This is a genomic window from Psychrobacter sp. APC 3281, assembly GCF_030407815.1.
Lineage (GTDB): Bacteria > Pseudomonadota > Gammaproteobacteria > Pseudomonadales > Moraxellaceae > Psychrobacter.
In genome coordinates this window covers 1-57671 of record NZ_JASDCS010000014.1, presented here as the reverse complement: position 1 = coordinate 57671, position 57671 = coordinate 1, and the positions used below count along the sequence as shown (strand labels likewise).

Below are 57671 nucleotides of genomic sequence, written 5' to 3'. Positions count from 1 at the left end.
GAACTACGTCAGCTTAGCCACAATCAGCAAAAAACCGTGGTAATCGTCCTACACGATATCAATCAAGCAGCACAGTTTGCCGATACAGTGGTTACGATGAAAGCAGGAGAAGTGACGGCTGTTGGTCGCCCTGCTGATGTTATTACTAAAGAGACGATGAAAGATTTATACAACGTCGATGTCACTGTCCTAAGTCATCAGGGGCGTCCAGTGATTGTTGATACGGTTTAAATAAAGAACTTCGCAAATAATAAAAGAAATTATAGATGCATAGAGCGCTATTAAATAATCGATGGATAAACTACAAAAACCTATCTCTATTAATTCTAATGATTAGCCTTTGCCTGTTCATTTATTATGCTCTAAATAAGGAGATATCAAATACCTTTTTTTGGTTAGGAATGACCTTATATGCTTTAAGATTGGTAGTTATTCCTATGGATTTTACTCAAAATATCTCTTCAGTAGATTACACAAAGAACTACGATGAAAATAATAGTTGGCATAAATGGGTCATGATAGGTGAGACGTTTGCTTTCTTCATTTTTACTGTCTCGATAGCATACACAATATTTTTGCAATTCAAGTGATAACTAGGGCATACCTTTGATTCAACAGATAGCTATCTAAATAAAAATATACCCTAGAAATCTGGCAATATTACCTACCCTTTTGCAACGCCTTCAATCGACTTTGACGCCCTTTCCACCACAGATAGACGCCAGTAACTGACAACACTGTCACAGCCAAACCTACCAGTGCTAAAAATATTTGATACAGTAAGTAGCCAATGCCATGGCTAATATGACCCATATGTAGGGTCAACAACCAATTGTTGGTTTTGCTACCAAATGATGAGTTTTGGTAGCCAAAGTTCACCTGTTCAACGCTACCCGTTTTTGCATTGACCGTGATGGATGATGCACCGCCTTTTTTACCAATGTCCTTATCTGTCTTAAAGCGCAGCTGCCATTGACCCTCATCCTCAATCCAACGTATGCCTAAAAACTCCCGTACTATCATACCCTTGCTTTGGGCAGCGGTGTTTGCCTGCTCACTCAAATAAGCAATACTATTGGCTTTGTTGACCACATCAACAGCTTCGACATCGACAGCCTCATTGTTTACAACCTCAACTCTAGTCGCTGTTTCTGTACCAGACGCCTGCTCAGCTTTTTCTGATGGTTTTCTTGAGTTCTCCTGTCTTTCCTCTCTACCTTCAAGCCCTACGACAGCGTGCATCACAGGTTGATAGACCTCTCTTAAATTAAAACCAACACTCGACCACGCGATGACAAACAAGATCCCCCAAAGCCATAATCCAAAAGCATGATGTAGATCATAATTCAATTTAAACGTATTACTTTTAGTACGAATTTTCCACGCTGGTAACCAACGTTTTAAAAAGGAGGCACGTTTTTTAGGCGAGGTTTGGTTTTGTGCTTTTTTCTTGATCGCTCTAGGAAACGTTAAGTAAAAGCCAATAAAGCAATTAATTGTCCACACGAGCGCGACAATCCCTAGTAGCAATTTTCCAATATCACCCAGTAATAAATCGCGATGTAACCAAAACACTTTCCACATGGTGTTGTGCCATGCCCACTCATCTCTATCACGAGTACCAATGATATCGCCAGTATAAGGGTGGACATAAACCTGTTGAAACGGTGCTTTTGGTTGGTTTTGGGCGGCTTTTCCTCGTGCTCTATCTACCGAAAATACAGCTGACCTCTCTGCTGCTATCGAGGTTGGCATGCTAGAAAAAGCATATTGAGGGTACGCACTAATGACCTTGTTATGAAGCTCGGCAATAGGCAGATGTGATGCGTTTTGCTTCTCAACCTGAGCCAGTTTATGGTTGAAGATATCGTCTAGCTCGTCATGAAATGCCAATAACGTGCCAGTAATACCAGTGATAATTAAAAAAGCTGCCATAGCAAGCCCAGTATAACGATGGAGCCATAGGCAAGCTTGACGAGGATTGAATGAAATCATTAGTCGTAGTTCTTTGTCATATGTTGTTTTAGTAGGTACTTATCAGTTAATACATCATTACTGTTGTAGCCAATGTAAAAGCTAGTAGGCAATAAAAAGCCAGCTCCCGTGTAAGACAGCTGACTTTATAAGTACGATTAGACTTAAATTCGATAAGCTAGATTAGAACTGATAAGTCAAAGACGTTTTGATATTACGTCCCATCTCAAAATCAGTATAGTCATCATCAATAGAGTTACGTGACGCATGGCTTGCATAAGTCTCATCAAAGATGTTGTATACACCTAGTGTGGCCTTTAAACCTTCGATTTGAGTTGGCGTGTAAGTCATAAAGATATCGTGCACGTCATAGCCTGGTTTTTCGTTGTCATCATCAGCGGTATTCGGTGTCACATCGGCGACATAAGTGCTGCGCCAGCCAAGTTCGGTAGTGTTGGTTGGAGCATAACCCAAGTTGACCATGTACTTATCGCCAGACTCAGAGCCACTACCACTGACAGAAGAGATATTATAACCCGTATCCTCGCCTTTGCTACTCGCACGAGCATAGCTTAGACCCATGTTGAAGTTATCTGCACGATAGTCGGCCGATAGCTCTACACCTTTGATTTTGAAATCTTCGTCATTATTAATAACACCTTGGCAGCTACCGTTTAACTGTCCAGTCGCACAATCTAAACCAACTCTACCATTGCCTGCACGTACAAACTCAATATAGTTTTCGATATTGGTTTCAAAGTACTTAGCACTTAGTTTTAAAGAGTCATCAGCCACTGTCAGACCACGCAGCGTTGTAGCAATACCGACTTCTGCATTGTCACCTTCTTCTGCTTTTAGGTCATTGTTCACGTACGTATCAGCGCCATCAGTGTTAAAAATCGTTTGGCTAAGATCTGGACCATTAAATAACTGCGTATAGCTTGCAAATAGCTGGGTGCGCGGTGCAATCTCATAGCTAGCAGCCAATGCGCCAACGACATTGTCGTAAGTCTTGCCAGCCGATACATACTCTGGAGACTCATAACGGTCATAACGGACGCCTGGCGTTAAGCTAAGCTTACCCATTTGCCACTGGTCTTCTAGATATACAGACGTATTGGTTGCTTCATCGGTGCTCGCATTACCAAAGTCGCGTGTCATCTCAGATTCTTTTTTGTAATGCTCAACCCCAGCGATTAACTTATGAACACCTGGCACACCGTTAATAATACTGCTATCGACGATACTGGTGTTTTGTACTTTTACGCCTGTGGTTTGGACTTCTGCATCAAACTCAAACCCAGGTTCGCCATCAGAGTTACGCAAAATCTGCGTGCTGGTCTGATAGACATTGGCATCTACATTGACCAACTGGTTGGCAGGGTTGTAAGCGTAGTCAAGCGCATAGGTATCGCGTTTGACTTCCTGCGGGATGATTGGGTTCCAGCCACCAGCAGGAAAATCTGGACGTAATGGGAATTTGCCTTTGTTTTCGGTACGGCTAAAGCTAGCGCCTACATGATGATCACTACCGACATAAGCACCAGCTTTTAATAGGATGTTTTCGCCTTCGCTGTCTTCCGTTTGGATTTTACGGCCTTTACCGTCTTCACCAGCGTCCGCATTGCGTTTGCCATAATAAGCCAGTAAATCAACATTTTCTGTTGGCGCACCATATACAGTGGCAGAAGTTAGCAGTTCATCATTGTTGCTAGCATAGCCTGTATGCAGCTTAGCACCTACCTTTTGACCTGGCTTAAGTAAATCTGCCGCGTCGACTGTCTCAAAAGCAACCGCACCGCCGATGGCATCATTGCCTAGCGTCACTGAGTTATTGCCCACTGATACTTCTGCTTGTTTTAGCAGATCTGGATCAATAGTGACATCACCCATATGGTAGAACAATGCGCCTTCTTGACGCGCGCCATCAATTGTTACTTTTAGATTGGTATCATCAAGACCACGTACACGAATACGTTGGTTGACCGATGAGGTACCGCCCACGCTCACTCCTGGTACAACGTCCAGAAAATCGCTCAAATGGCTGGCTTGTGCAGCTGGGGTGTAGTCATCTATGTAGACAGAGTCTTCTTGTACAGCGTCACGTACTGAGCTATTCGCTGTTACAGTGATAGTCTGCAATGTCGTATTTGGCATATCTGCTGCCGTTGCGGCACTGGCAGCTTGCGTCCACAATACAGCGGCGACACCGATAGACAATACTGTCAATTGACTAGATAACTTTACTTCGCGCATAACACATTTACTCACTTTGTTTATTATCAGAAATTAGAATTTTTAGAATTATTTTTAAGGGCTATCATCGAAAACCCTCAAAATAGTGCCTACCAGAAGATGGAATGTCTTGAAAACGCTTAAGCTCATCATGCGAATAACATGATTAATGTTAATGATAATGATTAGCGTTTAAATAATGAGAGGCATAATAACGAAGTATTAACACTTTGGCAATAATTAATATAATAAATTCTCAGTTTTAGATCTTAATATGCTGAGGGGGTATAAAAATGCTTCGATACTGGTTATAAAATAATCATTCAATATAATTCTGGCTATGCATTAAGGCTATACGTAGTCAGGCGTAGGAACTGATCAAGTTTATAGCAGTCTGTTGTTAACTTGGCTCATCACTTGTTTTTCTTGTACTACTGTACTAGAATACTGAAACAAGATAGTTCTAAGCGAAAAATTGCTCAATAAACGACCTATCTATTTTCTTTGGCTAAGATTACCTATTATGACTACCGATCCTTATCAGAGCTTAGTGAAACATTTGACCAACTGTACTGATAGCGCAGATATCGAAAAGCTGCTTAGTGCCCTGCTGACGGATAAAGAACAGCATGACATTGCCAATCGTATTCGGATTTTTGATTTGCTAGATCGTGGTAACACCCAGCGTGATATCTCTGAGCAATTAGGTGTTGGTATCGCCACTGTCTCTCGCGGTGCCAAGGCCAAGCAAAGCCATGATGTCAGCGCGTTACTGGCTACTCATAGAGATCACTCTTAGCCTCTAACGACGATACTATCTAACTTTTTACTGGCGAAACTTATACTTATTAATCAACACTTATTAATCGACACTTAGTAATCAACACATATTTGAACCATTTCGGACTTGTTATGACCTCTAGTACTCGCACACAGACCAAACCTGCTCCTATCGATATTCCGAGCAAACCACAACGCATCAAACTGACGCAAGATATCGATTTTTTTGCATTATTCAAACGTATCGAAAGCGCATTTGATACCTGCTATTTGCTCGAATCATTAGGTGAAGACAGCCATATATCGCGCCACCATGCGATTGGCTTTGACCCTGTGACGACTATCGCCGCATTAGACCGCAACACACTTGCCATTACCGATAATAAAACTGCTGAGACAAGCCGTTATCAAACCGACAACCCTTATCAGCTACTGCGTGATATAACGCCGCAGCATGTTATTGCTCGCGATCAAAGTGGTGGTCTGGTCGGGTATTTGGGTTATGACTGCGTGAATTTCTTTGAACCTAGTCTCAATGCAAAAGCCAGTGAAGACTTTGAGCCCTTTAAGTTTGGCGTGTATCTAGATGGATTGACGCTGGATAAGATGACTGGGGAAATCTTTTACTTTTATTACCCGACCGCTCAGCAAGAAAACCGCATCGAGCAAATCAAAGCCCTACTCGATGAGCCAACGCCTAGCTATGAAGCGCCTAAAGTTGAATTTTTAGGTGATGGCATGAGCCAAGAAGAGCATGCCAATGTCGTTATGCAAGTCAAAGAAGATATCATCGCTGGGCGTATTTTTCAGTGCGAGGTAGGCTTTAAATCTAAATATCGTATTGCCGGTGACAAAATGCCGATTTATGAAAAGTTGCGCGCTGTCAATCCATCACCGCATATGTATTTTATGAAATTTGCGCAACAATGCATCATTGGCGCTTCTCCTGAGCTACTATTCCGCTTGCGTCAAGGTGAAATGGAAACCTATCCGCTTGCAGGGACTGCCAAGCGCGGCGCCGATGTAATAGAGGACCGTAAGCTTGCCCGCGCCTTGCTCAACGATGACAAAGAAATTGCCGAGCATAATATGTTGGTTGATTTGCATCGTAATGATATTGGCCGTGTGGCACGATTTGGTACGGTAAAAGTACGTAGCTTGATGGATATCAAACGCTTCTCTCACGTGCAGCATATTTCTTCTGAAATCGTCGGTATCCTGCATCCTAACGAAGACATGTTTAGTGCGCTTGCCAGTAACTTCCCTGCTGGTACCTTGTCAGGCGCGCCTAAAGTAGAAGCCATCAAAGTCATCAACGAGCTAGAGCCGGATGGTCGCGGTGCTTACGGCGGTGCATTAGGATCGTTCAATTTCAATGGTGATTGTATCTTTGCTATTCCTATTCGCAGTCTCTTTATCAATGGCGAGTCTGCCTACGCTCAAACTTGCGGTGGTAACGTTTACGACTCAAACCCAGCTGATGAGTACTTAGAGATTCAGCGTAAACTGTCAGCGATGAAAGTCGTATTAGATAGCTTTATGCAATCATAATTGCTACTAGAAGTACTGCATACATTGACCATATTTTACCTAGCACTATTTTTACAGAAGAGTTTATGACCCATGAATGTTTTAATTATTGATAACTACGACTCGTTTACCTTTAATCTCTACCAGTATGTGGGCGAGATTTTGCAAACCTTAGACAGTGATAAAGAAGCCAGCGTCATCGTTAAACGCAATAACGAAATCACCTTAGCAGACGTAGAAGCGATGAATCTTGATAGAATTATCATTTCACCTGGCCCTGGCTCCCCTGATGATCCCGCGTACTTTGGTATCTGTAGCGAGGTCATTGAAACACTAGGCAAAACTGTGCCGCTACTAGGCGTTTGCTTGGGTATGCAAGGCATTGCTCATGTATTTGGCGGTGACGTGGTACGCGCCAGTGTGCCGATGCATGGTAAGGTCTCATCAATTCGCCATGATAATTCAGGTATTTATCAAGGCTTACCACAAGAGCTTGAGATCATGCGCTATCACTCGTTAGTGGTAAAAGCCGACACCATCCCAAGCTGTCTCACGATTACCTCGGTAGTCGCCAATGACAGCCGTGCTGAATTGAGCTTTGCTGAGTCAGCGTTGACTGGTGATGAGATTATGGGACTGGCGCACAAAGAGTACCCAATCCAAGGCGTACAGTTTCATCCTGAGTCATTTGCCACTGAAGGCGCTAAGCGTTTGCTGAGTAACTTTTTATTGCAGGTGTAAACCTATATGTCCATCTCCATGTCTAGCTCAAGCCTAAATACTTTCAGCTTACTCAGACATACTGCGTTGCTCTTGAGCTTAATGCTAATGACGTCTGTCAGTTCAGCTGTAGCTCCTGTACAGGCAAACTTTACAATGGGCATGGACATCCCAAGGCCAACGTCTTAACCTTTATGAGAGCTGTGCAGAAGGAAGCGTTACTTGCAACAATATGCTGCTAGTCGCTCCCGATTTAGGACGGCTATTACAGACAACACAAGAACCTAGTAAGTCGCCCTATGCTGTCAAATACTACTCTGCGGAAACCAAGCATAGCTTATGTAAAGATGGTGTGACCCCATGTCGATTTCAGGGTTATACCTTTGAAGGCGCAGATTTTGACGGGTTTATAGATACGTCGAACCATGAGATATCTATAAGAAATAAATGGACAGTCGATACCTATAGTGCCACCTACAAAGAAAATGCGACTTATCTGCCATTAGCATCAGAAGCTGCTCTGATTGATCAGATATATAACACGTCTGATAAAGCATTGAATGAAAGCTACAGAGTAACGCGAAATGAAGTCAGACGCCTGTACGGTGAGGATATGGCGGCTGATCTTAAGAAAGAGCAGACTCAGTGGATAAAACAGCGCTCAAAAAACTGCGGGGCTGATACGGATCATTTACCAAGAACCCAAGCGGAAAAAGTGTGCTTTATTCAGCAAAATGCTCTTCGAGAGCAAGCATTCTTTTTATGGATTGATTAACAGAGACTGTAGAAATAAAAAAGTGATGCGAACAAGAATCAGATATGAGTTAATGATTCGATATTGTTTAGGTTATTTAGTAAACGCTAGCCATTTTTTAGCCATTTAGATAACTATCAATTGAATTTAGCACACGACCTAGTAGCCACTTATTATCTTTTAGTGATAGACTGAAAAGAATAAACAAAAGACAGCCTTTAATCAGGTTGTCTTTTCTTATTTCAGTATTGCTTGGAGAGATTGTATCAATAGCAATCTTACAACATCTTGTGTCACTTAGATCGTAAGAAGAAAACAGTATGGCAAACATCGACAACGGAATGACGACCCACTCGCATCAATCATGGCTAGGCACCATTCAAATCATTACGGCTGCTATTTGCTGGGGTACGTTGGGTATATTCTCGACCTATCTCAACCAAATTGGATTTAGTGGGTGGCAAGTAACCATATTACGCATTGTCACAGCGGCCTTTATCATTTTAGCCATGCTACCAAAACTGTGGCCACACCTTATCAAATTACAGCCAAAACAGTGGCTTGGACTGGCGATGCAGTCGTTAATAGGTGTCCTTGGCATGTCGGTCTGCTATTTTTTTGCGGTCAGTTATGTTGGCGCTGGCCCTGCCGTTGCATTGCTCTATACCGCGCCCGTATTTAGCTTATTGTTCTCGAAGTTCTTACTGAGTGAGTCCATCACTCGCAAATCAGTCTTGCTGGCATTGATGGCGGTGTTTGGCGTAGGTTTAACGATGTTAGGTGAGCAAGCAAAAGTTAACTGGGGTATTTTACTTGGTCTATCAGCAGGGATGTGTTATTCGTTATATGGCGTATTGGGTAAGCGTGCGATGCATTATGCTCACCCTGCGCCTCTGGTATTTTTTACTTCCATTATCATTAGTGCTGGCGTACTACTGCTCTTGCCTGAGACCTATAACACTTATGAGCAGCTATTAGATCTCCCCTTAATGACTTGGGGCTATGTTTTAGGATTATCATTATTGGGAACCGTCGTGCCATTTGGGCTATATATGAAGGCATTGGAAAAGCTGCCTGCCACTCGTGCATCGGTATTTACGATTTTTGAGCCATTGACTGCGATTGCACTTGCCATGCTATTACTGCATCAATCTTTGTCTTGGATTCAGTATTTGGGTGTGGCGCTTATCTTACTGGCAGCTTTATTAAATGCTGTGTTAAATGGCACTGCTACTCGTGTACCTCGCTGGTTAAAACAACGACAAAAAGTATAGTTTACTGTCTATTTATTTGAAATTCGTCCCATTTATTGCGATAAAAAAAGCCCCAACCATTACATCATGATTGAGGCTTTTTTTATTGCTTACGCAAAAACAAACGTTTTTACTGCTCAATGCGTTGCAAAAATGCCTGCGTACGAGGATGCTTTGAGTCCTCAAACAGCTGCTTAGCACTGCCTTCTTCGACAACATGACCGTCTTCAATCAGTACAACATGATCGGCAACGTCTCGGGCAAAGTTGATTTCGTGAGTCACTACAACCATCGTCCAACCTTCAGAGGCGAGCTGCTTCATCGTCTCAAGCACATCCTGTACCAACTCTGGATCAAGCGCAGAGGTTGGCTCATCAAACAGTAATAATGACGGCTCAATAGCGAGCGCACGGGCAATACCAATACGCTGCTGCTGACCACCAGATAACTGGAACGGATAGAGATCCGCTTTGTCTGACAGTCCAACTTTTTCTAGCAGTACCAATGCCTGCTCACGAGCTTGCGCTTTGCTCTGCCCTTGTACCACTGTAGGCCCAAGCATCAAGTTTTCAATGGCTGTCTTATGGGGAAACAAGTTATAAGACTGAAATACCATACCTGATTTACGCTGTAAAGCTAGTAGCGTTTTTTTGCTTGGCTTAGTCGCAAAGTCGACGCTCAAGCTATCGTCATCAAAAGCAATCACACCTTGATCAGGAATCTCTAGCGCATTCAAACAACGCAAAAAGGTGGTTTTACCCGATCCTGAAGGTCCTAATATTACGACTACTTTGCCTTTATTAATGGTCAAGTCGATGCCTTTTAGCACCTGATTGCCACCAAAGGCTTTATGAATATTAGTGACTTTGATCATAAAAATTCCTGTTGTGCTAGAGCGTGTCTATTGAGCCATAACTTATTTTACTACGTAGCTTATTTTGCCACATAACGATCTAATCTAGTTTCAAGCTTGCCTTGGATAAAGGTCAAGAACAGACAGATACCCCAGTATATAATCGCCGCTTCGGTATAGACCAGCATAAACTCATAGTTACGAGCTGTGATAATCTGCGCTTGTTTGAACAGCTCAGTGACCAGTACCAATGAAGCAAGTGAGGTATCTTTTACCAGACTGATAAAGGTATTAGACAACGGCGGCACTGATACTCGAAGCGCCTGCGGTAAAATCACATGACGAAAAGTCTGTAGATACGTCAAGCCAACCGTTGAGCCTGCTTCCCACTGTCCTTTTGGTATCGACAAAATCGAAGCACGCACTGTCTCCGATGCATAAGCACCGATGTTCAGTGAGAATGCAATAATCGCTGAGGGAAAGGGGTCAAGCTTCACCCCGACACTTGGCAGACCGTAGAAAATAATAAACAGCTGAACCAGCATGGGTGTACCGCGAATGGCGGACACATAGACGCGAGCGAGCCGATAGATGATTTCATGGAACCAAGTGGCACGCGGAATGATACGAATCAATGCCACTGTCAGTGCAATGGCCATACCGATCGCAAATGAGATCAACGCCAGCGGTATCGAATAATAAATACCGCCTTTGAGCATTGGCCAAAACGACGAGATGACAATCTGCGCTCGATCAGGACTCATAAATGGCAATACTGCCAATAAGTCCGCGAACCATGATGTAGACATTACAGAAGCTGACATGATAGAAACTGACATTATTTTTGTTGACTTATATCAGCACCAAAGAACTGTTCGCTAAGCTTGGTGAGTGTGCCTTCAGCCGCCAATTCAGCCATGGCTTCATCAAGTTTTGCTACGACTTCATCATCACCTTTGATAAGCACTAGGCCTGAACCACGTAACTCACTAGCAGGTGCTGTCAGTTTAATCTCAAGATCTGCATCTGGGAATTTTTTGAGATAATCCAATACCGCTAGATTATCATTCATCGTAAAGTCAGCACGGTCTTGCTTCACTAATTGAATCGCTTGCGCCATACCATCGACAGGAACGATCTCTGCACCATAACGCTCTGCGAGCTCACCATAGTTACTGCTAAGTGATTGAGCTGTACGCAAACCTTTTAGACCTTCCCACGAGCTATAACGGTTGTCATCAGTAGGTGCCAATACGACCGCACCTGACCAGCTATAAGCCATTGCTTTGTCATACTTTGCTTTACGTTCAGGCGTGGTCAAACTAACTTGGTTAGCCACCATATCAAAACGTTTTGAATCCAAACCAGCCAACATTGCATCCCATTGGGTTTCTTTAAACTCAACGTCTACGCCCAGTTTATCCGCGACTGCACGCGTTACTTCAACATCATAACCCGTTAGTTTGCCGCTCTCATCATGATACGTGAACGGAGGATACGTACCCTCTGTACCGACGTTGATAGTGCCGCCGTTGTTGATACGTTGTAGCAAATCAGAACCGCCTGTTGCAGCGCTGTCAGTCGCACTGGTATCGGCTTCGTTGGTAGTAGATTGACCACAAGCGGCAAGGAACATGGTGCTGGCGGCAAGGGCTAAAAGAGTACGACGTTTCATAAGACGTCCTTATAAGAGTGAATGAATAAAGTAAAAACGCATAATGCTAATAAGACACACAGCACTAATAAAATATACGGTGATAATAAATAGGACAAGCCGACATAGAAGAACAATATAAGCTCTCCTATGATATTCGGCTTTGGTTGCCCGATTTGAGGCCATTTGGGCTATTTTTCAATACTGTTTCTATATTATATTTTAATTTTTAACGATTGTTCAAATATTCTGGCGAGTTTAATTAACGCCAATTGCTATCTTATTAAATAGCAGCTTATGGATATAGTATCTCACTTTGGACAGAAAAACGTACAAAATCAGTGAGCAAGCACTTTACCACAACTAACGACAGTTATAGCTCACCTGAGAACTGATAGCGATCACCCGCATGCCACATTTTTACAAAGGTAACGACCTGACCAGCCGAGTAGGTCTGCCGACGCAGCACAAGCGTTGGTGACTGCGGCGCAATTTGCAAAAACTCAGCAATTTCATCAGGAGCTGCCAATGCTCGGATGGTATAGCTACCACTCTCTAGAGGACTTTTGGCAATTAAGTAATCACTGGTATTGACCACACTAAAGTCCTGATCGATAAATTTCGGCACTTTTTTGGCATCGACCCAGCGTTCTTCAAACTGTATGGGCTGACCATCGGCAAAGTGAATAATTTTTACTTCATACAGGACAGCTGCATCACTAGCATCTGTCTGAGCGCTTGTATTAGCAGGCCCAGACTCTTTATCAATCATAACCCCTTCATTAATACCAAACTTACGACGCAGCTCATTATCGAGCATATCAGCCGTAATAGCACGCTTACTCACGACCTGTGCCTCATAGTCGCGATTGGCTGACTTTAAATCCTCAGCGATGTTGCGTACCTCAACAAACGTATGATTGAACTGCTGCTGCGCGACAAACGTGCCCGACCCTTGCCGACGCTCTAACACCCGCTCCTCGCTCAGCTCTTTTAGCGCACGGTTGACTGTCATTCTTGACACACCGAACTCTTCAGCCAGTGCCATTTCTGTCGAAATCGCGTTGCCCGCTTGCCACTTACCAGAATGAATGTTGTCTAGTATGGCATTTTTTATGCGTTGATACGCCGGAATCGTCTTTGTCATATCCGCCTTTGACCGTCAGTTTTGCTAATAGGAATGACCACATAATATCACGAGACCATCGCGCAAGCCTTAGTCAAAATGTCTGAGCGTTCAGTATTAACTAGGGCGCTTTTCAACTCACTCGATGTTATCTAAATCGGCTGAGTGAATAATAAAAATAATCAGCTCATGAAAAAAAACCTTGCATGAAAAAAGTATCTTTGATAATTTGTATATACAACTTTACAGCAGGACTAGAAAATTTGTTTTATCGCTTCGATATTCCTATGAATTTAGATGAATGCTTAGCAGTAGATAAATACTTAGTAAATGAATATCTAGACTGACTGTAAGACACTTACTTTGATGACTTTATCGCCCTATTCGCTATCACAAGGATATGATCATGACTACTGACAACGGAACCAACAAAGAAACTAAGCTGACTCGCCGTGATGAGAGCCGTAATATTGCTGCGCCTACCGGTAGCACGCTACATTGCAAAAGCTGGCTGACCGAAGCCCCTTATCGCATGCTGCAAAACAACCTGCATCCTGATGTGGCAGAAAACCCAAAAAGTCTGGTCGTCTACGGTGGTATCGGACGCGCAGCCCGTAACTGGGAAAGCTATGATCAAATCTTAGAGTCATTAAAAGAATTAGAAGATGATGAGACGTTGCTAGTACAGTCTGGTAAGCCAGTCGGTGTGTTTCAAACACACGAAAACGCACCACGCGTATTGATTGCTAACTCCAACCTTGTACCGCGCTGGGCAACATGGGAGCACTTCAACGAGCTCGATCGCAAAGACCTATTTATGTATGGTCAGATGACTGCTGGTAGCTGGATTTATATCGGTACGCAAGGCATCGTCCAAGGTACGTATGAGACTTTTGTGGAAGCGGGTCGTCAGCATTATGACGGTAGCTGGGCGGGTCGTTGGATTTTGACCGCTGGTCTGGGTGGTATGGGCGGCGCGCAGCCACTAGCTGCTACCTTTGCAGGTGCGACTTCGTTAAACATCGAGTGTCAGCAGTCTAGTATCGATTTCCGCTTACGTACTGGTTATGTCGATAAGCAAGCAGATGATCTTGACCACGCTTATGAGTTAATCAAACAATATACGGACGCTGGTGAAGCTGTCTCTATCGCCCTACTTGGTAATGCCGCAGATATCTTGCCTGAGATGGTCAAGCGTGCTAACGCTGGCGGCATGAAGCCTGATTTGGTCACTGATCAAACCTCAGCACATGATTTGATCAATGGCTATCTACCAAGCGGCTGGACAGTAGAGGAATGGAAAGCCGCCCAAGAAGATCCAGAGCAACACGCAGCACTGACTAAAGCAGCCGCTCAATCTTGTGCCGTACACGTACAAGCAATTTTAGACTTGCAAGCGATGGACATTCCAGCCACTGATTACGGTAATAATATCCGTCAGGTTGCCTTTGATGAAGGGGTCAAAGATGCCTTTAACTTCCCAGGTTTTGTCCCTGCTTATATTCGTCCGCTATTTTGCCAAGGTAAAGGCCCATTCCGCTGGGTCGCGCTCTCAGGTGATCCAGAAGATATCTATAAGACTGATCAAAAAATCAAAGAGCTATTCCCTGAAAACAAACATATCCATCGCTGGTTAGATATGGCAAAAGAGCGTATTCAGTTTCAAGGCTTGCCTGCCCGTATCTGCTGGTTAGGGCTTGGTGAACGTGACAAAGCAGGCTTAGCATTTAATGAAATGGTCAAAAACGGCGAGCTAAAAGGCCCGATTGTTATTGGTCGTGACCATTTGGATACGGGCTCTGTCGCCAGTCCAAACCGCGAAACAGAGAGCATGAAAGACGGCTCAGACGCAGTATCTGACTGGGCGCTATTGAACGGTATGCTGAACGTGGCTGGCGGCGCGACGTGGGTATCACTACATCATGGCGGCGGTGTCGGCATGGGCTACTCGCAGCACTCAGGTATGGTCATCGTCGCGGATGGTACTGACGCCGCAGCCAAACGCTTAGCACGAGTACTGATCAATGACTGTGGCTCAGGCGTCATGCGTCATGCAGATGCAGGTTATGAGCTGGCCATTAAAACAGCGAAAGATTATGGTTTAAATCTGCCAATGATTAAATAGTTTGAACTACCTTAATATTATAAAAACAAACACTTATATGACTATGCAACTAGGACTACCTATATGAGCAATATCAAACAACTAACCCTACATCCTCGCCAGCTTAGCTTTAAGATGCTACGTGATATCTACGAGCAGCCTGTCGTATTGACGTTGCCTGAGAGCGCTTATGAGGCGATAGATGCCTCGCATGAAGATGTACGTACCATCATTGCGCGAGACAAAAGCGCTTATGGTATCAATACTGGTTTTGGCCTATTGGCAAAGACGCGTATCAGTGACGACCAGCTTGAGCTACTTCAGCGTAACCTGATCGTTTCTCACTCAGTGGGCACGGGTGAAGCTCTCCCTGCAGGCGTCGTACGACTAATTATGGTGATGAAAGTTGCCAGTCTGGCGCAAGGTGTCTCTGGTGTACGCCGCGAGGTAGTTGATAGTTTACTTGGCTTAATCAATAATCAAATCACACCCAATATCCCAGCCAAAGGTTCAGTTGGTGCATCTGGTGACCTAGCACCATTATCACATATGACGCTTGCGATGATGGGTGAAGGTGATGTGTTTGTCGCTGGCAAAAAAGTACTTGCTGCTGATGCTCTAGCGCAGCATGGACTTGAGCCTATTACTCTTGCAGCTAAAGAAGGCCTTGCACTGATCAACGGTACGCAAGTCTCAACCGCGCTAGCATTACGTGGTTATTTCTTAGCGCGTGATTTGCTTGAGACTGCGACCATTGTAGGCTCACTATCAATTGATGCTGCAAAAGGCTCGGATTCACCATTTGATGCGCGTATTCATGAAGTACGTGGTCATCATGGTCAAATCGAAATCGCCAAAGCACACCGTCAATTAATCAAAGGAAGTGCTATTCGTGCCTCACACGATGGCGAGCAAGACGATAGAGTTCAAGATCCTTACTGCTTACGCTGTCAGCCGCAGGTCATGGGTGCCTGCCTTGATATCATCAATCAAGCAGGGAAAACGCTGCTAATCGAATCTAATGCGGTGACAGACAACCCACTTATCTTTAATAACGAAGATGGCCCTGTTGCTATATCGGGTGGTAACTTCCATGCTGAGCCAGTCGCTTTTGCCGCTGATATTTTAGCCTTGGCAATCGCTGAGATTGGCTCTATGTCTGAGCGCCGTGTGGCCTTGCTAATCGATGCGACGCTATCAGGTGGCTTACCGCCATTTTTGGTTGATAATGCTGGGGTAAACTCAGGGTTTATGATTGCTCATGTGACCGCCGCAGCACTGGCGTCAGAAAACAAATCTATCGCCCATCCTGGTAGCGTCGATAGCATCCCGACTTCTGCCAACCAAGAAGATCATGTCTCAATGGCGACTTATTGCGCACGCCGCCTATACGAGATGGCACAAAACACTGCCACCATTATTGGTATTGAACTTCTGGCTGCTGGTCAAGGCATCGACTTCCATCGCGGATTAGACACCTCAGAGCCGTTGACAGTCGCGCATCAAAAACTACGTGAGCAAGTGACTTTCTATGACAAAGATCGCTACCTCGCCCCTGATATCGAAGCAGCCAAGCAGTTGGTATTAGACGGTACGCTTGCCGAACATTGGCAGTCACTACGCAGCGATTGGTACGAGTCTAAATAAAGATCAATAAGCGGAAAGCAGCGATGACAATAGCGAGAACAACAACACCGAATACCACACGTATTAGCCATACACCTGCTGATATGAGCCAGTGGACAGGACGTGCAGAGCCATTTGAGACTGCACGTGCCCGCTATTGGTATCAGCTTGCTCAGCCTTACGAGGCTCAACATATTGGGCTAATTGGCTTTGCCTGTGATCAAGGCGTCAGACGTAATCAAGGCCGCGTAGGTGCTAGAGCTGCTCCGCCATTGATTCGTCGAGCTTTTGCTACGCTGCCAGTCATCGCTGATTTACAACGATATTTCGATGGTCAGTTATCAACCTTATTGGGTGATGCAGGTGATATACATTGTCACGACGAGAATAGTTTTGCCGAGAGTACTCTTGAGCAAGCGCAGATCAAATATGCCGATGCAGTGAGCACTATCGTTAAGCAAGGCGGATTACCCATCGGGCTTGGTGGCGGTCATGCCATTGCTTATGGTAGCTTTTTGGGATTATGGCAAGCATTGGAAAATACCAGCAAAACAAATGCCACGCCTACTATCGGGATTATTAATTTCGATGCTCATCTTGATATTCGTCAGTCTGATGTAGCGACCTCTGGCACACCGTTTCGCCAAATTGCCGAGCATCTTGATGCAAACAGTCAGCCTTTTCACTATTGCTGTATTGGCGTCAGTCGATTCTCTAACACGGCGGCGCTTTTCGATCGTGCCGAGCAATTGGGCGTACAGGTCATTAGTGATGAAGACTGTCATTATCAGTCTTGGGATACACTTGCTGAGCAGGTCAAAAGCTTTTTAGATCAGGTCGATATCGTATATTTAACCATCGATATGGACTGCTTCCCTTCTAGCGTTGTCCCGGGTGTAAGCGCACCTGCTGCCTTTGGTATTGAGCTGGGTTTTGTTGAGCGTATGGTCAAAACAATCATGGCATCAGGCAAAGTAAAAATGGCAGACATTGCTGAGATTAATCCTACTATTGATATTGACAGTCGTAGCTGCAAAGTTGCTGCGCGCTTACTAGCGACTATTGTAGAGCAGCATTTAATTATCACTTAAACACATTAGCCTCCCAATAATTTAGGAGCATATTATGAATGAATCAAAGAACTCCGTATTGAAAAATCCTACAGAACAGATGCTAGACGAGTCTACTATGACATCATTTGACCATGTCATTATTAACGCTAATATTGCGACTTTTTCAGTGCAGCATGGTTTTGGTATTGAGACAAGTGATAATGTCGATAATCAAGCTGATAGTAACCCATATGGTCAGTTGCATCACGCGGCCATCGGTATTAAAAACGGCAAAATCGCTTGGGTTGGCACACAGGATCAGATCACTGCTCATTTGCCTAAATATCAAGCTAGCCAAATCACGGATGTAAATGATAAATGGATAACTCCCGGACTCATCGATTGCCATACGCATATCGTTTATGGTGGCAACCGTAGCAATGAGTTCGAAGCGCGATTGCAGGGCGTTAGTTATCAAGACATTGCTGCACAAGGCGGCGGTATCGTCGCGACGGTCATTGCTACCCGCGCCGCCAGTATTGAATCGCTATTTGCACAAAGTGAAAAACGTTTACTCGCACTTATAAAAGAAGGCGTTACCAGTATCGAAATTAAGTCTGGTTATGGCTTAGACTTAGACACTGAGCGCAAAATGCTCACGGTCGCTCGCCAACTGGGTGAAAAATACGACATTCATGTGAGTACCACTTATCTAGCAGCTCATGCCTTGCCACCTGAGTACAAAAATCGTGCAGATGACTATATTAAGCAAGTTTGCGAGTGGCTGCCAATTCTGCATTCAGAAGGCTTGGTTGATGCAGTAGATGGCTTTTGCGAAAACATCGCCTTTAGTACTGAGCAAATCAGACGAGTGTTTGAAGTGGCGCGCTCATTAGATCTACCAGTCAAACTGCACTCTGAGCAGCTGTCCGATATAGGTGGTAGTGCCTTAGTTGCTGAATATAAAGGTCTATCGAGCGATCATCTAGAGCATTTGTCAGAAGAAGACATCAAGAAAATGGCCGCTAGCAATACGGTTGCCGTGATATTGCCTGGGGCATTTTATACGCTACGTGACACCAAGTTGCCACCGATTGAGGCATTACGCAAGCATCAAGTTCCTATGGCAATTTCAACCGATTGTAACCCTGGCACCTCACCGTTAACGTCGCTTTTATTGACGATGAACATGGGCTGCACGCTGTTTTACCTCACACCTGAAGAAGTATTGGCAGGCTCAACCGTTTATGCAGCACAAGCGTTAGGGCTGTCAAACAAAGGAAAAGTGGAAGTGGGCTGCGATGCTGATTTAGCGCTATGGGATATCGCTCGTCCTGCTGACTTGGCCTATCAGATAGGGCTAAATCCTGTCCAAGGCATTATGGTTCAAGGACAATGGCGCGACACAATATAATCAACCTACCTTTGTTTATCTCAATTAGAAAGCCCCAGTCATTTAATGACTGGGGCTTTTTTTGGTAGAGAGGTTGCAAATTTTATGAAATTGAAGAAAAAAACCTTAATAACCTCACTTTAAATAGGGATTTACTATATCAATATTATTAGTAAGGATTTATAATACCCTTTTTTAAACAGGGTTATTTTTGGCTAACTATAGTTCATAAATAAAAATTAACAAACAGTATAGAGAAAGCGATATGCGTACAGATTCATTTCAGCAGATATTGGAAGACTTAAACAGTTCATCAGCAGATGTTGAAGCATCTGCGCTAATCTCTAACGATGGTCTTATGATTGCTTCAGCTCTACCAACCGGCGTGGATGAAGATCGCGTGGGTGCTATGTCAGCAGCATTATTATCATTAGGTGACCGTGCAGGACGCGAGTTGGCACGTGGTGGTATCGATCGCATTATGATTCAAGGCGAAAAAGGCTATGTGATCATGACCTCATCAGGCGATGAAGCAGTACTCACCATCATGGCAAAACCCAATGCCAAGCTTGGCTTGATATTCCTAGATATTAAGCGTGCCTCAGAAGCGTTGGCAAAGCTCATTTAATTGGCGACTGCTTATCGAATTTATTAGCTTTTAATTACTATAAACATAGTTGGTTCAATATAATTTGAATATAAGAAAACCGAGTGAAAGTACTACAAGTAGTAGGCTAAGCAAGGCTGACACCGTATCCAATTTATAGAGGATTGACGATATAACGATCAACGAAGGAGATGACCATGGGTTCTCCAATCCCTGATGCACACAAACCCGATATGCCTGCTGAGCAAATCACGATGACTTATCATGATGGCACCTCACGGACTGTCTATGATACTGGTATAGAGCGCCCCTACCCAGATGGCAAACTGATTGTCTCGCGTACCAATCTCGACGGTATCATCACTCACGTCAACGACTCCTTTGTCGAAATCAGTGGCTATCATGTAGATGAATTGATTGGCCAACAGCACTATATTTTGCGTCATCCTGATATGCCAAAAGCCGCCTATAAAGACTTATGGAGTACTGCTGAGTCTGGACAAAAATGGCATGGCTATGTCAAAAACTTATGCAAAGACGGCAGTCATTATTGGGTCTATGCCACTGTGGTGCCTAACGTGCGGCGCGGCGAAACCGTCGGCTACACCTCGGTACGACGCAAACCATCACGCAGCAAAATTGAGGCAGCGATGACTCAATATGCCCAAATGAAACAAGATGAGGAAGGCTAAGTCATGACGACACATAATATGTTAATCGCCCCTGATTTTTCGCCTGACCGCTTTGCAGGCTGGCACATGTTCAACACCTTGATTCAAAAACGTGCCAACTTAAACATGCATCTTAATATCCCTGCCTCTCACGCTGAGCAAGAGCAGGTCATTGATGTTGGTGACATTCAAATCATTTATGCCAACCCTTTTGATGCAGCCACTCTCATCCGAGAGCAAGGCTATCGAGCCATTGCCCGACCTATCGGCAAGTCTGATGAGATGGTCATTGCAGCAGCAGCCAATAGCGCTATTAGCCGTTTGGAAGACATTCAAGCAGGGGCTACTGTCGCGATGGCTGACAACCGAGATGTCAAACTGATTGGCTTGCGATTGCTAGAAGCCGTCGATATAGAAGCGTCTGATCTCAACTGGGATGTGACCGAGACCTATCAAGCGGCTGCCCGAAAAGTCATTAAAGGTGAAGCCCAAGTCGCGTTCTTTTTGGCAGAGATTTTTCATAGCTTTTCACGCTTGACCAAGACTCAGCTATCGATACTTATCGAAAGTGACTTGGCTGATATCAGTCATGTGTTACTAGTCAAAGAAGACTTTCCCGATGCACAAATCTTTCTAGAAGCCATCCTCAATTTGCACAACGATGCAGATGGTAAAGAAGCATTGGCTGAGCTTGGCATGCCTCAAGGATTTGAGCCAATGAGCGAAGAAGATGCCGAATTTATGATTGATTTGATGCAGACATTATTGGATTAGTCGCTCAATCATTATATTGATATCAAGCGCTATTTCTCTGGATTACATCATCGTTTGTCGTATGACATCATTATCACTGAAGCAAGCACCGTCGTAATAATAGCGATGACAGGAGGGTATTATTATGTCTGATTCAGACCTGATCAAAGAAAATGAAAGAGTCGCGCACCGAGTATTTCGGTTTTACTCTCGTAAAGTATTTTTGGCACCCAACAACCGTCACTTTCATGAGCAGCGTATCAATGCAGCGTTACTGTTGACGGAGAAAGAGCCGTTACAAGGTGCTGTAGCGGACTTTTTTTATGGGTGCTGGTTTGATATCCCATATGATGTAAACAACCTATTTACTCGTATCAAAGATCGTTTGTATCCTCATGTCCAGCAAGGCTTTCGCGATTGCATTGATAAGAAAAGATACATTCAGCGCAATAGTATGTTGGCCACTCGTTGGAGTGTGCTGATATCCCCTTCTCTCAATGAGCAAAAGCAACGGCTGCGTATCAGCAGCGACGATGCCCGAGAAATCGCTAAAGACATCACCACTGAGCTGATGCAAGCGCGTGAGGACGAAGACTGGGGTACGATTGAGCAAATCGAAAATGAGTTTTTTGCCCATTGTACTGCGCGCAATGATCGTCTCGCATTTTCGTTGGTATGGTTTCGCTTGGGTAGAAGTGATTGGCAGTTCGATGCGCGTTGGGACAATTGCCAACAACATCTCGATCAAACTATAGTCAAATCCATATAAATCCGCTACATCGTCATCCTCGCTAAGCATACTAATGTATAACTTACGCTCGGTTTCCTTGTATCGAAATTATTTGAACTCAACGATATGAAAGCCTAATTCGTCACTTATTAATCACTTTTATCATAATGGTAGTTACTATGTCTTCTTACTTAAATGCTGATAAAACCTATCTTACTCTGACGCCAGCTGGTATTTTTGAAGCGTTTTCACAGAACGAACCGACTGATGAGCAGCTAGCATTACAGGATTTGCTGTCTTATGATCAGACGCTGCTTGCTGCTGACTGGCTTCAGCGTTATTCTGATGACTGGCTACAGAGTTTTATAGAACAAGGCTGGATTGAAAAGCTGTCACTGTTTTTACCAGCACCTAACTTACCATTGGACCAGTTTTTGCCTTATGTCGTGGCGAGCTTGTCTGGTAAACGCCGTGCCGCGATCGGCTCTGATGAAGGGTTTTGTTTAGCGCGAGTTGGCTATAGTCAAGAAGAAGCGGACATGCTCAGTGTCGCCGCCGCTGATTTTTCAGGCTTTATGCTTCGCCAAAAGCAACGTGGATGGGCAGTAGAGAGTCAGGCAATCTCGTTTTTTCAGCAGGTTGACCTACTCATTCCTGAGACCAGCTTTGTGTTTTTATGGATAGATAATGCAGGCTACGTTCTCATCATCGATGGCGAACCTTTGACCAATAGTCGGGCTTTTGTCGAGCTGGTATGGGCACTTAAAACGTCTGGATTGAGATTTCTTAACTAAGGAGGTTTCTTAACTGATTTAACTCGCTTAATTCATTCCACTGTATCGACTGATATGATGCCTAATCTCAATCTTTTACGCGAGCATAAGCAGTGCGCTTAGCTAAAATCAAGCGCACCGCTTATTCTCATATAAATCTTTTTCGTACCATTTTTATCTATATCACTCTTTAATATCAGCCAACTCTACGCAGCAATAACAATACTCTCAGAATTAACAATAACTTGTGAGAATTTAGGTCATACTCTCCTCACATACTTAAGTATTTTCTTGCCACGACTTAAGTTGCCACAAATCTCTAATCATTCAAACATCTATACCGCTTCCAACATTTTAATTATCTTTTTCAACGTTGTACCCTACCGAAATCGGCAACCCCTGCCAAACCTTGCATTCTTGCTTATTTTTTAGGACAGTTTATGACTTCGCTGACCACTGTGCGCGTGCGTTATCAAACGATTGAAATTGGCAACACCGACATTCATATTTGTACACTACGTGACAATCAACAATTTAGTGACCCTGATGACGAAGCGTTAAAACTTGGCATTTGCTCCGCTTCTTGGCCGATGTTTGGGGTGATATGGCCGTCAAGCTTGGTGCTGGCCAATCATATGCTTGATTACGATATTGCAGGCAAACGTATCTTGGAAGTTGGCTGCGGTATGGCGCTATCTAGTCTGCTACTGAATCATAGGCATGCGGACATCACAGCGACTGACTATCATCCAACGGTTGAGTATTTCCTTGATAGGAATACCACGCTGAATAATAACAAAGAGATTAATTTTGAGCGTTTAGATTGGGCAGAGGACAATAGCCATCTTGGTAAGTTTGATATGATTATCGGTAGTGACCTACTCTATGAAGACCAACACATTGACATATTAGCCGAGTTCATTGACCGTCATGCTATGCCGACTTGCGAGGTCATCGTGGTCGATCCTGGTCGCGGTCGCAAAAACAAGCTAACCAATAAGATGACTGAGTTTGGCTTTAGTAGTAAGCATGTAAAACCTGAAAATACGACTTATCTAGACTTACCATTTAAAGGGCATATTCTGACGTTTTCGCGTGATAATAGTAGCCAAACAGAGTAAAAGCCAGCCGTCAATGCAATTAAGTAAGCACAGTATCCTGCCATTGCTGCCGAGTTATTTTGTACAGCACATGCTCAGCGAGCCGATGATTAGACTCAAGCATAGGGTGAAAAAAATCCTTCTGTGTATTGGTCATACCAAGGCGCTCCATAACCAGTTGTGAGCGCTTATTAATGACTGCTGTAAATGAAACTACTTCCTCAATCCCTAGCTCAACAAAGGCAAAATTCAGAGATGCTCGGGCAGCTTCAGTCGCATACCCTAATCCCCAATAGTCATTATGTAGCCGCCAAGCAATCTCGACAGCAGGAGAAAATGGCATGTCGGCATGCGCATGATTTAACCCAACCATACCAATAAAAGTATCTGTCTCTTTTAGACTCACCGCCCAAAAACCCCACCCATTATCATCAATCAGTGACTGGCATTTTTTGGCGATAGTATTACTCATCGAAGCAGTTAATAATTTAGGAAAGTATTCCATTACTTCAGGGTTAGCGTTCATCTCAGCGAATGGCGCAAAGTCGCTCGCTTGCCATTGTCTAAGGTACAGTCGTTCGGTTTCTATCGTATTTATAATTTTATTCTCTCGCATTTCGTTGTTCAAAATGAATACTGTTCAAAATCAATTAAATTAATCAGGTTAGCTATCAAGCCAGCCTTGTTGTTTGGCAAATGCTAGTTGCTCGGGCGTATCAATATCGTAGCTAATTTGGTCATTACCGACCTCACTTATTTGATCAGCGGGCAATCCTCTAATGAGGTGACGAAGCCCTTTATCTCCTATCAATTCTGACTGCCACTGTCTCAGCAGTTTATAATTAATTGCTAAAGGTAGACCCATGATATCAGATACCGTTTTATCTCGATTTTGATGTTTCGCTAAACGTCGCCAATTGTGATAGCGACTAGCCACTACCGTCTGCTTGCCCGCTAGCAAAGCCGTTAAATGTGGCTCATCTAATAATACTTGATCGACTCCCATGATTAGCACTCGTTCGATTGAAGTCGATTTAAAATCAGCAATTGTCTCAATACCCAGACTCAAACTATGCGCCATACCAGTATTAGCTTGCGAGTTCACCACTATTTGAACCGTTGGATATTGATTGGCCAACTCTGTCATCATACTAGCAAGCAAATGATAATTATCAGGAATGACAATGACAATAACTTGCGGATTGGTCGTTATTGCCAGTCGAGTCATATAAGTAATCAATGGCTCGCCACTCTTAACGAGTAGCTGCTTGGGTTGGCCAAGACGCTGGCTGAGGCCACTTGCTAAGATGATGACCGCATGGTTTTGGCTCTGCTGTTCCGTACTTTCTGTATGTTCAGCACCTTCTGTAAATGCACGCTTACTCATACGCCACTCTGGACAGTATTGGCATCTATATCACTACTCACCGCTGAGATATTTGAGAGATTACTTTGTGAACCATTTACTGAAGCGTTTTGATCGTGCATGACCGCATTAATCTCTGCCATGATACCGAGCGCAAGTGCCTCAGGGCCATCTCCGCCCAGCTTATAACCAATCGGATAATGTAATTTATGAATGCCCGCTTCTAACATAGCAGGATTGCTAAGGTTCACTCTAATCTCATTAATCAAGCGTTCGGTACGATAGCGCGGCCCTAATTGTCCTAAGTATTTATAATTGTTTGAATGCTCGAGCAGTACAGCTAGGCGCGCGCGATCTTGACTTAAGCTGTGTGACATCAGAGCAACTGCTGCGTTGTTACTAAGCTCAAGCAAAGTCTCACTGTCCTCTAAAGATAGCGACATCACAGCGTCTGCTTGAGGAAACCGCATACGCGTCGCATATTGCGCGCGGCTATCTATAACTGTCACATGCCAATCTTGTAGCTTGGCCATGGTCACCAGTGGCATCACGTCATTACCTGCACCGCAAACCAATAGACGCAATTGTGGTTGCAGGCGTTGCACAAGCCACTCTGTATTTACGTCGCCGTTTTCTACTATCACATATTCGGCATTTTTATCAGACAGCTTATGTTGTGCTAATTCTTCTACAGTATTGGCAAGTATGCTTGAAAGAGCTGTTTTTCCTAGTGCAGAAACGCTTCCCAAACTACGGTATTCATCTAAATTAATACGTATCCCAATTTGCAAATTATCACTGTTTTGCGATATGGAATCTTGATGCTGATAGTCGTTAGCACGAATTAAAGTCGCTACAGTAATCGGCTGCTGAGTACGTCGAACATTACGGATGGTCTCTAACAATGGCGTTGCTGTCGTTAGTCGCTCAAACAATACATGCACTCGCCCATTACAGCCCAATCCAAAATTTAGCTCATCAAAGTCCGCGTCATCTAAATCATCATCTAAATCGCTATCTGGCTCATCATATATATCAGAGTTAGTTCGCTTCACACCTGCTTGCGCTTGGCCATCGTCAGCATATTGAATGTCATCACCCGTCTGATAAACTTGCACATTGGCACCGTTACGAGTAAGCCAAAAGGCACGTTTGATAATATGCGGCTCCAAGCAGCCACCACTAATCATCCCAACTGAGCGACCATCCTCACAGATAAGCATCATCGCGCCAGCACGGCGATATGCTGAGCCTTCAGTACGTACAACCGTTGCCAATACAGCGTCAATACCTTGTTGCTTAGCTTTGATTGCCAGATTAAGAATGTCAGCGACCTGATTCATAACGCCTCTTATTTGGTAGTTATTTTCTTGATAATGACGAAATATACTGCTGATTGAGTTATAAAAACCCGCTCATTAAGCGGGTTCCTGTCGTACATATGGCTTAAAAAATTACTCTGGCATCTCGTAAAGCAGCTTATCAAGCGTAATCGGAAAATCATAAACACGTACGCCGACGGCATTGTAAACAGCGTTAGCAATTGCAGCGGCAGCACCAGCAATAGCAGTCTCACCAATACCCTTGATATGCATTGGGTTGGTATAAGGATCATCCTCTTCGACCAATATCACATCTAACTGCGGTACGTCGGCATTGACTGGCACATGATACTCAGCGAGGTCATGGTTACATAGGCGACCGTCACGTTTATCATGGATGACCTCTTCCATTAACGCTGAACCAATACCAAATACCATACCGCCATAGCATTGCGAAGTCGCTGTTTTATGGTTAAGAATACGACCTGCGGCAAATGCGCCTGTCATGCGTTTTACTCGGATCTCACCCGTGACTTTATGCACGGCCACTTCAGCGAAGTTTGCACCAAAAGAAGACTGACGATACTTTTTATCATTTTTACCTGGCTTTATCTGTCCTTTGGCACTGACTTTTTGTTCCTCATAGCCTGCGATCACGTCAGCAAGCGCATATGATTCTGTATTGTCAAAATTATATTTTTCTGATTCTGACTGTTCTTCTAATACATTCTCTGAAAATGAAACTCCTGTAGTTTTTGATATTTTATCAATAGTACTATCAGCGAACGCTTGACCGTTCTCTTTGGCTGCCTCTACCGTTGTTAAATTGTGCTTACCTACTTGCTTAATTTGACCATTATCTAGCTGAATCGTATCAGGGTATAGACCGACTTTTGCTGCTAGCATCTCACGCAACTGCTCACAAGCAAGGTAGACACCACTCCCTGCACTCGCTGCGCCCCAGCTACCACCAGAACCTGATGCAGGTGGCAAGGCACTATCACCCAGTTTCATCTCAATATGGTCAATAGGTAGTCCTAACAGGTCTGCTGCTACCTGAGAAAACACTGTATAAGACCCAGTACCAATATCCGTCATGTCTGTCTCGATAATTGCTTTGACACCAAGCGCTTTTGACTTATCGATTTGCAGCGTTGCTCGCGCTTCAGAAGACTGTAACTGATTACCACGTGCGGCAGCAGCCATGCCCGTTCCTATCCACCAGTCGCCTTCTAACTGACTGGCAGGCTTTGTGTTACGCTGACTCCAACCAAACTGCTCAGCACCTTGCTCCATACAGGCAATTAGCTGGCGCGTCGAAAATGGAATGTCTTTACTAGGGTCTTTTTCGGGTTCATTACGGCGGCGCAGCTCTATAGGATCAAGGTCCAATTGCGCAGCCAATTCATCCATTGCACATTCAACAGCAATCATACCGACCGCTTCGCCAGGTGCACGCATTGAGCCTGACAATACTTGGTTCATGTCGACCATTTCATAATTTACACGGCGGTTTTTACCACTGTATAGATAGTGCGTAGACAAGGCAGTTGGCTCAAAGAACGCCTCGTCTGGCAAATTACTAGAAATGGTATCGTGAATCAACGTATCGATAACGCCATCCTTATCGCAGCCAATCGCAATGCGCTGACGAGTATTTGAGCGTCTGACTGTCGCTTCCATCACTTGTGGACGCGTCATGGTAATCAATACCGGACGTCCAAGCTCTTTTGAAGCGATAGCAGCGGCAATAGACTCAGGCGCAATGCCAAGCTTACTACCAAACCCGCCACCAACATAGTGCGCGATTAGCTGAACTTGATCTTTATTTAAGTCTAGCGCATCCATCACTTGCTGCTTACAAGACGCCAGCATTTGATTGGCCGTATAAAGAACGAGCTTATCGCCTTCCCAATGTGCCAATGTCGCATGTGGCTCCATCGCTGAGCTGTTTTGACTTGGCGTATGATAAAAGCGATCTAGTGTTACTTCAGCATCAGCCAATCCTTGCTCAGGATCGCCTTGAACATAATTTTTATCAGAGCCTTTTTTCTCATCGACTGCATGGGCGTTAGACAACTCTTTGGTAAAATTCAATGCCGCTTGGTCAGTCTCATCTTTATAAGTGACTTTAAGCGCATTTGCCCCTTCTGTTGCTGCTTCAAAGGTTTCAGCGATGACCACCGCAATAGGCTGACCATGATAAAAAATCTCAGTTGCTCCCTGCTTTGGCGCTTTTTTTAGTCCACCTTGCTGAGAATTACGCAAGAAGTGCTTAGGGTCTGTCACGACCTTGATAATATTAGGAATGCCGTCTAAAGAACTACTATCGATATTCTGGACTTGCCCTTTAGCAATGGTCGCACCGACCAAGACACCGTACGCTTTATTGTCTAAATGGATCTCAGCACTATAAGGCGCTTGACCACTAACCTTTAGCGAGCCGTCAACACGGTTGATTGGCTTACCGACTAGTTTGCTCGCTGTTGTGCTAAACAAAGACTCAACAGGCTCATCCATGGTCATTTTTTTGGTCGGTTCTGACTGAGTGATTGATTCAAATAATGACATGATTATGCTCCCTCGCCCGCTAGTGCGCGCTGAATGACTTGTTTTAGTAGGCGACGCGTCAACGGTATCTTAAAGTCATTTTGACCATTACCTTTAGCATCATTCAATAATAGATCGGCAGCTTGCGCGATAACGTCATTATTGCCATCGGTACCCGTCAACAGTGCCTCAACCGCTTCGTTACGCCATGGCTCCGTACCGATACCACCAAATGCCAATCGTACCGTCTTTAGATTACCGCTATCATCAGCGTCTATTACTGCGGCACAGGATACGAGTGCAAAGGCATAAGAGGCACGATCGCGCACTTTGTCATAGGTGTGCATGCCTTTGATAGGCGCAGGTAATACAACATGAGTAATTAACTCGCCTGCCTCTAATACGTTTTCGATATGCGGCGTATCTTTTGGTAAGCAATAAAAGTCTTTCACATTGATAGTACGAGTCGAGCCGTCCGCTTTGACTGTCTCGATAGTGGCATCCAGTAAGCGCATCGCCACTGCCATGTCAGATGGGTGCTGAGCGATACAGGCATCGCTCGTACCTAAAATAGCCAGCGTACGGTTCTCGCCATTAATAGCAGGACAACCTGTGCCCGGTTCACGTTTATTACAAGCGCTGTCTGTCTGATAAAAATAATAACAACGGGTGCGCTGTAAGAAATTACCGCCAGTCGTTGCTTTATTACGCAGCTGACCAGTCGCCCCTGCCAAAATCGCTCGGGACAATACTGGATAATTGGCAATAACTTCAGGATACGCCGCCAAATCGCTATTGGTCACAAGCGTACCGATGCGCAAACCTCCGTCGGCAGTGGGTTCAACCTGCTCTAATTCTAAACGGGTAATATCAACCAATTTAATTGGCGTCTCAATCTCCAATTTCATCAGATCTAATAAGTTAGTACCGCCTGCGATAAAAGACGCATCCTCAGTACTGGCGGATATTGCCGCTTGCTCTGGTGCATCAGCACGACTGTATTCGAAGCGTTTCATGAGCGGCCTCCTGTTGTAGTAGTTGCTGTCTTGTTATTCGCTGAGGTCTTACCAAGTTGCGCCTCGCTCGGTGGCGGTGACCAGATACCTGTGACACTTGAGTTTTGCACTGTATTGTCTGCTGCTTGAATACTAGACTCTAGTATTTGACTATCTGATACCTGACTCTCAAGCACTTGTGAAATGGCTTTGATAATATTTGGATAAGCTGAGCAGCGACAGATATTACCGCTCATGCGCTCAGCAATTTCTTGTACAAGGAGACCATCAGGGTTTTGCAGATCTGTGCTGACATGGCTTGGCCAGTTTTGCTTTACTTCTTCTATCAAGGCGGTAGCTGAGCAAATCTGACCTGGCGTGCAATATCCGCATTGAAAGGCATCATTGTCTTTAAATGCTTGCTGTAATGCCGATAGTGACTCTGGCATTCCGATGCCTTCAATTGTTGTGATGTCATCACCATCATGCATAACGGCGAGCGTCAGACAAGAATTAACCCGTCGTCCATTGATGAGCATGGTACATGCCCCACATTGACCGTGGTCGCAGCCTTTTTTGGGTCCAGTAATTTGTAGGTTCTGACGACAGACGTCGAGCAGTGTCGTACGGGCGTCAAGATTTTCAAGCTGATAATCTTGCTTGTTGATTGTTAAGGTCAAAGTAGACATGCTGGCTTCTCGCTGGCAGATGAATATAATGGAATGGTGAAATACGCTTCAAAATGACAACGTTAATAAATTTATTATGACGTATGAAAACAGTTGTTTTGTTTTTACTTTGTAGGGATTCCAGTGTAGTTTCTAATCTGCGAGAGTATCGAAATGTTAGCGCTGCTAATAGGTGGTATATTTTTTATCCTCAGTTTTTAACGTTATTTCAAAGTAAATCTCGATAAAAAAAGCCCCATAAACAGTCAGTTTATGTGGCTCTTAAATAGACTTTTTACATATAGTATTTAGTAAATATGTCTATTAAAAATGTTCTTTGCTTAGATAATAAATGGCTAGGCTTTCGTGATAATCGTTTCTTCATCAAAACGTGATTTTGGCAGCTCAGCGTTAAAGTCATCTTTACTACGATAACCGAGCGACACGACCGCCACAGCGGTGTAGCCCTTACTACGTAAATCAAACTCTTCATCAAGTGCTTTCAAATCCGCCCCTTCCATCGGCACCGCATCAATACCCAAAGTTGCAGCCCCTAGTAGCAAAGCGCCCATATTAAGATACAATTGCTCTATCAACCAATGTGGCTCGTCCTTTTGCTCATAACGACGAATGTCCAAAAACATTTTACGCGTCTGATGCATTTGCTCTTTAAATTTTGGCTCTGCGAAACGACCATCTGCATCTTCTTTTTCTAAGATGTCATCCAAAAATTCATCATCGGCATAGACACGGCTACAGAATACAATGACGTGCGAGGCACCTTTTACTTTGGCATCGTTGAACTCGTACATGCCCTCCGTGCCTTTTGCGATTCGGGCTTTACCAGCTTCATCATCAGCAATGACAAAATGCCAAGGCTGAATGTTGGTACTCGAAGGACTGAGGCGCAAAATATCCTTTAGACTTTGGAAATCTTCTGTTGATATTTTCTTATCGGTATCAAATTCTTTTGTGCTATAGCGCCAGTTCATCGCTTCAGTAATATTTTTCATCTGTGACTCCATTATTGATATTAATTTTTTATTCTTTATTAGAATTTTTATTCTTCGATTATCATTTCAACGAAGCTACTTTAAATAAAAAGCTATTTTATGACCATGCCTGCTTGGTTAAGTATTCGTAGGTTTTGTTATGACTGAGTCAGCGTATTGCAAAAACGCCTACTTTCTTATTAGTAATGGTTACAATTACGCTACCGAATTGGCGACGCCGACTGCGCAGACTACATTGTAATCACTTAGTCATTCTCTTAGTATGAACTGACTTGATATATGGTAACTAGTTATAGTTGTTTGATAACTAGGTATATCTGCTTGATTCCAACTGATATGCCACTATCTATACATCCCAAACAAAACATACATAATAATACCCGTGAGGAAATATGAGCACATCAGAACAACCACTCCGAATAGATATCGTCTCAGACGTCGTCTGCCCTTGGTGCGTCATCGGCTATCGTCAATTGGCAGCAGCACTTGAACAAACCAATACCGCTCACACTATCCACTGGCATCCGTTTGAGCTAAACCCAAACATGCCAAGCGAAGGACAAAACCTACGTGAGCATATTATTGAAAAGTACGGTTCTACTAAACAAGAATCAGATGCTAGCCGAATCAGAATGACTGAAGCTGGACAGGAAGTTGGCTTTGAATTCAATTTCAATGATGACACACGTATGCACAACACCTTTAACTTGCATCAGCTGCTACATTTCGCTGATCAACAAGGCTGCATGCATGAGCTAAAGCAAGCCTTGTTTGCCGCGCATTTCACCAATAACAGAGATATCTCAGATATCAATGTGCTTGCCGATATTGCAGCAGAGACTGGGCTTGATCGTAGTGAATCGTTAGCAGTGTTAGAAGGTCAGTTCTTTGCAAAAGAAGTACGAGCAGAAGAACAGCATTGGCAACAGCAAGGCATCCAAAGTGTACCAGCGATTATCTTTAATGAGCGTCATCTGGTCAGCGGGGCTCAAGGGGTCGAAAACTACATCAGTATCTTAGAGCAATTGGCCAGCATGACTGAGTAAACCATACGACGTTATAAAAATGTCATTCTATATAAGGATACTTTATGTCTTCTGAACGCTTTCCCTCGATTATTGTGTTTGACGTCAATGAAACATTGCTCGATATCGACACGCTAACGCCTTTATTCACCCGCGTCTTTGGCAAGCAAAGAGTGCTGCGAGAATGGTTCGCTCAGCTGGTACTGTACTCGCAGACCATGACGTTATCCGGTCTCTATACGCCTTTTGGTGAGCTCGGCGTTGGTGCATTGCAAATGGTTGCTGATATCAGACAAGTAACTTTGACAGACGACGATATCAATGAGTTCAAAGAAAGAATGAGCGCGTTGCCTGCCCATCCTGATGCAGCGCCAGCACTGACTCGTTTGCGCGATGCAGGGTTTCGACTGGTCACGCTGACCAATTCAGCAAGCAGTGCGTCTCCAACGCCATTAGAAAAAGCAGGTCTCAGTCAGTACTTTGAGCAGCACTTTAGTATTGAGACTGTTGGCAAGTTCAAGCCAGCACCTGATACTTATCAATTGGTGGCTGATACGCTAGCTGTTGACACATCGGACTTATGCCTTGTCGCCTGTCATCTCTGGGATACTATAGGCGCACAAGCGGCTGGTTGTCGCGGTGCATTTTTGACCCGTCCCTATAATGCGATGCTGAACGCGCCCAATGTACCAGTTCCTGATTTGACTGCATCAGATTTATCGATACTAGCGGATCTAATCATTAGTAAAAAAGGTGCTTGAGACTTTCAATCACTAAGCTATGTGTGGAAATAATATTAAAAAAAGGCTGCCTCAATATTGAAGCAGCCTTTTTATTTTTAATAAAGCATTTCTAAGACAATAACGTCGTTACTGCTGTCATTCATTACTCTGAGAAGTGTACAACCGTACGGATACTTTCGCCTTTGTGCATCAAGTCAAATGCTTCGTTGACGTCTTCTATTGGCATCGTATGAGTGATGAAGTCTTGTAAAGGAATCTCGCCTGCTAGATAGCGCTCGACATAACCTGGTAGCTCTGTGCGACCTTTTACACCACCAAATGCGGAACCCTTCCAGACTCGACCAGTCACTAACTGGAATGGACGGGTTGAGATTTCTTGTCCAGCACCAGCGACACCGATGATGACTGACTCGCCCCAACCTTTATGGCAGCACTCTAGCGCTGAACGCATAACATCGACATTACCGATACATTCAAATGAATAATCAACACCGCCATCGGTTAGCTCAACGATAACTTCTTGAATCGGCTTGTCGTAATCTTTCGGATTGATGCAGTCGGTTGCCCCTAGCTTTTTGGCCAATTCAAACTTGCTTTCATTGATATCAATCGCAATGATACGGCTGGCTTTTGCCATGGCAGCACCGATGACCGCTGACAGACCAATACCGCCCAGACCAAAGATAGCCACTGTAGCGCCCTCTTCGACTTTTGCAGTATTCATGACTGCGCCCATGCCAGTAGTCACACCGCAACCAAGCAAGCAAACTTCTTGTAATGGCGCTTCTTTATTGACTTTAGCCAAAGAAATCTCTGGTAAAACCGTGTACTCAGAGAAAGTTGAGCAACCCATATAATGATAGATAGGCTCGCCATCTTTATAGAAACGTGTGGTGCCATCTGGCATTAAGCCTTTGCCTTGAGTCTCGCGCACTGCCGAGCAAAGATTGGTTTTTCCTGAGCGGCACATTTTACAGACGCCGCATTCTGCCGTATATAACGGAATGACATGGTCACCGACCTGAACGCTGGTCACGCCTTCGCCAACTTGCTCAACGATACCGCCACCTTCATGACCCAAGATCGCAGGGAACACACCTTCTGGGTCTTCACCAGATAAGGTAAAAGCGTCTGTGTGACACACACCACTGGCAACGATTTTGACCAATACTTCACCTTTGCGTGGCAGCATGACGTCCACTTCTTCGATAGATAGCGGCTGCTTTGGACCCCACGCGATGGCGGCTTTTGATTTAATAAATTTATCGGACATAAAAATCTCTCTTTTTAATTGATTGTTTTTTATAGGTAATGACATAACAGTTTTACGATTAGTGAAAACATTCTAGTCACTTGCTAACGCATTTTATGGCTTCTGGCGTTTACTATATCTATAGTTAAAACAAATAAAGATAGACTGAGCTTATCTTGCCTGCCCTCTATAGGCAAGCATCGATGACAGTAAAACACCATCTGTTTACATTGATACTAACCATTATATTTATTTCTGAGCGGATAACAATATGCTATATTTGCAAATATCTTTTACATATTGGTAATAATCATGCGCTGGGAAGGAATTAGTGAGTTTGTCTATGTCGCAGAATATGAGAGCTTTACACGTGGTGCAAAAGAGCTGGGTATCTCGACTGCACAAGTCAGCCGCCAGATCAGCGCGTTAGAGAAACGTTTAAACATAAAGCTGCTCTATCGAACCACGCGCAAGGTCTCACTGACTGAAGAAGGCCGTGTATTCTATCAGCATTGCCGCAGTGTGCTCGATGGTTTGGATGCCGCTGAGCAAGCCGTAAGCAACTTACAATCAAAGCCCCAAGGCAGGATAAAACTAACAGCGCCCGTTACTTATGGTGAGCAGCAGTTATTACCACTGATCAATGATTTTATGATGCAGTATCACGATATCGAAGTGACTGCCTTTTTGAGTAATCAGAAAATTGATTTGATTGAAGGGGGTTATGATTTGGCCATTCGTATTGGCAAATTGCATGACTCGACGATGATGGCAAAAAAACTTAGCCTGCGTACTAACTTTGTCTGCGCGGCACCCTCTTATCTAAAAAAACACGGCATACCGCACCAACTGAGTGATTTAAGTCAACATAATTGCCTACTAGGTACTCGTGACTACTGGCATTTTATAGATACTGCTAAAGCAAAAGAGAACCGTAATACTCATGGTAAGACAGACAATCAACAAGTAAGTGTAGAAAGGAACCTGCGTGTCTCTGGTACGGTGCAATATAACAGCGGCTATAGTTTGGTCGATGCTGCGCTAAAAGGTCTAGGTATCGTACAGCTACCTGATTATTATGTGCAAAAGTATTTAGCATCTGGTGAGTTGGTCAGTTTACTTGATGATTATAGAGAGCCCGAAGAAAGCATTTGGGCCATTTATCCGCATAACCGTCATTTATCACCAAAGATTAGGCTACTCGTAGATTATCTGGCAGAACATTTGGTTTAACGTTCTGTTAAGACGTATTGCAATCACAAACCTGATTACGCACAATGAATATTCGATGTTGCTCATTATAGTTAGGACTGACCATACTACAGACAACTTATAGGTGTAATTATGATTAAAATCGTCTCTATCGCTGCCCTAGCAGTGGCCGTTTCCTCTTGTGCCAGTATCGATACGCTGCTGGATAAAACCAATAGCACTGGTGCTATGACAGACACAACAACCTCTATCAATGCCGAAAAAGGCTTGGTGACCATGCAAAGTAATCACTCCGTCCAAGATACCGCAGACAATCTGGTTTCAGTTATCAAAAGCAAGGGTATGAAAGTATTTGCGCGAGTCGATCATCAGAAAAATGCACAGAGTGCCGACTTATCATTGAGACCAACGCAAGTCGTTATGTTTGGCAACCCTAAGGCAGGTACGCCATTAATGAACTGTGAGCAAACTGTTGCCATTGATTTGCCGCAAAAAATCTTGATTAGCGAAGATGCTGATAAAAAAGTATGGCTGTCATACAACAACCCTGACTACCTCAAGACACGCCACAATATTAAAGGTTGCGATACTGAGATTGCTAATATCTCAAAAGCACTTAACGCAATCAGTACTGCAGCAATAGCAAAATAATGTGCTCGATATAGTTTAGTAAATAAGTGAAATGTGGAGCGGAAGTATTACTTATTTACTTAAAAATCCCTCATATCAAGAATGACTAGATTGCTCTATCTGGTCATTCAACTCTACTTTTAACTTCTTTGCGCACTCGATAATCTTTTTTCTATCGGCAGGAATAGCACCTTGTGCAATAGCGATTTCACGCATTTGAACCGTGATATCATAATGAGGATAGCTGGCGTTACGATGAAATAGACGCGCATCCACATCAATAAACGCCGCAAAGTCATGCAGCTCTTGCAAGCTATCTGCCAGCATATGACACCACTTATGGCCTTTGAATTTTATCTGCACAAAATCTACATATATCGCCATATAACCACCTCTCTACTTATTCACAAATTCGCTTATCTATTTTTTAATTAGCTCAAAACACCTTAGCAACTTAATAACACTATCACCAAAAACCTTTATAACAATGCACGTACATCTTTTTTAAGTTGTTTGAGTCGTTCTTGATACTCGCTATGACTGCTATCAAATGTACTCAGTCGTCCATAGCGTAACTGACGGTAGTTTTGTCTAATTTCAATAAGCTTTGTCTGAATAACGATTGGGTCACTACTATCTGTTAGTTGACTCGTAGCAGAGTGAGTATTGTCACCCTGACGGCTATCAATAGCCGATGCCAAGCGTCCCAACCAAGCTAGCTGCCCTTCGTTATCATTGCGGGCTAATAATTTATCATGCTTGGCAACACGTTTTGAGAGCTGAGCAAGAGGCAAGTCTGCTGGGTGCCAGCGTTTGCGGCGGCGATACCAAATGACAAATATTAAGATAGCCATAACGGAAACCGCACTGGTGGCTAACCAAGTGATTTGCTGCATGATTGAGCTGATATTGAACCATTTGAGTAGCGAGTCTGCCTGTTTGTCTTGGTCATAGCCGACTACGTCTTTTTGCCAGTAATAGCTCGCTTGGTCTGATAGTCGGCGTAGCGTTTGTAGCATCTGATACTGCTGATAGCTGATTTGTGCACTGGCACCATTGCCAAACATAGCCGCCCCTTGCTGTTGGGTCATCGTATTCATACCTTGCTCTACTCGCTCAGGCGCCACAAAGGCTGTCGGATCCACACGTACCCAGCCTTGACCCTCAAGCCAAACCTCAGTCCATGCATGCGCATCCATTTGCCGCACTTCCCATACGTTACCATTGCGACTTGGCTCACCGCCTTGATAGCCGGCTACTACTCGTGCAGGAATGCCAGCGGCGCGTAGCATAAAGGTAAAGCTTGACGAATAATGCTCACAGAACCCTGCTTTGGTTTCAAATAAAAACTCGTCAATCCGATTGGTATTTAGCCGTGGTGGCGACAACGTATAGCGAAAATCTGTTCGATTGATCCATTGCTCAATAGCAGCTATGTAGCGCAAAGGGTCTGAACCTGACTGCTCAAATAATTGCTTAGCAAGCGCACGCGATTGAGGGTTACCTTCGTTAGGCAAAGCAAGGTTCTCACGTCTTGATGCCTCTGTCAGAACCGGATCAATACGCATCTGTGCAAACTGCAACACATCATAGCGAAGCTGCTGCGTAACAGGTTGATCCTTTGATAAGGTAAATTCAGAGGTAGTATTGATATCTGGCTGCTGAGAGAACGGATAATCAAGACCAAAGAGCCAGTTTTGCTGAGTGGGTTCTAAGATAACCTTGTAATTGACAGGTGCCGCTCTTGATTCGTCAGGTACAGTAGCAAAAGCATTCTGAATCCATGCAGGTGCTTGCAGTCTCGACGACCATTGATCCTTTTGGGAAGCTGGGCGCCATGTGACACCATCGAAATCACTAAATACCAAACCGCGCCAATACAGCTGTTGTTGCGGTGGGCGCTCATCAGCAAACTCTACCCGAAAGGCTAGCTCAGTCGACTGCCCTAAATTGGCAAAATCACCAGGAGACATGCTATCAGAGACACCTGTGGTTGCTTGCTGACCGGAGAGCTGTACGGACCACAGCGGTGGCAGTCTCGGAAAAAACAAAAATAGCACCACCAATAATGGTAACGCGCCAACCCCTAACACACCCAATGTCCGCAAGCGTCCATCACCGTTAGCATTGCTATCATCATTAAGCGCAATAAATGCTAGCAATACAATGACTGCCCCAACGATCACTTCTAAAGTAGTCAGTAAACCTTGGTCCATCAAAAACAATGCCGCAAGCACGAACAATGATAAATTCAAAACCACATAGGCATCACGGCGCTTATATAGCTCCCACAGTTTACTAACTAGGCATAATACTAAAAATGCCACACCCATATCGAGCCCAAATGCTGTATTGTAGGTTAGCCACAGACCTAATAGCCCCAGCAGAAAGCCTAGCATTTGTATACCTTGATAAATACGTTTTAGGTGCGATAGTTTTTTGAATTTAGCTTTGATATAAGGCAATTGAGCGGCGATACTGACGGCGGCAAATCCTATCAGCCATAATGGTAAATGTGCGGCATGCGGTAACACAACGACGACTTGGGCAATTAATACCCAATAATAAGCTGGCAGTGCAAATAATTTACGATACCATTTAGCGTCATTTCGCTCAGGTCGAATTGAGACCTTTTGACCTAAAGCCAACTGCTCAAAGCTTGCCGTTTTTGTAGCATCGACCATAGAATACTCTGTGGACAGTGTATCAACATCAGCAGAAGATAAGCGTTTAGAATTGGTCATGGTGCTTTCGCAAGCCTTAGCAAGCATGCTTGCGCAAAGGATTCTCCGTTACCCATCTCCGTAGTAGCAGGAGTATCACTAGGTAAACGCATTTGAAACGGCACGCCTAGCTGACCTAGCGTCAATGCCCCATAAGCCAATTGTGCAAGTTTTTGCTCGTGATGTGCAGCTGGCATATCTGCATAATCAAGCGTTTGCTCATGACTGACCGGATCAGCGAAGTGCTTGGTCAGCATACCTTGTCCCCGCGCTACATGCCCCCAAGAGACTCGGGCCAATGACTCACCCTCGACATAGTTATCTAATCGCTCAAAGTCGTCCTGACCCTGTCTATACTGCCCACCTGTTGGTAAATCCTCTAAGCTTGCAATTGCATATTTTGCTTGCCAGTCAAAAACTTCAGGTTTTGGATATACCCAAGCCGTACGCGCAAAGTATACGTAAGACCATGCACGCATGATACCTAGAGGATAAACTGTTTTTATTTTTAACCGCGGCAGTTCAAGCTGACCACGAGTATTGGTTTGAATAGGAAGTCGAATGACTTGCTCGCCTTGTAATCGCGTGATAAGCACTGAACTTTGCGCATTTATGCCATTTTTGGTTTTCTTATTGGCTAACTGTTCAAATTCAAATAGCAACTGGCGCCTTGGTTGGCGACTATCACTATTCAACTGTAGTGTAACCCAAACAGGCGAGCCTGCTTCTGTCAGAGTAACTTCTAGCAAACGCACTTGCAGACCAGATATATGAGCAAAAGTAACATGAAAACTAATTAGCCAAATACTGACCAGATAAAAGCACAAACCAAGCACCAAATTGTTGCCATAGTTGATACCCGCGATAAAGGTAATTACTAACAATACGGCGAATAGCATTCCTTCACGACTAAAGAAAATATAGACATTGCGCAAATTAAGCGTAGCACTGTCACTCTTAGGTGCGCGCGCGGCAAACCAGCGACTCAGAGCTGATTTTATTGGTGCGGTTAAGGCCTTTGGCAATAAGCTCATGACTACCCTATTATTACCATCTGATTGACAATGTTGTCGGTATTTGTATTTATATTTGACTGACAAGCAAACTCACGAATAGAACGATATAGTTGATTCAGGACAATTCGAATACAAGAAAAGCGAGCGAAAATACCGTAAATAGTGAACTGGGTGACTTTGATATTTTTTCTAAGTTATATAGCGTTGACTACGTGTAGAACTATGGTTCACCGATGCAGTTAATCAATACGGTTAAACAGCATATCAGCTGCTAGGCGACGACTGACACTTCTGCTAGAATGCGTTGGGCGATGGTTTTTGTTGCTTGACCACTAGTCACATGCGCAGGTACAAATCGTTGACCGAGGCGATGATCAGTGACCGCAGCAAACACCGCTTGGATATCTTCAGGGGTCACTTCCATATATCCCGATACATAGGCATGCGCTTGGGCAGCACGTTGTAGTGACAACACGCCGCGAGGCGATAAGCCATGATACTCTTGGCTTGCACGAGTTTTTGCAACCAGTCTCTGCAAATAATCCAGTACTGTATCTGCTACATAAACTTGCCTAACAGCGTGCTGAGCCAGTAGTACAGCTTCAGTATCAAGCACCGTATTCAAATCTTTGAGTAGCTCGCGACGGTCTTTACCTTTTAGCAGTTCACGCTCTGCGGCAGGCGATGGATAACCCAATGACAAACATAATAAAAATCTGTCCAACTGCGACTCTGGGAGCGGATAGACACCTGCTTGTTGCAATGGATTTTGGGTGGCAATGACAAAGAACGGTTGCGGCAAAGGATAAGTCTGGCCATCTTGCGTGACTTGGCGCTCTTCCATCGCTTCAAGTAACGCACTCTGCGTTTTGGGACTGGAACGGTTGATTTCATCAGCAAGTAATAACTGTGTAAAGATAGGTCCCGGACGAAACTCAAATTGCTGTTTACTTTGGTCGTAGATGCTCATACCTAAAATATCAGCAGGCAACATATCATTGGTAAATTGCACTCGGCTAAAGCTCAAACCTAACAACTGTGCCAAGCCCTGTGCCAAAGTCGTCTTACCCATACCAGGCAAGTCCTGCAATAACAAATGACCGCCTGCCAAGATACAACTGAGTGCTAGCCTAACTGCTTGCGGCTTGTCCAATACAATCTGATTTAATTGCGCTAACAGCTGTGCAATTTTCTGCTGATTGTGTTGAAAATCAGCCGTACTAGGGATGGACTGGCTAAGCGGATTCGCTGTTCTCTGAGAGATGGATAATGATCTATCGTTAGCTGCATGGGTCATAGTAGGTTGTTGGCTCATTTTTTAGGTCATAACGATGATAAGTCAGTTCACATCATCTGTAACGGTTGGTGCAGCGGCACGGAGCGTAGATAAATAAGCAATGATATCGGCACGCTCTTTCGCATCTGGCATCGGGTCAGACAGCATTTTGGAGTCTGGCATGGCTTTTTGGGCATCTGCAATATATGGATCGAGTGTCTCTGCATCCCATACCCAACCTGAATCTTCTAACCCTTTACTGTAGGTATAGTCTTTTAACTCGGCAGCCGGCGCACCATATATATTCATTAATTGTGGGCCCTTTTTATTCAGACCTGCATTACGTTGGTGACATTGACCGCAAGCATCTTTATAGATTATTGAGCCGTTGTCCGCATCGCCACCGGTATATAAGGGCAGGGTCACAGGAGCACGGTGGTCAGGTGGCGTTTTCTCACAAGCTGCGAGCAACAGAACAGCAGCCAACAGGCTGCTTAGTTGATATCTACTGATAAGGGACATTTTTAGCAATCTTTGATTAAGGAATATCATCGCTATAACATAAACGATATGATGTACTGGCCTTTTAACTCGCTACCTTTATTGTGCTACTAGGCTCTTCTAAATAATACCCTTGTAAATAGCGTGCGCCCACACTCCAAGCGACCGACATCGTGGCTGCATCTTCGATATAAGGCATGAGTACATCGACTTTAATGTCACTAGTACGCGTAATAAGAGACTTAACCGTTTCTAGATTTTCTGCTGCACCAATATCTTGGATATAGCTACGTGCCAAGCGTACCATATCAGGCTGGACAAAATTGGCAATTTCAATAGATTTGACAGAAGAGCCAAAATTATTAATACCTATTTGACAGTTAACATCATTAAGCGCAGAAAATTGAGATTTCGCGACGGTTAAGTGATCAGAGATATCTATTTCATTGAACTGGAGTGTCAATACACCAGCTGCGCCGCCTACCGCTTTTATTAATTGGCTGGCCACTATCGGCAGTTTTTTATCAACCAATGAAGCATTGGTTAACTGTACTAATAACTTAGCCTCAGGATGAACTTTACGGACGTCATTGATTTTTTTACAGGCATTGATAAGCACCCATCGATCAATCTTTTCTAACAGTTGATGTTTTTTAGCCACCGCCATAAATTGATCAGGGGTTAATACCGTATTGTCAGCATCTGACAGCGGTAACCGTAGATACACTTCAAAGAAGTCGCTACGATCGTTATTGATGTCGTATATTGGCTGAAATGATAGATCAAAACGGTTATTAGTAATGGCATCCACTAATGACTCAGCAAGCGCATGATCATCGCTATTGGCATGTTCGCTTGGGTCATATATACGGTAAGACCCACCACTATTAGAAGTCTCTACCATGATTTGGCTGATAGCATCCATGGCGCGTTCTAATATAATGACAGGCTCTACAGGATTTTTTTCAATTTTGACAATAGCAATGCTAACTGTTGTATTGGTTGTACGCTTATCAACTTCGATAAACATACCCTTTATAGACGAACCGATATGCGCAGCAAATTCTTCAAGATCGCTCGTCGTCTTGTTTTTTACTAAAATCGTGAATGCGGTATCGCTGAAACGGCTTACATGCCCATCAGGTACTAGCTCAGTCAACGTATGGGCAACTTGCTTGACCGTTGCATCTATTCCTTGTAGACCTAAGCTACTTCTGATCTTACCTACATTATCAACCTGCACATACAGCAGGGCTGCAGTTATTAGTCCTTGCGTCGCCTGCTGATGTATTGCTATCATCTGATCTTCAAAACCGCGACGATTATCTAGGCCAGTTAAATTATCTTTACGTTCAGCTTCAGCTAAACGCTTAGCAACCTCCGCACTATTATTACTATTCTGCTGAATAATAATCTGAATGACTGGCTCGCCCTCTAGCGTGGCTGATGCTAGTTGTAGCTTTGCTTCAAAAGTGCTGCCATCTGTCCGTACACTTTCAAAGTTAAACTCAACGTCTTTGCGACTGCCTTTGTCAAACTGACGTAAAAACTGTTTAAACCCTTGAACATTATCTCTACCTGAAATCAGGTCAATAATAGGTACGCCTACCACTTCATTCATCGATTTAAAGCCGAATAGCTGAAGATAAGGCTCATTAGCAAATATATGAATACCCTCGTCTATATAAGCGACCGCGCTCTTAGAGTTCTTAATCAATACATTAGCACGCTGTTCTGCTTCAGAAAGTACTTGACGTAAAGTTTTTAGCTCACGACGACTGCGCAAACTACTATGCTGTAGACAAATAGCCATTACCACTGGCATTTCTTGATCCATTTCAAGCGCTTTGATCATCGTGCCGCTAATCACAGTCGGTAGCTCATACTCATTGTAGGCCGTCGACGCTACCTCTTCACTCATTAAACAGATCATCGGCAGATCGATATTTTGTTCTTGTACGAGGCTTACTACATCTGTAAAGCTCATATTATATGCCTGACCAAATACCAAAACATCCCATGGTTGTCGCAAGAGTTTCAGCAGCTCTTCTTTATCGTCCAAAAACCCCAAATTCACACTATCATAATAAGGACTCAATAACTGAACAAGACGTTCAGCATAGAGCTGATCATCATTGATCACTAATAAATTTAAAAGAGATTGAGAGCGCATAAGAAGCCTTTTAATCGTACGTATTGTTATCTTTTATTTTGTTACTTCACATCTTTATTTAAAGCTAACCTAGCATAAGCATATAAAAAACATTAGCGTTAAAGTTCCATGAATATTATCAGTGTGGACTGTAATGATTGTTTTATTACCAGAAATACAATAAAAATCAGAGTAACAATATTTATCATTATAGACAATAATTTTGCTAATTGCAGATTAACTTCCAACCCTTACCCGCTACTATATTACTGTAAAAACTCTTATAGTTTTTCCCTAATGGCCCGAGATACATATCATTTATAAACGCGCCTAAACCCTATAACTGCGCTACCTCATATTGACTAAACTCCTCAGTCATCATCAGCCTACGTCCCAATCGTAAGGAGGTTTGTTTATTGCCAATACGCATGATAACTCTATCATCAGTTTGAAAGTAAGAAGGTGGCACTATCAACGTGCCAGTAGTGTTCAGCTTTTCATCTTTTCCAAGGATAAATGCTGGTACAAAATGTCGACTTCGTTTTTGATTACCTTCCAAACGTAGTCCACATGCCACAATTTTATGCCCAAGTACTTGCCATTCCACTTCTGGATTTTTAGTATCGACATTAAACCAGCGTACCACCCCTATTGACCAATCAGGTTGTTCTGTATTTTCAGAGCCATAGACCAAAATCAGGCTCATGATGTGTAAGGGCTGCGGTGCTGTCATAGAAAGGTCAAGAACAGTTTTTTCTATACTAGGTCCTTCTTGATTGAGAATATTCTTGTCGACAACATTCTTATTGAACTCATCATTTTTTGGTAACAAATGCAGTGTGCGATATGCTGAAGAACTGTCATGGTCATCAAATGTCTCAATATTTATGATGCTACTGCGGCCACGCTCGTTATCAAATGTATCGTATAAAGGCCTATCTTCTTCTCGTAGATGTTTGATAGCGATTAGATTGGCGAAAGTTTTTGAATGACCTACATGGTAGTGTATATCGTTAAAATTGGTGATTAATTTTGCCTGCTGTTTGCTAGTATATTTGGTTGGCGAGGTAAGTGGCGGCTGCAAATAGCGATAGCTGATGGTCATCGAAATAGCATTAAGCAGACTATATTCTGCTGTGTTGCCTTCATCGATAAAGGCTTTTTTACGTGACTCAAAATATTCAACTATCGGTGTCAATTCTATAAATAGACAGTCATGACGATCTTCATATGGGTTGATATGAGAGTTGACGGTCAGATAGCTTGGTGGATTACTACTATGAAGATCAACAAAAACCTTTGTCTCGGTGGCAGGCTCCATTGTCGCGACCATGTGTTTAGCCCAGTCAGGCAATAGACGCTGTACGAGTAAGATATTCGGGCGCCTCATAGCACGCAAATTTAACAAGTGATGCAAACAAATTTGGCAATATAGCTGATGGATACTGTTTGTTTGGTTCGTGACAGTATGTAGACTTAAATCCATATCAGCTACTTTTCTCTGATGAGCCAGATAATATAACTGATTGACTTTAGACCACAGGTAATTTGATGGCTTTCGATAGCACAGTGTTTCTTCTGCTAATAGTTTTTGGTATCTTAATAGTGATTGATAAATCGCAATAGCAAGCGTGCTATCAGGTTTAGTCTCAGCACCAAAAAAACGCTGCCAACCTTTACCAGAAGATTGGTTTAGGGAGGCTTCTGACAACTGCGTCTCACGACGTATGACTTTGTCGTAAACCATGATAATTAAATAATGTAGCGATTGCATTTGATCGATATAAGATATCTGATCCTGACTAAGCGCGCCTGTCTCATAGATATAGTGCTGCCTAAAAGCTGCAATCAGTCGGTCTGAGGCATCAATGACTGTTGTCATTAATTTGAGACGCTGTTGTTCATCCATATTGGATTCACGTAATACTGTCAGTAGGCTCTCTAAATGCTCTGTTTGCTGCTCTTGGGTAAGCGTAGGTAGCGTTGCCAACATCTTTAACAAGTAACGCTCTTGACCATTTACTGAGCGATTAGATAGCGGAGGTAGTGGCTCTGTAGAATCTAAATGCTCTTGAAGCATTGATAACGTTATCATCAGTATCTTTACTCTCTATTAGTCACTCTGAGGCAATCAGTAATATGCAGCAGTACAAATACATGTATGGCATAAAAAATATTTGTGAAGCTCGACTATAGAAAAGTGATGATATCTATTTATTGTGAGCCTAAATCTAGCAGTACGCTCTGACAATACCTATATACTGTCAGAATCTTACATCTAAAATTGTATACTTTTAAGTTAGCTTACTTACTTACATACAGACAGACAGACAGACAGACAGACAGACAGACAGACAGACAGACAGCCTATATTCTGTTCCAATCATATATCTATTTGTACTTATAAAAAAGCATAAATCCTAGTTTTTAGTTTTTAGTTTTGAAAGATACTATCCGCATCTTTTTTAAAAGCCGCTCTTTGTTTACTAAATAAGTTAATATAGTGCCCTACATTAGCCATTGCTGTAAATATCAATCGGCACTTTAAAAGGCCTATTCGGTAACTCTCTGACCAACTTAGGGACGAGATAACCTGGCAATGATGCTAACAATGACCAATAAAGCTCAATCGCTGCTTGCTCACTACTATCGAAATGCGCCGCGCCAGCCACTTTGTCCAACACATGCAAGTAATATGGTAGCACGCCAGAAGTAAACAAACGCTGACTAAGCTGCACTTGCGCGTCCAGAGTATCGTTGACACCGTTTAACAACACGGCTTGGTTTAATAGCGTAATCCCAGCTGCTCTCGCACGTTGCAAATATTCAGCGGTTGGTGCATCTAGCTCATTGGCATGATTACAATGAATGACCATGACAATATGACAGCGACTTTGAGATAACCTTTCTAACAATGCAGAATCCAAGCGTGCAGGTATCACCAAGGGCAAACGCGTATGCAAGCGAATGGTAGTAATCTGCGGAAGAGACTCCAAAGTATCTAACCATGAAAACAATCGTCGATTGGTCACATTTAGTGGGTCACCACCACTCAAAATTACCTCATTGACCTCAGGATTTGCATTAATATAATTGATGATATTTTCTTTTGCATCAGCAGTAGGCATGTTGGCACTATAGTCAAAATGCTGGCGAAAGCAGTAACGGCAATGAATAGCACACGCACCCGTAATCGTTAACAACACTCTCGACTGATATTTATGGAGCAAGCCTTTTACAGGGTTTTGAGTGTTTTCGCTTAGCGGATCTGCTACGTAGCCTGTGACGTTGATTTGTTCTTGCTGATCTGGCAACACTTGTTTAAGCAGGGGATCATTACGGTCGCCAATAGCCATTTTTGCCACAAAGCCACGCGGCACACGCAGTTCAAAATGCTTAGGTACGTAAACTTCTGCACGCATTGATTCAAGCTGTAAGATACTCAATAGCTCATCAACAGATGTAATAGCTTCCGATAATTGCGTTTGCCAGTTTTTTTGTGTGATTAAATGGTTTATCATGACAGCCTATTACCTGTGCCCAAAATCCGATATTATACGCCCTTAGTGTCTAGCCTATCAAAGTATCCTCGTTAATCCGTAAATACTTGGCATAACAGAAAATTTTGGTACAGTCAGCCCTATGTCTTACTATTATATTTACAACCCCTAGGAGTTTCTTGTGGCAAGTTTTTCTACTAATGAATTTAAAGCTGGTCTAAAAGTGATGCTTGATGGCAACCCTTGTGCCATTCTTGAAAACGAGTTTGTCAAACCTGGTAAAGGTCAAGCCTTTAACCGTGTTAAGTTGCGCAATCTTCGTAGTGGTAAAGTACTGGAACAAACTTTCAAGTCAGGTGACAGCCTAGAAGCTGCTGATGTGATGGACACTGAAATGAACTATCTATACAACGATGGCGAGTTTTGGCACTTTATGCATCCTGAGAGCTTTGAGCAGATTCAAGCGGACAAAAACGCAATGAGTGACTCAATCAAGTGGTTAAAAGAAAACAGCAATGCTCTATGTACCATTACGTTATTTAATGGCGCTCCTCTGTCAGTCACGCCGCCTAACTTCGTTGAGTTAGAAATCACAGAAACAGATCCTGGCGTACGCGGCGATACTTCAGGCGGTGGTGGCAAACCTGCTAAATTAGAGACAGGTGCCGTTGTACGTGTACCATTGTTTGTGCAACAAGGTGAAGTGGTACGTGTTGATACGCGTACTGGCGACTACCAAACTCGCGTGAACTAATATCGCTCTAAACATGACTGGTAGTTGATATTTATTTATATCTTTATCATTAATAAAAAAGCTTAACCACCATATAGGCGGTTAAGCTTTTTTTATATTTATCGATCATGGTTAATCGAAATGTTAATCAAGGGCACTGATACTAATATTTAGCAAATCACTCTTCTTCCAATGATTGCTTTTGTATCAGCCAATACTGTACTAAGGCATTCAACTGCTCTTGCTTAAACGGTTTGGTACAATAGTCCTGCATACCAACTTTCAGATATTTCTCCCGCTCGCCGTCCATTGCATTTGCAGTCAAGGCAATAATAGGCGGTAGTACTTGAGGATCATACAATTCATGCAATTTGATAGTTGCCTGCACACCGTCCATGATCGGCATATGATGATCCATTAATATCACATCATAACGTTCAGGAAATAAAGCAAAAGCCTCAATTGCTTGCTGACCATCCGTAACATGAGTCACGGTATGACCACTGTTAGTTAGTGCTTTTTTGGCAATAATCGCATTAACAGTATCATCTTCAACCAACAATATATGACCAGCTCGCTCGTGACTAGGTTCGATCATCGTCATATCGTTAGAGTCTTGCCATGTCTCATACTTGTCTTCATCAATAGTAGTTAACGGCAATAAGACACTAAAAGTGGTACCAATCCCTACTTCACTGCTCACATGAATATGACCACCCATTAAATCGACTAGTGATTTGCAAACAGAAAGTCCAAGCCCAGTGCCACCATAAAGACGATGGGTAAACTTATTTGCTTGATCATAAGCATCAAATATCGCTTCTAACGATTCTGGCTTAATGCCGACCCCTGTATCTTTAACTTCTATACACAAAGTCATATTTTGACTAGTTTTATCGCCTTCTGTTTTGTTTGCTTCTTTCTCTTGGCTCGTACTCACGAATTTTTCATCAATGTTATCTGGGCAGTAGCAATTGTCCATATGTTTGACATCGATACTTACTTGACCACCTTCACGAGTAAACTTAATCGCGTTATTGACTAAATTTGCGATAATCTGTTTAAGCCGTACAGAATCCCCTTTAACATAGGGCGATAATGTTTCAGTATAATGATAATCTAACGTCAAGCCTTTTTGGCGCGCCTTTATAGCAAACAAACTGACGACTTCATTACATAAGCTAGATAAATTTAATGGAATAGAATCTATCGTCATTTTTCCAGACTCGACTTTCGATAAGTCCAAAATACCATTAATGATGACCATCAAATGTTCATTAGAAACCTTAATATTGTCAACGTATTCTCGCTGTTCATCACTAAGATCGGTATCACCTAACATATCTACCATACCGATAATTCCATTCATCGGTGTACGAATCTCATGACTCATATTAGCCAAAAAGCTCGATTTCATTTCATTAGCGTGCTTTGCATCACGTTGCTTATCCTGCAACTGCAAAGCATCAGCTGCCATTTTTGCAAACTCTACTAATATCGCTGACTGCTGCTCACTAAAATTATAATTAGGCTTCGTATCCATAAGACATAAAGTTCCTAGGCGGTAATTCTTATTGTCCTCATACAAAATAATAGGTGCCCCAATGTAGGATCGTAAATATGGGAAACCTGTGACCATAGGGTTCTGGCTAAAACGACTGTCGTTCCATGTATCTGGTACTATCAATACTTCATTAGACAATATTGTATAATTACAGAAAGCAGTATCACGTGGTCCTTTGGTTATACTCTCAGGCGCATCTTCAAATGTGCAAGCTGGTTTTAGATATTGGGTGTCCTCATCCATAAAGGTAATCGTAACTACTGGTACATCAAAGAACAGCTTTGCCAGCGCGACTAGCCGCTCGAATGCAGGCTCATCATCTTCGTTGAGTACCTGATACTTTCTGAGCTTGTTAATACGCTCTGATTCATCTACTGCTACAGGGTAGCTTTGCTTTGGCGAGTTAGACATAGACAAGGTAAACTCCATTAAATAATATCAGACGCATTAGTTACGACTCGTCTGTCTTATTAATAATTGTAATGCTTCACTCACCATAATCATCGCCACCACTGACGTAACGACCACTGCTGAGCCATAACCACCGCACTGTAGGCCACCTGTCTGACAGCTCTTATCTACAATTGGCGGCTCTGTCGAATAGACACATTTGATACCAAATTTTTCTTTTAAAGCACTGTTAATGCCTTTCTCGTGGCGTAACTTGTTGCGTAACTTGGCAAGTAGTGGATCTTGATAACAGTCACGCAAATCACTTACTCTAATCTGACTTGGATCTATCTTACCACCTGCACCGCCCGCACAGACCAACTTTAGTTTATTAAAGCGACAGTGTAAAGCAATTGCTAATTTAGCATTCATATCGTCTACACAATCTAAAATAACAATCGGTCTCCCCTGAGCATTGGCAGATTTAACCGCTTCACGACTTGGTAGAAGTGTGGCGACATTATCTACTGTCAAAAAGTCATCGATTAAATTTAACGTTACTGTGGGATTAATTTCTCTAATACGAGTTGCCATTGCTTCAATTTTACTTTGTCCAAATGTACTGTCCAATGCAGGCAGTTGGCGATTGACATTAGACGCAACCAATACGTCCAAATCAATCAGCGTAATCGTTCCCACTGCTGTCCGAGCCAGCGCCTCTGCTGCCCAAGAGCCCACCCCTCCTACACCAATAATATAGACATGAGCTGCCGAAAAAGTATCAACCGCTGAGGTACCATATAGTGTCCGTGTACCTTGAAAACGACGATCGTACTGCTCATCTTGTTGGTTCAATCCGTCTTGTACAAAGCTGTCTTCGACGGATTCTGGTTGTTCAAATTGTCGCGTGTCACTCATAACAGATCAAATTCTCTTTTCAAATATTTTGGTTGTCATTTAGTTGGCTAGTACTTTTTAGCGTCTAATTACAGCTATGCTTTTCTTATAAGTAGCATAGTTACACTGAATAAGCCCAGTCTACTTTCAGAGCATCACAGCTATTGTGCCATAACTGCTTAGCAAGTTTATCATGTGGTATTTCTAATAGCTCACTCAAAATTGCCAATACCCATGGTAGATTGGCTGGTACATTCCTATTATGTGAATCAGGGTCATCCGTTGTCTGACACATAATAGGTGTCATATCTGGACAATCCGTCTCAATGACCAAGCATTCGATGCCATGACTCTCAACTGCTACTTGAATAGCACGGCGCAGTTTTTTGGCATTCGGATTGGTTATCTGACCCGTAACACCAAGCTTAAACCCCAATTTTACAAAAGCCTTCGCCTCTTGTTCGCCACCGCTAAAGCTATGGGCAATACCGCCTAATTTATGCGCATCGTATTTATGCGCTTTTAATATTGCGAGCGCTTCAGCATGCGCTTTACGAATATGTAGCATCACTGGCAGATTGTGGGCCACTGCTATATCCAACTGCGCCGCAAAGAACCTTTTTTGTTTAGCAAATACATCAGGCTGCTTCATTGCATTGGTAAAAGAGTCTAACCCAATCTCACCAATAGCTAATGGACGTTGCTCTATCAGCATTTGTTCAAGTTGTATTAAATGATCATCGGTATGTTGCTCAATATAAAATGGGTGTAAGCCTAGCGCGACATGGGCTGTAACATTGCATTTATCTTGATTATTTGCCTTGGTCGCAGACGATTGTGACAATTCATTGATAAAATCTTGAGTATCATACATTCGATCAAAATACTTATATAAATAACCTACTAGCACTAAGTGACGAATACCTTGACTATAAGCCTGCTCTACCTGTTGTCTGCGATCATTGTCGAACACTGGAGCATCAAAATGTGTATGCGTATCTATAAGAGGATAGACATTTTCTAAAACTTCTCTAGCGTTTGTTCTCTCAGCCATGGTCGCTGATTTGTTGCCACACATCAATAAACTCCAAAACTGACTTTTCAGAACATAGAATTGAGTAATAAACACTAAGCAATTTTTACTATATAAGCAATTTTATATAAAAATACTTATATAGACGCATTATTGAGCTTCTATTTTTTAATTACTAGCTTCTATTTACTAGCTGCATTTTCATAAGCATCGTCAAGATCACTACCCTCAGATACGGTATTATGGTTATTTACTATCTTCGTATTGTCCTTTCGACTACTGCGTCTAGGGATGAGCAATAGCGCAGTAGCAGCCACACTCAGTAAAAACAACTTCTTTGTATTCTTATAATTTGTCATCTTAGTTTCTGATTTACTGTGGTGAAAAGCCAGATACGTAACTCATTATTCTATTAGTAACCAATATACCCAAATATAAAAGCAGCTATGTTTATCTGTGTTATGAATACGCAAGCTAATGTACGATGTAACTATTATCTATCACATCGTACATTAATTTATATTAGTTGAATCATATTAACCGTTATATATACGGCCAATATTTTAACGATTAAGAGGATAGGTCGTGATACCGCTATTAGGACTATCTACTCTCGTAAAACCTTGCGAAGTAGATTTTGGCGCTTGATCACGTTTAGGGATAAGGGGATTTAGCGGCATGAGCTCGTAATCTGCACTGACATTACCATTCCAACCTTCAGTGCCGCTCAATGGTAGTTGCTTAATCGTACCGTTTTTATCAATGACCAACTGCAACACTCGCATTTGATTGAACTTGCGTTCAGTCACACTCGCTACCGCGCCGCCATCACGTAAAATAGTCGGCTGTAAAAAGATAATCAAATTGCTCTTTTGGGTGCTGTCGTTGTCAGAACGAAAGAGTCTACCGATAACAGGAACATTACCCAGTCCAGGAACTTTCTGCTGACGTGTGGTGGTGTTGTCACGCATCAGGCCGCCCAAGGCAATCGTCTGCTGATCATCCGCTAGAATGGTCGTATTAATAAGGCTTTTATTGGTAATTAGCCCACTGGCATTACCCGTACTACCTGGTACCACTGACGAGACTTCTTGCGACACTTCTAATCGTACTGTGCCATTGTCACCAATATGAGGAATGACATTCAGATTAATACCAATGTCTTGACGATCAATTGTCTGAAATGGGTTGTTTGAATTGTTGCCACTGGTGGTAAAAGAACCCGTGACAAAGGGTACGTTTTGACCAACTAAGATACTGGCTTTTTCATTATCCAATGTCAAAATCGATGGCATGGACAATAGATTAGCACTGGTAGATGAGTCAAGCGCCTGTAAAATAGCGCCATAAAACTCTGTATTGCCCTGACTGTCTTTACGACTGTCTCCAATGCCTATCAATGCACCTGCGATAGAGCTGGCAGCAGCGCTAATACCTGCCGTACTCGTCCCTGCTAGAGCGGCAGCCGCAAGCGTCGTAGCGCTGGCTCCCACATTGTTAAAGTTGACCACTCCATAGCCACTGTTGGCATTACCTAGCGCCCATTGAACGCCTAGCTGAGTGGCATCATCGCCTGACACCTCAACAATGGCAGCTTGAATCAATACTTGTGCGCGGCGACTGTCTAATTGGTTGACCGCATCTTCAATCTCGAACATTAACTCAGGTGCGGCATTGACGATAACGGCATTTTGAGTTTCGTCAGCGATAATACTAAACGGACGACCGCCCACTCCTGTGCTTGTTCCACTTGTGCTGCTAGTCGACACAGCAGCTGTACTGCTACCTAGGCTATCGCTAGCTGCATTATTAATTACGGCGCCTGTGCTACTTACATCATTTAATGACGCTGATTCTAACGTCGAGGTCGCGCCAGCACTATTGATAGATTGATTAGCGAGCAAGCCGCGTAACATATCGGCGATATGACCAGCACTAGCATACTTTAAACGAAAGACACGGAGACCACTTAAACGTCTGGTCGGCGTAGTATCTAATTGATTGACCATTTCTTGGACTTTAGCAATCATTTCAGGACTGCCCTTGACCAACAGTCTATCGCTCGACGTATCAGCAATCACCTTTAGCTGATTGTTGCCACCTTGAGCTTGTCCACTACCCGCACTTGAGACTAAGGCGCTAATCAACTCCATCATACGTTCGGCATCGACGTGGCGTAGCGGTATCACTTGCAAACTGTCATTCACATTGCTGTCTAAATCACGGATAAGAGCTGTCAGTTGGTTAAGGCTGTCTGCTCTATCGGACAATACTAGCGCATTGACACCAGGTACAGCGGCCGCGTGAGCCGACTGCGGCATCAATGGGCGAATAACACCTAATACTTCTGCAGCTTGGGTGTTGGTCAAATAAATAACTCGAGTGGCAAGCGACTCTCCAACACTATCACCGCGTAAATCAACCGCCACGCCAGATTGCTTAGCGATATTATCTGGCACCAGTTTTGTCGTCGTTCCCGACTCAATCGCAGCAATACCATTCACCTGCATCACGCTCAGAAATAACTGATAAATCTCATCACGGGACAGGGCTTTATTGGAGATGACTGTAACATTGCCATTGATACGTGGATCAAGCACAAAGTTTTGATCTGTAATGGTCGCGACCTCATTAATAAAAGCTTTGATATCAGCGTCTTGCAAATTGACTTTCCAGCTCTCAGCATTGGCAAGACCAACACCAGCAGTCCATAATGGTACTGCTAGACAAAGTGGACGACACAGGCGCATCAAACGCTGCAGGCTACAGTACAAAGGCGTGACTGAAAAATTCTGAAAACTTACCATATTGATGATTACCTACAGTGATATTGCTTACTATGTGCTGAGTTTTTAAGGAGCAATTTTGCTAAAAACCTACCTTGCTAGAACTGCTGGCGAATCGTAATAACTTGCTCACCACGTTGAACCTCTATCTGCGCTTCACCTGCTTGCTGTACTTGCTGAAGTACACCAGCATCTTGCGCTGGGTTATTACCTACGCTCTGTCCGTTGACGGTCAGTACCTTATCACCTGGCTCAAGCCCTAAACGATTACGTAGGCCAGCAGGCATCGCCGCTGTGACTTGGTAGCTCTCGCCCGATGCCATCACCCCCATTCTACTTAGATAACTGGCAGGGTTTTCTTGCAAGGCCGTAACCGCTTCTTCGATAGCCGACTGTGGACTTTTTGAAGTGTCTGCGCCAGTTGTCCCTTCTGCCTCAGGAACAGCGTTTTGTACTGGCTGGGGCCCTGTCGGCAACATGCTATTGTTTGGCAAACGCTGATTACTTATTCCGCTTGCTAGCATATTACTTTGGTCTAATGGCATTGCCTCTGGCATTTTAATAACGGTTTCTTTATCGTTAGCATCAGCGATGATAACTGAATTCCAGTCAACAGCCACGAGCGTATAATCGCTGTCCTTTAGCTCATCACCGATGCGGTAATTTTTGACTTCCCCATTAACATTCAATAAGGCGGAAGACATGCTCTCAGGTATGGCTAGTAGGACACCTTTGAGCTCAATTTTGGGAGGTGGTTGCACAGCTGCGGTAACAGGATCGGGATCAGCAAAGATTGCAAATAAGCCACTATAATCGTTGGTAGATTTGGCATTATTCTGTAGAGGCGCTAAAGGCAATGCAGGTGCTAAAGGCGCTGCTAGCAGTAGCCATAAAAGACGGGCGGCTGTCCAGCATAGCCAAGCAATGGCTAACAACAATAGCCAACTTGAAAAGCGATTGAGAGTATTGATAACAGGTTTTAGGCTTGCGGCGATATTAAGCATTTAGTTCGCCCCCAAACCAGCTAACAATGGCTGGCGCACACTGACAACTGGCGTATCTTGAGGGGCTTGTCCTTTATACTCAGGCATATTCTCTAGCAAGCGCTGCGTCAAACTGACATCGAGCATATTATCGCTGTCGAGATACAGATCTCCCAAACGCTTATCTTGATTATTCAGCAAATTAATATGCAGCAGATCTCTATTGTTTTTCTGCTCTGTACTAAGCTCAGCTCTTAGAGCAGGCATCGTAATATAAAAAACTTTGCCACCACTAGGATAGCCTACCTCACCACCAACCCAAGTCAATTGACCATCCGCTGTACTAAATCCGCCAGCGTCTTTAGCAGGCTCACTACTAGATGCGTCACTTTTACCAGACTGGCGCGTTAGCGATACATTATTTACCTGAATAGGGGTATTTGGCAGCTGCCAGTTGACCACACTCGCTAGCGTCTCAGGTGCAATTTTCCCACTCATCTCGTCAACTTGCCATGAGTTCAGACCAAGTTTAACTTGCCCATTCAGACGTGTCTGTGATGAGTGGATATTAACATCCGCACCTAGCTTACCTATGAGTAGCTGCCAAGGCTGCCATGACCATTCCGCCATACCTGTAAGCGACGTCGATGACATAGGCAATTGCCAAATGGCAGCACCTTGCCATAAATTGCCAGATACATGTTGGACATAAGGCGTATCTGGCGCGTATTTCTCAAGTAACCATGCTGCTGGCATTTGCAACACAGCAAATAGCGCAAACAATATAAACCCAACTAGCCACCAGAGCTTACGGGGACGTTTATGAGAAAACTCAGATACTTGGGCCACAGTCGTACAACTCTTATATAAGACAAAAACGTCATTATCATAACAAACAATGGCATATAGATGACAGAAAAAAAGCCAGTATCTTTTTGCCAAAATACTGGCAGTAAAGATACTGGCTTTTATTTTCTGAAAAACAGCTCTATCTATCGCTAAATGGTTGTAAATAAACCATTATCAATAGCAATTTCAAGCTGGCTCACAGAAAGGCATTTTATAAGAAAACAGCTAATTAAATAGCAAAATCTTCGATATCACGACCTGCTGCTAGCGCTTCAACCAACCATGTTGGCTTACGGCCACGGCCAGTCCAAGTTTCACTATGATTATCAGTATTGCGATATTTAATACTGCGTTTTTTCTCTAACTTTTCACCAGCTTTCAGTATCTCTTCAATCGTTGCATTGCTATCTTCTGCAATCTGCTCGAACTGCATATAGGCATCATACAAACGTTGATGTTGTTTTTTAGCGATAAGTTGTTGAGCGTTTTCAGTGATAGCACGTAACTCATCTACGTTCAAATTTTCTAAATCAATTGCGTTATTTTTGCTCATAATAAATCCAACTATAAAATAAGAGTGTGGCCTCTATTGAGGTATTGTTTTTCGTGAAAACATGCGGAGAACAAATCGTTCATTAGCCATTAAACCTATGTATAAAATATAATTAATTCTAAAGAATATTTAATTTCTAATGGCATCTCGAACAATCTATTATAAATAGAAGATACATAGCAACAGATGCTCATTGTATCTATTTTAAATAAAATTAGTTTTAGATAAATTTAAACACACAAGTCATCATT

The 57671-nt window shown here is 43.3% G+C and carries 51 protein-coding genes (1 of these 51 running past the window's edge); 21 read left to right on the top strand and 30 right to left on the bottom strand.

The window, feature by feature from the left end; all coding sequences use genetic code 11:
* A protein-coding gene (locus QL886_RS12425; RefSeq protein ID WP_057761234.1) for an ATP-binding cassette domain-containing protein crosses the window boundary here: on the top strand, positions 1-231 show its final stretch. 540 nt of this gene lie to the left of the window's left edge; 231 of the gene's 771 nt are visible here — the last part of the coding sequence; its start codon lies beyond the left edge, outside the window; the stop codon is at positions 229-231.
* 429 nt (positions 232-660) lie between these two features.
* On the opposite strand, the gene QL886_RS12420 is transcribed toward QL886_RS12425, so the two are convergent.
* Positions 661-1995 carry a PepSY-associated TM helix domain-containing protein gene (locus QL886_RS12420; protein ID WP_290178962.1) on the bottom strand — a complete coding sequence of 445 codons (1335 nt, stop codon included), beginning with the start codon at positions 1993-1995 and terminating at the stop codon, positions 661-663.
* Positions 1996-2157: 162 nt separating this feature from the next.
* A complete protein-coding gene (locus QL886_RS12415) occupies positions 2158-4230 on the bottom strand; it encodes a TonB-dependent receptor (protein ID WP_290178961.1) in 2073 nt (690 codons plus the stop codon).
* A gap of 502 nt (positions 4231-4732) precedes the next feature.
* On the opposite strand from QL886_RS12415, the gene QL886_RS12410 reads away from it, so the two are divergent.
* The 5 genes from QL886_RS12410 (at position 4733) to QL886_RS12390 (ending at position 9267) form a co-directional block, all read left to right on the top strand.
* Positions 4733-5008, top strand: a complete 276-nt coding sequence (locus QL886_RS12410; RefSeq protein WP_101205190.1) for a Trp family transcriptional regulator — start codon at positions 4733-4735, stop codon at positions 5006-5008.
* Positions 5009-5121: 113 nt separating this feature from the next.
* Entirely contained in the window at positions 5122-6540 is a 1419-nt protein-coding gene (locus QL886_RS12405) for an anthranilate synthase component I family protein (RefSeq protein ID WP_290178959.1), read from the top strand.
* 72 nt (positions 6541-6612) lie between these two features.
* Positions 6613-7260: an aminodeoxychorismate/anthranilate synthase component II gene (locus QL886_RS12400; RefSeq protein WP_290178957.1), complete on the top strand. Its 648-nt coding sequence runs from the start codon at positions 6613-6615 to the stop codon at positions 7258-7260.
* A 211-nt stretch (positions 7261-7471) separates the two neighbouring features.
* On the top strand, positions 7472-8014 hold the full coding sequence (locus QL886_RS12395; protein WP_290178956.1) for a lysozyme inhibitor LprI family protein: 543 nt from the start codon (positions 7472-7474) through the stop codon (positions 8012-8014).
* A gap of 299 nt (positions 8015-8313) precedes the next feature.
* Entirely contained in the window at positions 8314-9267 is a 954-nt protein-coding gene (locus tag QL886_RS12390; protein WP_290178955.1) for an EamA family transporter, read from the top strand.
* 109 nt (positions 9268-9376) lie between these two features.
* Here QL886_RS12390 and QL886_RS12385 read toward each other — a convergent pair whose 3' ends face one another.
* From QL886_RS12385 to QL886_RS12370, 4 genes are all read right to left on the bottom strand, one after another.
* Positions 9377-10120, bottom strand: a complete 744-nt coding sequence (locus QL886_RS12385; RefSeq protein WP_057761251.1) for an amino acid ABC transporter ATP-binding protein — start codon at positions 10118-10120, stop codon at positions 9377-9379.
* Positions 10121-10179: 59 nt separating this feature from the next.
* Complete coding sequence (locus tag QL886_RS12380; protein WP_057762590.1) at positions 10180-10923, bottom strand: amino acid ABC transporter permease; 744 nt, start codon at positions 10921-10923, stop codon at positions 10180-10182.
* Between the two features lie 14 nt (positions 10924-10937).
* Positions 10938-11774, bottom strand: coding sequence for an amino acid ABC transporter substrate-binding protein (locus QL886_RS12375; protein ID WP_290178954.1), 837 nt, complete (start codon positions 11772-11774; stop codon positions 10938-10940).
* 352 nt (positions 11775-12126) lie between these two features.
* Positions 12127-12900 (bottom strand): UTRA domain-containing protein, encoded by a 774-nt coding sequence (locus QL886_RS12370; RefSeq protein WP_290178953.1) that lies wholly within the window; start codon positions 12898-12900, stop codon positions 12127-12129.
* A 385-nt stretch (positions 12901-13285) separates the two neighbouring features.
* On the opposite strand from QL886_RS12370, the gene hutU reads away from it, so the two are divergent.
* The 10 genes from hutU to QL886_RS12320 all read left to right on the top strand — a co-directional run bounded on the left by hutU (position 13286) and on the right by QL886_RS12320 (position 23709).
* Positions 13286-15004: a urocanate hydratase gene (gene hutU / locus QL886_RS12365; protein WP_290178952.1), complete on the top strand. Its 1719-nt coding sequence runs from the start codon at positions 13286-13288 to the stop codon at positions 15002-15004.
* A 63-nt stretch (positions 15005-15067) separates the two neighbouring features.
* Positions 15068-16630, top strand: a complete 1563-nt coding sequence (gene hutH, locus QL886_RS12360) for a histidine ammonia-lyase (protein WP_290178950.1) — start codon at positions 15068-15070, stop codon at positions 16628-16630.
* A gap of 23 nt (positions 16631-16653) precedes the next feature.
* Entirely contained in the window at positions 16654-17700 is a 1047-nt protein-coding gene (hutG, locus tag QL886_RS12355; RefSeq protein WP_290178948.1) for a formimidoylglutamase, read from the top strand.
* 79 nt (positions 17701-17779) lie between these two features.
* Positions 17780-19075, top strand: a complete 1296-nt coding sequence (gene hutI / locus QL886_RS12350; protein ID WP_290178965.1) for an imidazolonepropionase — start codon at positions 17780-17782, stop codon at positions 19073-19075.
* Positions 19076-19319: 244 nt separating this feature from the next.
* A complete protein-coding gene (locus tag QL886_RS12345) occupies positions 19320-19682 on the top strand; it encodes a roadblock/LC7 domain-containing protein (protein WP_179797756.1) in 363 nt (120 codons plus the stop codon).
* Positions 19683-19858: 176 nt separating this feature from the next.
* Positions 19859-20353 carry a PAS domain-containing protein gene (locus tag QL886_RS12340; protein ID WP_290178947.1) on the top strand — a complete coding sequence of 165 codons (495 nt, stop codon included), beginning with the start codon at positions 19859-19861 and terminating at the stop codon, positions 20351-20353.
* Between the two features lie 3 nt (positions 20354-20356).
* Positions 20357-21106, top strand: coding sequence for a PhnD/SsuA/transferrin family substrate-binding protein (locus QL886_RS12335; RefSeq protein ID WP_290178945.1), 750 nt, complete (start codon positions 20357-20359; stop codon positions 21104-21106).
* A gap of 124 nt (positions 21107-21230) precedes the next feature.
* Entirely contained in the window at positions 21231-21854 is a 624-nt protein-coding gene (locus tag QL886_RS12330) for a hypothetical protein (RefSeq protein ID WP_102090408.1), read from the top strand.
* A gap of 140 nt (positions 21855-21994) precedes the next feature.
* Positions 21995-22609, top strand: coding sequence for a hypothetical protein (locus tag QL886_RS12325; protein ID WP_201548176.1), 615 nt, complete (start codon positions 21995-21997; stop codon positions 22607-22609).
* Positions 22610-23028: 419 nt separating this feature from the next.
* Positions 23029-23709 (top strand): histidine kinase, encoded by a 681-nt coding sequence (locus QL886_RS12320; protein WP_201607575.1) that lies wholly within the window; start codon positions 23029-23031, stop codon positions 23707-23709.
* Between the two features lie 19 nt (positions 23710-23728).
* On the opposite strand, the gene QL886_RS12315 is transcribed toward QL886_RS12320, so the two are convergent.
* The 7 genes from QL886_RS12315 to nfsB form a co-directional block, all read right to left on the bottom strand.
* Positions 23729-24304, bottom strand: a complete 576-nt coding sequence (locus QL886_RS12315) for a GNAT family N-acetyltransferase (RefSeq protein WP_290178943.1) — start codon at positions 24302-24304, stop codon at positions 23729-23731.
* 48 nt (positions 24305-24352) lie between these two features.
* Positions 24353-25075 carry a nucleotidyltransferase family protein gene (locus tag QL886_RS12310; RefSeq protein WP_290178941.1) on the bottom strand — a complete coding sequence of 241 codons (723 nt, stop codon included), beginning with the start codon at positions 25073-25075 and terminating at the stop codon, positions 24353-24355.
* Complete coding sequence (locus tag QL886_RS12305) at positions 25072-26397, bottom strand: XdhC/CoxI family protein (protein WP_290178939.1); 1326 nt, start codon at positions 26395-26397, stop codon at positions 25072-25074. Before QL886_RS12305 ends, QL886_RS12310 begins: the two co-directional genes overlap by 4 nt.
* A gap of 111 nt (positions 26398-26508) precedes the next feature.
* On the bottom strand, positions 26509-28947 hold the full coding sequence (locus tag QL886_RS12300; protein ID WP_290178938.1) for a xanthine dehydrogenase family protein molybdopterin-binding subunit: 2439 nt from the start codon (positions 28945-28947) through the stop codon (positions 26509-26511).
* 2 nt (positions 28948-28949) lie between these two features.
* Complete coding sequence (locus tag QL886_RS12295; RefSeq protein WP_290178937.1) at positions 28950-29942, bottom strand: xanthine dehydrogenase family protein subunit M; 993 nt, start codon at positions 29940-29942, stop codon at positions 28950-28952.
* Positions 29939-30610: a 2Fe-2S iron-sulfur cluster-binding protein gene (locus QL886_RS12290; protein WP_290178935.1), complete on the bottom strand. Its 672-nt coding sequence runs from the start codon at positions 30608-30610 to the stop codon at positions 29939-29941. Before QL886_RS12290 ends, QL886_RS12295 begins: the two co-directional genes overlap by 4 nt.
* A gap of 335 nt (positions 30611-30945) precedes the next feature.
* A complete protein-coding gene (gene nfsB, locus QL886_RS12285; RefSeq protein WP_290178934.1) occupies positions 30946-31602 on the bottom strand; it encodes an oxygen-insensitive NAD(P)H nitroreductase in 657 nt (218 codons plus the stop codon).
* Between the two features lie 392 nt (positions 31603-31994).
* Between nfsB and QL886_RS12280 the strand changes: the two genes are divergently transcribed.
* Together QL886_RS12280 and QL886_RS12275 are read left to right on the top strand one after the other, a co-directional pair.
* Entirely contained in the window at positions 31995-32648 is a 654-nt protein-coding gene (locus QL886_RS12280) for a DsbA family oxidoreductase (protein ID WP_290178932.1), read from the top strand.
* A 44-nt stretch (positions 32649-32692) separates the two neighbouring features.
* A complete protein-coding gene (locus tag QL886_RS12275) occupies positions 32693-33388 on the top strand; it encodes a haloacid dehalogenase type II (protein ID WP_290178930.1) in 696 nt (231 codons plus the stop codon).
* 124 nt (positions 33389-33512) lie between these two features.
* On the opposite strand, the gene QL886_RS12270 is transcribed toward QL886_RS12275, so the two are convergent.
* Entirely contained in the window at positions 33513-34643 is a 1131-nt protein-coding gene (locus QL886_RS12270) for an S-(hydroxymethyl)glutathione dehydrogenase/class III alcohol dehydrogenase (protein ID WP_261862992.1), read from the bottom strand.
* A 291-nt stretch (positions 34644-34934) separates the two neighbouring features.
* Between QL886_RS12270 and QL886_RS12265 the strand changes: the two genes are divergently transcribed.
* Together QL886_RS12265 and QL886_RS12260 are read left to right on the top strand one after the other, a co-directional pair.
* Positions 34935-35855 (top strand): LysR family transcriptional regulator, encoded by a 921-nt coding sequence (locus tag QL886_RS12265; protein ID WP_290178926.1) that lies wholly within the window; start codon positions 34935-34937, stop codon positions 35853-35855.
* A 111-nt stretch (positions 35856-35966) separates the two neighbouring features.
* Positions 35967-36485, top strand: a complete 519-nt coding sequence (locus QL886_RS12260; RefSeq protein ID WP_290178925.1) for a DUF302 domain-containing protein — start codon at positions 35967-35969, stop codon at positions 36483-36485.
* Positions 36486-36560: 75 nt separating this feature from the next.
* Here QL886_RS12260 and QL886_RS12255 read toward each other — a convergent pair whose 3' ends face one another.
* The 8 genes from QL886_RS12255 to epmB all read right to left on the bottom strand — a co-directional run bounded on the left by QL886_RS12255 (position 36561) and on the right by epmB (position 47653).
* Positions 36561-36848: a DUF4031 domain-containing protein gene (locus tag QL886_RS12255; RefSeq protein WP_057761296.1), complete on the bottom strand. Its 288-nt coding sequence runs from the start codon at positions 36846-36848 to the stop codon at positions 36561-36563.
* A gap of 95 nt (positions 36849-36943) precedes the next feature.
* A complete protein-coding gene (locus tag QL886_RS12250; RefSeq protein ID WP_290178924.1) occupies positions 36944-39208 on the bottom strand; it encodes a DUF3488 and transglutaminase-like domain-containing protein in 2265 nt (754 codons plus the stop codon).
* The gene (locus tag QL886_RS12245; RefSeq protein WP_290178923.1) at positions 39205-40221 is read right to left on the bottom strand and encodes a DUF58 domain-containing protein; all 1017 of its coding nucleotides are present in this window, start codon (positions 40219-40221) and stop codon (positions 39205-39207) included. Before QL886_RS12245 ends, QL886_RS12250 begins: the two co-directional genes overlap by 4 nt.
* Before the next feature lie 253 nt (positions 40222-40474).
* Positions 40475-41518 carry a MoxR family ATPase gene (locus QL886_RS12240; RefSeq protein ID WP_290178922.1) on the bottom strand — a complete coding sequence of 348 codons (1044 nt, stop codon included), beginning with the start codon at positions 41516-41518 and terminating at the stop codon, positions 40475-40477.
* Positions 41519-41542: 24 nt separating this feature from the next.
* Positions 41543-42001 (bottom strand): c-type cytochrome, encoded by a 459-nt coding sequence (locus QL886_RS12235; protein WP_290178921.1) that lies wholly within the window; start codon positions 41999-42001, stop codon positions 41543-41545.
* 64 nt (positions 42002-42065) lie between these two features.
* Positions 42066-44153 (bottom strand): GGDEF domain-containing phosphodiesterase, encoded by a 2088-nt coding sequence (locus QL886_RS12230; protein WP_290178920.1) that lies wholly within the window; start codon positions 44151-44153, stop codon positions 42066-42068.
* A gap of 316 nt (positions 44154-44469) precedes the next feature.
* Complete coding sequence (locus QL886_RS12225; protein WP_290178919.1) at positions 44470-46227, bottom strand: hypothetical protein; 1758 nt, start codon at positions 46225-46227, stop codon at positions 44470-44472.
* Between the two features lie 418 nt (positions 46228-46645).
* Entirely contained in the window at positions 46646-47653 is a 1008-nt protein-coding gene (gene epmB / locus QL886_RS12220; protein WP_290178917.1) for an EF-P beta-lysylation protein EpmB, read from the bottom strand.
* 160 nt (positions 47654-47813) lie between these two features.
* Here epmB and efp point away from each other — a divergent pair, with 160 nt between their 5' ends.
* Positions 47814-48386, top strand: coding sequence for an elongation factor P (gene efp / locus QL886_RS12215; protein WP_057761310.1), 573 nt, complete (start codon positions 47814-47816; stop codon positions 48384-48386).
* Positions 48387-48543: 157 nt separating this feature from the next.
* Here efp and QL886_RS12210 read toward each other — a convergent pair whose 3' ends face one another.
* The 8 genes from QL886_RS12210 to QL886_RS12175 form a co-directional block, all read right to left on the bottom strand.
* Positions 48544-50340, bottom strand: a complete 1797-nt coding sequence (locus QL886_RS12210) for an ATP-binding protein (RefSeq protein ID WP_290178915.1) — start codon at positions 50338-50340, stop codon at positions 48544-48546.
* Positions 50341-50376: 36 nt separating this feature from the next.
* Complete coding sequence (locus QL886_RS12205) at positions 50377-51237, bottom strand: tRNA threonylcarbamoyladenosine dehydratase (RefSeq protein ID WP_290178914.1); 861 nt, start codon at positions 51235-51237, stop codon at positions 50377-50379.
* Between the two features lie 100 nt (positions 51238-51337).
* A complete protein-coding gene (locus tag QL886_RS12200) occupies positions 51338-52270 on the bottom strand; it encodes a TatD family hydrolase (protein WP_290178964.1) in 933 nt (310 codons plus the stop codon).
* Positions 52271-52431: 161 nt separating this feature from the next.
* Positions 52432-52608: a hypothetical protein gene (locus QL886_RS12195; RefSeq protein WP_290178912.1), complete on the bottom strand. Its 177-nt coding sequence runs from the start codon at positions 52606-52608 to the stop codon at positions 52432-52434.
* 204 nt (positions 52609-52812) lie between these two features.
* Positions 52813-55056, bottom strand: a complete 2244-nt coding sequence (gene gspD, locus QL886_RS12190; protein ID WP_290178911.1) for a type II secretion system secretin GspD — start codon at positions 55054-55056, stop codon at positions 52813-52815.
* A 77-nt stretch (positions 55057-55133) separates the two neighbouring features.
* Positions 55134-56039 (bottom strand): type II secretion system protein N, encoded by a 906-nt coding sequence (locus QL886_RS12185; RefSeq protein WP_290178910.1) that lies wholly within the window; start codon positions 56037-56039, stop codon positions 55134-55136.
* Positions 56040-56867, bottom strand: coding sequence for a type II secretion system protein N (gene gspN, locus QL886_RS12180; protein WP_290178908.1), 828 nt, complete (start codon positions 56865-56867; stop codon positions 56040-56042).
* 229 nt (positions 56868-57096) lie between these two features.
* Positions 57097-57420, bottom strand: a complete 324-nt coding sequence (locus QL886_RS12175) for an H-NS histone family protein (protein ID WP_290178907.1) — start codon at positions 57418-57420, stop codon at positions 57097-57099.
* Between the last annotated feature and the right edge of the window lie 251 nt (positions 57421-57671).

Coding starts and splice junctions, on each gene's coding strand:
- QL886_RS12310 (WP_290178941.1), bottom strand. CDS start 25,075: ATGAGTAAGCGTGCATTTACAGAAGGTGCTGAACATACAGAAAGTACG.
- epmB (WP_290178917.1), bottom strand. CDS start 47,653: ATGATAAACCATTTAATCACACAAAAAAACTGGCAAACGCAATTATCG.
- QL886_RS12325 (WP_201548176.1), top strand. CDS start 21,995: ATGTCTTCTTACTTAAATGCTGATAAAACCTATCTTACTCTGACGCCA.
- QL886_RS12250 (WP_290178924.1), bottom strand. CDS start 39,208: ATGACCAATTCTAAACGCTTATCTTCTGCTGATGTTGATACACTGTCC.
- QL886_RS12290 (WP_290178935.1), bottom strand. CDS start 30,610: ATGTCTACTTTGACCTTAACAATCAACAAGCAAGATTATCAGCTTGAA.
- QL886_RS12405 (WP_290178959.1), top strand. CDS start 5,122: ATGACCTCTAGTACTCGCACACAGACCAAACCTGCTCCTATCGATATT.
- hutU (WP_290178952.1), top strand. CDS start 13,286: ATGACTACTGACAACGGAACCAACAAAGAAACTAAGCTGACTCGCCGT.
- QL886_RS12315 (WP_290178943.1), bottom strand. CDS start 24,304: ATGCGAGAGAATAAAATTATAAATACGATAGAAACCGAACGACTGTAC.
- QL886_RS12270 (WP_261862992.1), bottom strand. CDS start 34,643: ATGTCCGATAAATTTATTAAATCAAAAGCCGCCATCGCGTGGGGTCCA.
- nfsB (WP_290178934.1), bottom strand. CDS start 31,602: ATGAAAAATATTACTGAAGCGATGAACTGGCGCTATAGCACAAAAGAA.
- QL886_RS12410 (WP_101205190.1), top strand. CDS start 4,733: ATGACTACCGATCCTTATCAGAGCTTAGTGAAACATTTGACCAACTGT.
- hutH (WP_290178950.1), top strand. CDS start 15,068: ATGAGCAATATCAAACAACTAACCCTACATCCTCGCCAGCTTAGCTTT.
- QL886_RS12275 (WP_290178930.1), top strand. CDS start 32,693: ATGTCTTCTGAACGCTTTCCCTCGATTATTGTGTTTGACGTCAATGAA.
- QL886_RS12260 (WP_290178925.1), top strand. CDS start 35,967: ATGATTAAAATCGTCTCTATCGCTGCCCTAGCAGTGGCCGTTTCCTCT.
- QL886_RS12370 (WP_290178953.1), bottom strand. CDS start 12,900: ATGACAAAGACGATTCCGGCGTATCAACGCATAAAAAATGCCATACTA.
- QL886_RS12240 (WP_290178922.1), bottom strand. CDS start 41,518: ATGAGCCAACAACCTACTATGACCCATGCAGCTAACGATAGATCATTA.
- QL886_RS12395 (WP_290178956.1), top strand. CDS start 7,472: ATGCTGCTAGTCGCTCCCGATTTAGGACGGCTATTACAGACAACACAA.
- QL886_RS12390 (WP_290178955.1), top strand. CDS start 8,314: ATGGCAAACATCGACAACGGAATGACGACCCACTCGCATCAATCATGG.
- QL886_RS12265 (WP_290178926.1), top strand. CDS start 34,935: ATGCGCTGGGAAGGAATTAGTGAGTTTGTCTATGTCGCAGAATATGAG.
- QL886_RS12175 (WP_290178907.1), bottom strand. CDS start 57,420: ATGAGCAAAAATAACGCAATTGATTTAGAAAATTTGAACGTAGATGAG.
- QL886_RS12195 (WP_290178912.1), bottom strand. CDS start 52,608: ATGACAAATTATAAGAATACAAAGAAGTTGTTTTTACTGAGTGTGGCT.
- QL886_RS12200 (WP_290178964.1), bottom strand. CDS start 52,270: ATGGCTGAGAGAACAAACGCTAGAGAAGTTTTAGAAAATGTCTATCCT.
- QL886_RS12320 (WP_201607575.1), top strand. CDS start 23,029: ATGACTTCGCTGACCACTGTGCGCGTGCGTTATCAAACGATTGAAATT.
- QL886_RS12225 (WP_290178919.1), bottom strand. CDS start 46,227: ATGATAACGTTATCAATGCTTCAAGAGCATTTAGATTCTACAGAGCCA.
- QL886_RS12380 (WP_057762590.1), bottom strand. CDS start 10,923: ATGTCAGCTTCTGTAATGTCTACATCATGGTTCGCGGACTTATTGGCA.
- QL886_RS12335 (WP_290178945.1), top strand. CDS start 20,357: ATGACGACACATAATATGTTAATCGCCCCTGATTTTTCGCCTGACCGC.
- QL886_RS12400 (WP_290178957.1), top strand. CDS start 6,613: ATGAATGTTTTAATTATTGATAACTACGACTCGTTTACCTTTAATCTC.
- QL886_RS12255 (WP_057761296.1), bottom strand. CDS start 36,848: ATGGCGATATATGTAGATTTTGTGCAGATAAAATTCAAAGGCCATAAG.
- hutG (WP_290178948.1), top strand. CDS start 16,654: ATGACAATAGCGAGAACAACAACACCGAATACCACACGTATTAGCCAT.
- QL886_RS12295 (WP_290178937.1), bottom strand. CDS start 29,942: ATGAAACGCTTCGAATACAGTCGTGCTGATGCACCAGAGCAAGCGGCA.
- QL886_RS12245 (WP_290178923.1), bottom strand. CDS start 40,221: ATGAGCTTATTGCCAAAGGCCTTAACCGCACCAATAAAATCAGCTCTG.
- gspD (WP_290178911.1), bottom strand. CDS start 55,056: ATGGTAAGTTTTCAGAATTTTTCAGTCACGCCTTTGTACTGTAGCCTG.
- QL886_RS12205 (WP_290178914.1), bottom strand. CDS start 51,237: ATGAGTGACACGCGACAATTTGAACAACCAGAATCCGTCGAAGACAGC.
- QL886_RS12340 (WP_290178947.1), top strand. CDS start 19,859: ATGGGTTCTCCAATCCCTGATGCACACAAACCCGATATGCCTGCTGAG.
- QL886_RS12330 (WP_102090408.1), top strand. CDS start 21,231: ATGTCTGATTCAGACCTGATCAAAGAAAATGAAAGAGTCGCGCACCGA.
- QL886_RS12235 (WP_290178921.1), bottom strand. CDS start 42,001: ATGTCCCTTATCAGTAGATATCAACTAAGCAGCCTGTTGGCTGCTGTT.
- QL886_RS12280 (WP_290178932.1), top strand. CDS start 31,995: ATGAGCACATCAGAACAACCACTCCGAATAGATATCGTCTCAGACGTC.
- QL886_RS12415 (WP_290178961.1), bottom strand. CDS start 4,230: ATGCGCGAAGTAAAGTTATCTAGTCAATTGACAGTATTGTCTATCGGT.
- QL886_RS12305 (WP_290178939.1), bottom strand. CDS start 26,397: ATGAATCAGGTCGCTGACATTCTTAATCTGGCAATCAAAGCTAAGCAA.
- QL886_RS12185 (WP_290178910.1), bottom strand. CDS start 56,039: ATGCTTAATATCGCCGCAAGCCTAAAACCTGTTATCAATACTCTCAAT.
- QL886_RS12345 (WP_179797756.1), top strand. CDS start 19,320: ATGCGTACAGATTCATTTCAGCAGATATTGGAAGACTTAAACAGTTCA.
- QL886_RS12210 (WP_290178915.1), bottom strand. CDS start 50,340: ATGTCTAACTCGCCAAAGCAAAGCTACCCTGTAGCAGTAGATGAATCA.
- QL886_RS12230 (WP_290178920.1), bottom strand. CDS start 44,153: ATGCGCTCTCAATCTCTTTTAAATTTATTAGTGATCAATGATGATCAG.
- QL886_RS12300 (WP_290178938.1), bottom strand. CDS start 28,947: ATGTCATTATTTGAATCAATCACTCAGTCAGAACCGACCAAAAAAATG.
- QL886_RS12375 (WP_290178954.1), bottom strand. CDS start 11,774: ATGAAACGTCGTACTCTTTTAGCCCTTGCCGCCAGCACCATGTTCCTT.
- QL886_RS12385 (WP_057761251.1), bottom strand. CDS start 10,120: ATGATCAAAGTCACTAATATTCATAAAGCCTTTGGTGGCAATCAGGTG.
- hutI (WP_290178965.1), top strand. CDS start 17,780: ATGCTAGACGAGTCTACTATGACATCATTTGACCATGTCATTATTAAC.
- QL886_RS12420 (WP_290178962.1), bottom strand. CDS start 1,995: ATGATTTCATTCAATCCTCGTCAAGCTTGCCTATGGCTCCATCGTTAT.